The sequence below is a fragment of the Bradyrhizobium xenonodulans genome, from assembly GCF_027594865.1.
GTDB lineage: Bacteria > Pseudomonadota > Alphaproteobacteria > Rhizobiales > Xanthobacteraceae > Bradyrhizobium > Bradyrhizobium xenonodulans.
Map to the genome: position 1 here is coordinate 2,381,092 of NZ_CP089391.1, position 57,671 is coordinate 2,438,762.

The 57,671-nt window shown below is 64.9% G+C and carries 47 protein-coding genes and 1 pseudogene (1 of these 48 running past the window's edge); 37 read left to right on the top strand and 11 right to left on the bottom strand.

Translation table 11 applies throughout. The features are described from left to right. The 4 genes in view from hpaD to hpaH are tightly spaced (at most 32 nt apart) and all read right to left on the bottom strand, a layout consistent with a single transcriptional unit that may run on beyond the window. Positions 1-323, bottom strand: partial view of a 3,4-dihydroxyphenylacetate 2,3-dioxygenase gene (gene hpaD / locus I3J27_RS11165; protein WP_270168782.1) — the start only. 661 nt of this gene lie to the left of the window's left edge; only the first 323 of its 984 coding nucleotides appear in the window; the start codon lies at positions 321-323; its stop codon lies beyond the left edge, outside the window. Between the two features lie 27 nt (positions 324-350). Beyond that, on the bottom strand, positions 351-1,889 hold the full coding sequence (gene hpaE / locus I3J27_RS11170; RefSeq protein WP_270168785.1) for a 5-carboxymethyl-2-hydroxymuconate semialdehyde dehydrogenase: 1,539 nt from the start codon (positions 1,887-1,889) through the stop codon (positions 351-353). Continuing rightward, the gene (locus I3J27_RS11175) at positions 1,882-2,280 is read right to left on the bottom strand and encodes a 5-carboxymethyl-2-hydroxymuconate Delta-isomerase (RefSeq protein WP_270168789.1); all 399 of its coding nucleotides are present in this window, start codon (positions 2,278-2,280) and stop codon (positions 1,882-1,884) included. The genes hpaE and I3J27_RS11175 overlap by 8 nt, the downstream gene beginning before the upstream one ends. A 32-nt stretch (positions 2,281-2,312) precedes the next feature. Further along, complete coding sequence (gene hpaH / locus I3J27_RS11180; RefSeq protein ID WP_270168792.1) at positions 2,313-3,119, bottom strand: 2-oxo-hept-4-ene-1,7-dioate hydratase; 807 nt, start codon at positions 3,117-3,119, stop codon at positions 2,313-2,315. A gap of 111 nt (positions 3,120-3,230) precedes the next feature. Here hpaH and hpaR point away from each other — a divergent pair, with 111 nt between their 5' ends. From hpaR to I3J27_RS11265, 17 genes are all read left to right on the top strand, one after another. Beyond that, positions 3,231-3,749, top strand: a complete 519-nt coding sequence (gene hpaR, locus I3J27_RS11185; protein ID WP_270168795.1) for a homoprotocatechuate degradation operon regulator HpaR — start codon at positions 3,231-3,233, stop codon at positions 3,747-3,749. A gap of 243 nt (positions 3,750-3,992) precedes the next feature. Further along, a complete protein-coding gene (locus I3J27_RS11190; protein WP_270168798.1) occupies positions 3,993-4,769 on the top strand; it encodes an HpcH/HpaI aldolase family protein in 777 nt (258 codons plus the stop codon). Positions 4,770-4,868: 99 nt separating this feature from the next. Beyond that, positions 4,869-6,392, top strand: a complete 1,524-nt coding sequence (locus I3J27_RS11195; RefSeq protein ID WP_270168800.1) for a UxaA family hydrolase — start codon at positions 4,869-4,871, stop codon at positions 6,390-6,392. A 193-nt stretch (positions 6,393-6,585) separates the two neighbouring features. Next, positions 6,586-7,107: a PAS domain-containing protein gene (locus I3J27_RS11200; protein ID WP_270168802.1), complete on the top strand. Its 522-nt coding sequence runs from the start codon at positions 6,586-6,588 to the stop codon at positions 7,105-7,107. Then, the gene (locus I3J27_RS11205; RefSeq protein ID WP_270168804.1) at positions 7,085-8,389 is read left to right on the top strand and encodes a methyl-accepting chemotaxis protein; all 1,305 of its coding nucleotides are present in this window, start codon (positions 7,085-7,087) and stop codon (positions 8,387-8,389) included. Before I3J27_RS11200 ends, I3J27_RS11205 begins: the two co-directional genes overlap by 23 nt. Before the next feature lie 301 nt (positions 8,390-8,690). Next, positions 8,691-11,960 (top strand): transglutaminase family protein, encoded by a 3,270-nt coding sequence (locus I3J27_RS11210; protein ID WP_270168806.1) that lies wholly within the window; start codon positions 8,691-8,693, stop codon positions 11,958-11,960. A 27-nt stretch (positions 11,961-11,987) separates the two neighbouring features. Continuing rightward, positions 11,988-14,513 (top strand): circularly permuted type 2 ATP-grasp protein, encoded by a 2,526-nt coding sequence (locus I3J27_RS11215; protein ID WP_270168807.1) that lies wholly within the window; start codon positions 11,988-11,990, stop codon positions 14,511-14,513. Beyond that, entirely contained in the window at positions 14,510-15,388 is an 879-nt protein-coding gene (locus I3J27_RS11220) for a transglutaminase family protein (protein WP_270168810.1), read from the top strand. Before I3J27_RS11215 ends, I3J27_RS11220 begins: the two co-directional genes overlap by 4 nt. A gap of 214 nt (positions 15,389-15,602) precedes the next feature. Further along, complete coding sequence (locus tag I3J27_RS11225) at positions 15,603-16,430, top strand: HD domain-containing protein (RefSeq protein ID WP_270168812.1); 828 nt, start codon at positions 15,603-15,605, stop codon at positions 16,428-16,430. A gap of 69 nt (positions 16,431-16,499) precedes the next feature. Further along, entirely contained in the window at positions 16,500-17,393 is an 894-nt protein-coding gene (locus I3J27_RS11230; RefSeq protein WP_270168815.1) for an alpha/beta fold hydrolase, read from the top strand. Positions 17,394-17,508: 115 nt separating this feature from the next. Next, the gene (locus tag I3J27_RS11235; RefSeq protein WP_270168818.1) at positions 17,509-20,118 is read left to right on the top strand and encodes an ATP-binding protein; all 2,610 of its coding nucleotides are present in this window, start codon (positions 17,509-17,511) and stop codon (positions 20,116-20,118) included. Positions 20,119-20,144: 26 nt separating this feature from the next. Then, the gene (locus I3J27_RS11240; RefSeq protein WP_270168820.1) at positions 20,145-21,260 is read left to right on the top strand and encodes a sensor histidine kinase; all 1,116 of its coding nucleotides are present in this window, start codon (positions 20,145-20,147) and stop codon (positions 21,258-21,260) included. Between the two features lie 185 nt (positions 21,261-21,445). After that, the gene (gene folE / locus I3J27_RS11245) at positions 21,446-22,072 is read left to right on the top strand and encodes a GTP cyclohydrolase I FolE (protein WP_270168822.1); all 627 of its coding nucleotides are present in this window, start codon (positions 21,446-21,448) and stop codon (positions 22,070-22,072) included. A 19-nt stretch (positions 22,073-22,091) separates the two neighbouring features. Continuing rightward, positions 22,092-23,615 carry an FAD-dependent oxidoreductase gene (locus I3J27_RS11250; protein WP_270168824.1) on the top strand — a complete coding sequence of 508 codons (1,524 nt, stop codon included), beginning with the start codon at positions 22,092-22,094 and terminating at the stop codon, positions 23,613-23,615. Between the two features lie 138 nt (positions 23,616-23,753). Continuing rightward, on the top strand, positions 23,754-24,965 hold the full coding sequence (locus tag I3J27_RS11255; protein ID WP_270168826.1) for an ABC transporter substrate-binding protein: 1,212 nt from the start codon (positions 23,754-23,756) through the stop codon (positions 24,963-24,965). 153 nt (positions 24,966-25,118) lie between these two features. Further along, positions 25,119-26,351 carry an acyl-CoA dehydrogenase family protein gene (locus I3J27_RS11260; protein ID WP_270168829.1) on the top strand — a complete coding sequence of 411 codons (1,233 nt, stop codon included), beginning with the start codon at positions 25,119-25,121 and terminating at the stop codon, positions 26,349-26,351. A gap of 253 nt (positions 26,352-26,604) precedes the next feature. Further along, positions 26,605-28,053: a hypothetical protein gene (locus tag I3J27_RS11265; RefSeq protein ID WP_270168834.1), complete on the top strand. Its 1,449-nt coding sequence runs from the start codon at positions 26,605-26,607 to the stop codon at positions 28,051-28,053. Here the strand turns inward: I3J27_RS11265 and I3J27_RS11270 are convergent. Further along, entirely contained in the window at positions 28,050-28,958 is a 909-nt protein-coding gene (locus I3J27_RS11270; protein WP_270168836.1) for a LysR family transcriptional regulator, read from the bottom strand. The two genes, I3J27_RS11265 and I3J27_RS11270, sit on opposite strands and share 4 nt — an antisense overlap. 131 nt (positions 28,959-29,089) lie before the next feature. Here I3J27_RS11270 and I3J27_RS11275 point away from each other — a divergent pair, with 131 nt between their 5' ends. The 4 genes and pseudogenes from I3J27_RS11275 (at position 29,090) to I3J27_RS11290 (ending at position 32,589) form a co-directional block, all read left to right on the top strand. Further along, positions 29,090-30,316 (top strand): MFS transporter, encoded by a 1,227-nt coding sequence (locus I3J27_RS11275; RefSeq protein ID WP_270168838.1) that lies wholly within the window; start codon positions 29,090-29,092, stop codon positions 30,314-30,316. A 41-nt stretch (positions 30,317-30,357) separates the two neighbouring features. Continuing rightward, positions 30,358-30,744: pseudogene (locus I3J27_RS11280) on the top strand ((R)-mandelonitrile lyase); the annotation flags it as partial. A gap of 28 nt (positions 30,745-30,772) precedes the next feature. Beyond that, a complete protein-coding gene (locus I3J27_RS11285) occupies positions 30,773-31,789 on the top strand; it encodes a zinc-dependent alcohol dehydrogenase family protein (RefSeq protein WP_270168843.1) in 1,017 nt (338 codons plus the stop codon). A 35-nt stretch (positions 31,790-31,824) separates the two neighbouring features. After that, positions 31,825-32,589 carry an SDR family NAD(P)-dependent oxidoreductase gene (locus I3J27_RS11290; RefSeq protein ID WP_270172693.1) on the top strand — a complete coding sequence of 255 codons (765 nt, stop codon included), beginning with the start codon at positions 31,825-31,827 and terminating at the stop codon, positions 32,587-32,589. A 196-nt stretch (positions 32,590-32,785) separates the two neighbouring features. Here the strand turns inward: I3J27_RS11290 and I3J27_RS11295 are convergent, their stop codons facing one another. The 3 genes from I3J27_RS11295 to I3J27_RS11305 all read right to left on the bottom strand — a co-directional run bounded on the left by I3J27_RS11295 (position 32,786) and on the right by I3J27_RS11305 (position 35,323). Continuing rightward, positions 32,786-34,303: a M81 family metallopeptidase gene (locus I3J27_RS11295; protein ID WP_270168846.1), complete on the bottom strand. Its 1,518-nt coding sequence runs from the start codon at positions 34,301-34,303 to the stop codon at positions 32,786-32,788. 63 nt (positions 34,304-34,366) lie between these two features. Beyond that, positions 34,367-34,819 (bottom strand): arsenate reductase/protein-tyrosine-phosphatase family protein, encoded by a 453-nt coding sequence (locus I3J27_RS11300; RefSeq protein WP_270168852.1) that lies wholly within the window; start codon positions 34,817-34,819, stop codon positions 34,367-34,369. A 24-nt stretch (positions 34,820-34,843) separates the two neighbouring features. Further along, positions 34,844-35,323 carry a MarR family winged helix-turn-helix transcriptional regulator gene (locus tag I3J27_RS11305; protein ID WP_270172694.1) on the bottom strand — a complete coding sequence of 160 codons (480 nt, stop codon included), beginning with the start codon at positions 35,321-35,323 and terminating at the stop codon, positions 34,844-34,846. Positions 35,324-35,372: 49 nt separating this feature from the next. On the opposite strand from I3J27_RS11305, the gene I3J27_RS11310 reads away from it, so the two are divergent. From I3J27_RS11310 to I3J27_RS11320, 3 genes are all read left to right on the top strand, one after another. After that, entirely contained in the window at positions 35,373-36,866 is a 1,494-nt protein-coding gene (locus tag I3J27_RS11310) for an FAD-dependent oxidoreductase (RefSeq protein ID WP_270168855.1), read from the top strand. Between the two features lie 223 nt (positions 36,867-37,089). Next, the gene (locus I3J27_RS11315) at positions 37,090-38,226 is read left to right on the top strand and encodes a sterol desaturase family protein (RefSeq protein WP_270168857.1); all 1,137 of its coding nucleotides are present in this window, start codon (positions 37,090-37,092) and stop codon (positions 38,224-38,226) included. Positions 38,227-38,572: 346 nt separating this feature from the next. Continuing rightward, positions 38,573-38,950 carry a VOC family protein gene (locus tag I3J27_RS11320; protein WP_212335917.1) on the top strand — a complete coding sequence of 126 codons (378 nt, stop codon included), beginning with the start codon at positions 38,573-38,575 and terminating at the stop codon, positions 38,948-38,950. Between the two features lie 14 nt (positions 38,951-38,964). Here the strand turns inward: I3J27_RS11320 and I3J27_RS11325 are convergent, their stop codons facing one another. Further along, positions 38,965-39,816, bottom strand: a complete 852-nt coding sequence (locus tag I3J27_RS11325; protein WP_270168861.1) for a LysR substrate-binding domain-containing protein — start codon at positions 39,814-39,816, stop codon at positions 38,965-38,967. A 110-nt stretch (positions 39,817-39,926) separates the two neighbouring features. Here I3J27_RS11325 and I3J27_RS11330 point away from each other — a divergent pair, with 110 nt between their 5' ends. Both I3J27_RS11330 and I3J27_RS11335 read left to right on the top strand, forming a co-directional pair. Continuing rightward, positions 39,927-40,445, top strand: coding sequence for a DinB family protein (locus tag I3J27_RS11330; protein WP_306417069.1), 519 nt, complete (start codon positions 39,927-39,929; stop codon positions 40,443-40,445). Between the two features lie 192 nt (positions 40,446-40,637). Beyond that, on the top strand, positions 40,638-40,982 hold the full coding sequence (locus I3J27_RS11335) for a YciI family protein (RefSeq protein ID WP_270168865.1): 345 nt from the start codon (positions 40,638-40,640) through the stop codon (positions 40,980-40,982). 259 nt (positions 40,983-41,241) lie between these two features. Here I3J27_RS11335 and I3J27_RS11340 read toward each other — a convergent pair whose 3' ends face one another. After that, complete coding sequence (locus I3J27_RS11340) at positions 41,242-42,972, bottom strand: methyl-accepting chemotaxis protein (RefSeq protein WP_270168867.1); 1,731 nt, start codon at positions 42,970-42,972, stop codon at positions 41,242-41,244. Positions 42,973-43,198: 226 nt separating this feature from the next. Here I3J27_RS11340 and I3J27_RS11345 point away from each other — a divergent pair, with 226 nt between their 5' ends. From I3J27_RS11345 to I3J27_RS11360, 4 genes are all read left to right on the top strand, one after another. Then, positions 43,199-44,581: an ethanolamine ammonia-lyase subunit EutB gene (locus tag I3J27_RS11345; protein ID WP_270168869.1), complete on the top strand. Its 1,383-nt coding sequence runs from the start codon at positions 43,199-43,201 to the stop codon at positions 44,579-44,581. A 152-nt stretch (positions 44,582-44,733) separates the two neighbouring features. Further along, positions 44,734-46,320: a B12-binding domain-containing radical SAM protein gene (locus I3J27_RS11350; protein ID WP_270168871.1), complete on the top strand. Its 1,587-nt coding sequence runs from the start codon at positions 44,734-44,736 to the stop codon at positions 46,318-46,320. A gap of 6 nt (positions 46,321-46,326) precedes the next feature. Next, positions 46,327-47,112, top strand: coding sequence for an ethanolamine ammonia-lyase subunit EutC (gene eutC, locus I3J27_RS11355; protein ID WP_270168873.1), 786 nt, complete (start codon positions 46,327-46,329; stop codon positions 47,110-47,112). 205 nt (positions 47,113-47,317) lie between these two features. After that, positions 47,318-49,684 (top strand): efflux RND transporter permease subunit, encoded by a 2,367-nt coding sequence (locus I3J27_RS11360; protein WP_270168875.1) that lies wholly within the window; start codon positions 47,318-47,320, stop codon positions 49,682-49,684. Between the two features lie 114 nt (positions 49,685-49,798). On the opposite strand, the gene I3J27_RS11365 is transcribed toward I3J27_RS11360, so the two are convergent. After that, complete coding sequence (locus I3J27_RS11365) at positions 49,799-50,296, bottom strand: hypothetical protein (protein WP_270168877.1); 498 nt, start codon at positions 50,294-50,296, stop codon at positions 49,799-49,801. 450 nt (positions 50,297-50,746) lie between these two features. Here I3J27_RS11365 and I3J27_RS11370 point away from each other — a divergent pair, with 450 nt between their 5' ends. From I3J27_RS11370 to I3J27_RS11400, 7 genes are all read left to right on the top strand, one after another. Continuing rightward, on the top strand, positions 50,747-50,980 hold the full coding sequence (locus tag I3J27_RS11370; RefSeq protein ID WP_247496571.1) for a hypothetical protein: 234 nt from the start codon (positions 50,747-50,749) through the stop codon (positions 50,978-50,980). A 193-nt stretch (positions 50,981-51,173) separates the two neighbouring features. Continuing rightward, complete coding sequence (hpnC, locus tag I3J27_RS11375; protein WP_270168882.1) at positions 51,174-52,058, top strand: squalene synthase HpnC; 885 nt, start codon at positions 51,174-51,176, stop codon at positions 52,056-52,058. After that, complete coding sequence (gene hpnD / locus I3J27_RS11380) at positions 52,048-52,887, top strand: presqualene diphosphate synthase HpnD (protein ID WP_270168884.1); 840 nt, start codon at positions 52,048-52,050, stop codon at positions 52,885-52,887. The genes hpnC and hpnD overlap by 11 nt, the downstream gene beginning before the upstream one ends. Then, entirely contained in the window at positions 52,887-54,155 is a 1,269-nt protein-coding gene (gene hpnE, locus I3J27_RS11385; protein ID WP_270168886.1) for a hydroxysqualene dehydroxylase HpnE, read from the top strand. The genes hpnD and hpnE overlap by 1 nt, the downstream gene beginning before the upstream one ends. Before the next feature lie 50 nt (positions 54,156-54,205). After that, positions 54,206-56,170 carry a squalene--hopene cyclase gene (gene shc, locus I3J27_RS11390; protein WP_270168888.1) on the top strand — a complete coding sequence of 655 codons (1,965 nt, stop codon included), beginning with the start codon at positions 54,206-54,208 and terminating at the stop codon, positions 56,168-56,170. Next, positions 56,167-56,916 carry a phosphorylase gene (locus tag I3J27_RS11395; protein WP_270168890.1) on the top strand — a complete coding sequence of 250 codons (750 nt, stop codon included), beginning with the start codon at positions 56,167-56,169 and terminating at the stop codon, positions 56,914-56,916. Before shc ends, I3J27_RS11395 begins: the two co-directional genes overlap by 4 nt. A 189-nt stretch (positions 56,917-57,105) precedes the next feature. Then, the gene (locus tag I3J27_RS11400) at positions 57,106-57,444 is read left to right on the top strand and encodes a DUF7716 domain-containing protein (RefSeq protein WP_441467226.1); all 339 of its coding nucleotides are present in this window, start codon (positions 57,106-57,108) and stop codon (positions 57,442-57,444) included. The last annotated feature ends 227 nt before the right edge of the window (positions 57,445-57,671 follow it).

Consider the following 57,671-nt stretch of genomic DNA (forward strand, 5'->3'; position numbering starts at 1 on the left):
TGGAACGGCTGGTCGACGAAGCCGTAGCCAAGGCCGTTCTCGGACAGGAACTTTGCGGCCTTGTCGAGATCCCCGTCATTGCCGACCTTGAAGCCGAGCCTGTTACAGGCAGGCGCGGCCGCCTTGCGCAGCACCAGCGAGTGGTGCTGATGCTCCTCGGCGGCGCGCAAATAGACGACGTTGTCGTCGGCATCCTCGACATGCAGACCGACGGTGGTTTCGTAGAATTCGCGGCTCAGCTTCAGATCGGTCACGTCGAGCACGACGTGGCTGGAGCGGATGATGTTGAACGGCGGCTCGAAGATGTGTTGCGGTACGGGCATGTGCGTTTCCCCTCGGAACAGCGAGCGTCAGATTCCCAGCTTCTGAATCTTGTGCGTGCCCCGCGCCAGCGAGACGTGCTTGGTTTCCATGTAGAAGTCGAACGAGTAATCGCCGCCGTCGCGGCCGATGCCGGAGGCCTTCATGCCGCCGAACGGCGTCGGCAGATGGCGGACGTTTTCCGAGTTCAGCCAGATCATGCCGGCCTCCAGCGCGTCGGCGACGCGGAGTGCGCGACCGACGTCGTTGGTCCAGACATAGCCGGTGAGGCCATAGCGGATGTCGTTGGCGATCTCGATCGCGTCCGCCTCGTCCTTGAACGGCAGCACGGTCAGGAAGGGGCCGAACACCTCCTCTTGCGCCACGCGCATCTTGCCGTGCGCGCCGGTCACCAGGGTCGGCTCGACATAATGTCCGCCGCCCGGACCATCATACGCCTTGCCGCCGACCGCGATGGTCGCGCCGTCCTGCCGCGCGACGTCGAAATAGGAGCACACCTTTGCCAGGTGCCGCTCGTGGATCAGCGGCCCGATCTCGGTCGCGGGATCGAGGGGATGGCCGACCTTCAGCGCCTTCACGCGCGCGGTCAGCTTCTCGATGAACTTTTCGGCGATGCTCTGCTGGATCAGCAGGCGGCTCGACGAGGTGCAGCGCTCGCCGTTGAGCGAGTAGATCATGAACACGACGGCATCGAGCGCGCGATCGAGATCGGCATCGTCGAACACGATCACGGGGTTCTTGCCGCCGAGCTCGAAATGCACGCGCTTCAGCGTCGGCGCGCCCTGAACCATGATCGCCGAGCCCGTCGCACTCTCGCCGACGAAGCCGATCGCCTTGATGGCGGGGTGTTCGGTCAGCGCCTTGCCGGCCTCTTCGCCAAAGCCGTGCACGGTGTTGAGCACGCCGTCGGGCACGCCGGCTTCCTTGACGAGCTTCGCCAGAATGGAAGCCGTCACCGGCGACCATTCGGCCGGCTTGTGCACGACGGTGCAGCCGGCCGCCAGCGCAGGGGCGATCTTCCAGGTCGAGAGCATGAACGGCGTATTCCACGGCGTGATCACGCCGACCGGGCCGATCGGCACGCGCGTCGAGACGTTCCAGTGCTCGTCGCTCGGCGTGTTCTGGCCGTCGCGCGCCTCGGCGCATTTGTCGGCGAAGAAGCGGAAATTCTCGGCGGCGCGGATCGCGGCCTTGGCCATGAAGCGATAGGCCTGGCCGGTGTCGATGCATTCGAGCACGGCGATGTCGTCGGCATTGTCCTCGATGGCGTCGGCAACGCGATGCAGCAGCTTGCGCCGCATCGCCGGCCCCATGTCGCGCCAGGATTTGAAGGCGAGGGCAGCGGACGTGGCCGCGGCGTCGATGTCCTCGGCATTGCCGCGGGCGACGCTCGCAAGCGTGGCGCCGTCGACCGGCGACTTCGTCTCGAAGGTCTCGCCGGAGATCGCGGCGACGGTCTTGCCGTCGATGAAATGGCCGATGCCGTCGGCACGGAGCGTCTTCAGCAGCGGCGCGGCGCGGTCGCGGTTGGCCTGGAAGACGTCGGTTTTCGGTGTGGGCTTATCCATGTGCGGCTTCCACTTTCAGGGCGTCGTGGATGTTGTTGCGTTTCCAACTGGTGTCCTTGTCGTTGATCTGCATGTCGAACGACAAAGCGAACTTGCTGGCGGCGAAGACGGGATCGAGATGTTTTGACAACGCCTGGAAGACGTGCTCGCCGGCTATCTGGCGCGTGGGAAGGTCGCGGCCTTCGCCGATGCGCAGCACTATGTCGAGGAAGCCGTAATCCTGCCGCGCATCGGCGATCGCGTAATGCTCGCACCTGATCGCGCGAACGCGGATGCCGCCGAGCGGGAAGATGCCGGTCTCGACCGCCGCCTTGCGCACGACCTCGCACAGCAGCTTCATGTCGAGACGGCTGTCGAGATTGGCCGAATATTCGATGGTGAAATGCGGCATCGCGGTTTCACTCCCTGTGTCGTCTTGTTGCTTTACGCGAAGTAGCAGCTCACCGAGCCGTAGGCGCCATAATCGGCCTGAATTGTGTCGCCCTTGCGGGTCTCGATCGGACGGATGAAGGACCCCGCGAGCACGACCTGTCCCGGTTCGAGCGCGAGACCGAGCGGCGCGATCTTGTTCGCAAGCCAGGCCACGGCTGTTGCGGGATGATTGAGCACGCCGGCGGCAAGGCCCGTCTCCTCGAGCTGACCGTTCCTGAAACACAGCGCGCCGATCCAGCGCAGGTCGGCGTCCAGCAGACGGATCGGCCGTCCGCCGAGCACGATGCCGGCATTCGCGGCGTTGTCCGCGATGGTGTCGAAGATCTTTCGCGTCGCTTTCGTCTTGGGATCGACGCGCTCGATCCGCGTGTCCAGGATTTCCAGCGCCGGCACGACGAAGTCGGTGGCGTTGAGCACATCGAACAGCGTGCAGTTCGGTCCCGAGAGCCGCTTGCTCATGACGAAGGCGAGCTCGGCCTCGACGCGCGTCGCGATGAAGCGCTCGGTCGGAACGAGCCCGCCATCGGCGAAGAACATGTCGTCGAGCAGCACGCCGGAATCGGGCTCGTCGATATTGAGCGCGCTCTGCATCGCCTTCGAGGTGAGGCCGATCTTGTGGCCCTTGACGATCCGCCCCTCGGCGATCTTGAGGTCGACCCACGCCTTCTGAATCGCGTAGGCGTCAGCGATGCTGATGTCAGGAAAATCCTGCGAGAGCTGCCGGATCTGCACGCGGGTCTTCTCCGCCTGATGCAGACGGCTCGCGCAAGCCTGGATATCGTGGTTGGAAAGCGCCATTGGTGGTCTATCGAAATCGTGGTGTCGGAGATACTTAACATGTTAAGTGAATGCGTCAAACACAATTCGGGCTTGCTGCACTGCAAACATTCTGTGGTCTGAAAGGGCGTCATGACGAAGAGACAGGCTGATCCCGCCAACGGAAGCGCGCCGGCTGCACGGCAGGTGCCGATGCGCGACTTCTCGCGCTCGCTGCCGATGTCGCTGCTGCGGGCGCGCGAGGCCGTGATGCGGCAGTTTCGCCCCTCGCTGCGCGAGCACGGGCTGACCGAGCAGCAATGGCGCATCCTCCGCGCGCTGGCGGCCATCGAAGCGGCCGAGGTCACGGAACTCGCGCGCACGGCATTCCTGCTCGGGCCGAGCCTGTCGCGCATCCTGCGCGACCTCGAGGCGCGCAATCTGATCGAGCGCAAGACCGCGAAGACCGACCAGCGCCGCAGCATGGTCTCGATCTCGAAAGAGGGCGTGAAGCTGATGGCCTCGGTCGCGCCGTCCTCGGAGGCGATTTATGCGGAGATCACGCGACGCTTTGGCGCGCGCAAGCTCGCCGAGTTGCAGGAGATGCTCGGCGAGCTCGAACAGAGTCTTGCGGGGCTCGGCGCCGGCGAGGAGGCAAGTGCCGAGGAATGAAAGCAGATATGCGCGCCCGTGTCCCGGGAGCCATGGACATGCGGGCGATTTTTCGCTCAAAGTGCGGCCCAGGCTCATCCAGAGGGCGAGCGCATAGGTCTTGCGCCATTGCGAGCGTAGCGCGGCGCCCCGGATCGCGGTAACAGCTGGATCGTACTGTCGCGGGCGCTCGTCAGGGTGACGATGGTCCAAATAACGACGACTCAAACAGTGGCGACCCAAACAACAAAGAAGGAAGGCAACGTGGCGAACAAGGTCAAGGAAATCTGGAAGTCGGGCAAGGCCGTGGTCAACGCGTGGCTGGCTATACCCTCCGGCTTCTCGGCCGAGATGATCGCGCAATGCGGCTTCGACAGCGTCACCGTCGACATGCAGCACGGCGTCCAGGATTATCTGTCGATGGTGCAGTGCTTCCAGGCGATGGACAAGCATCCGGTGACCCCGATGGTCCGCGTGCCCTGGAACGAGCCCGGCATCATCGGCAAGGTGCTCGACGGCGGCGCCTATGGCGTGATCTGCCCGATGGTCAACACGGCGCAGGAAGCCAGGAACCTTGTTTCCTATTCCAAATATCCGCCGCAGGGTGTCCGCTCCAACGGCCCGATCCGCGCCGGCATGTACGGCACCGCGGGTTCCTACCAGAAGACCGCGAATGCCGACACCATCCTGCTGCCGATGATGGAGACCAAGACCGCGGTCGAGAACATGGAAGCGATCCTCGACGTCGAGGGCATCGATGGCGTCTATATCGGCCCGTCCGACCTCGGCTTCTCCTACGGCCTCGAGCCGAAGCTCGACCGCAGCGAGCCCGAGATCCTCGCGATCTACGAGAAGATCATCAAGGAATGCGGCAAGCGCGGCCTCAACCCGGGCATCCATTGCAGCGGCGCCGAAGGTGCGGCGCGCGCCATCAACATGGGCTTCAAGCTGGTGACGCTCTCGAACGAGGTCGGCCTGATGACGACCTACGCCAAGATGCAGGTCAATGCGACCCGCAAGGATTCGGCCGGCAAGGCCTAAGACACTCGCGAATGGCGAATGGGGAGTAGCGAATGGTGCTGCTCCCCTTTTTCCATTCGCTACTCACTACTCGCTATTCGCCTCCGAAGGAGTTTCGCCATGACCATCAGCCCCGTCATCCGCCTGCATCCCGATGATGGCGTGCTGATCGCGCGCGCCAGCCTGCCGCCGGGGACGGTGGTCGCCGACGGCGTGAGCACGGTCGAGCGCATTCCCTCCGGCCACAAGGTCGCGATCAAGCCGATCGCGGTTGGGGAGCCAGTGATCCGCTACGGCCAGATCATCGGCTTTGCGACCATTCCGATCGCGCCGGGCCAGCATGTGCACGTGCAGAACTGCGGCATGGGCGATTTCGCCAAGGACTATGCCTATTGCGCCGACGTCAAGCCGACGCCGAACTTCGACCTGCCGGCGACCTTCGAAGGCATCCGCCGTCCGGACGGTCGTGTCGCCACGCGCAACTATATCGGCATCCTCACCTCGGTGAATTGCAGCGCGCATGTCGCAAGCCTCGTCGCCGACGTCTTCAAGAAGAATCCGTTCACCGGCGACAATCCGCTGGCCGATTTCCCCAATGTCGATGGCGTGGTCGCGCTGACCCACAAGACCGGCTGCGGCATGACGCAGAATGAACCGCTCGCGCTGCTCCGCCGCACGCTCGGCGGCTATGCACGGCACGTGAACTTCTCTCATGTGATCGTGCTCGGCCTCGGATGCGAGGTGAACCAGATCGGCGGCCTGATGGAAGAGCAGAAGCTCGCCGGACGCCTGCGCGCGATGGACATCCAGGAGGTCGGCGGCACGCGCAAGACGGTGGAGGCGGGCATTGCCTTCGTGCGCGAGGCGCTGGCTGACTCCAACAAGGTGACGCGCGAGTCCGTGCCGGTGAGCGAGCTCACCGTGGCGCTGCAATGCGGCGGCTCGGACGGCTATTCCGGCGTGTCCGCCAACCCCGCGCTGGGCGCCGCCAGCGATCTGATCGTGCGTCACGGCGGCACCGTGATCCTGTCGGAGACGCCCGAGACCTACGGCGCCGAGCATCTCTTGACGCGCCGCGCCGTCAGCCGCGAGGTAGGCGAGAAGCTGGTCGATCTGATGCGCTGGTGGGACGAATACACGACGCGCGAAGGCGCCGAGATGAACGCCAATCCGAGCCCCGGCAACAAGGCGGGCGGTCTCACCACCATTCTGGAAAAGTCGCTCGGCGCGATGGCGAAGGCCGGCACCACCAACCTCGTCGAGGTGCTGCGCTACGCCGAGCCCATCACCAAGAAGGGTTTCGTGTTCATGGACACGCCCGGCTACGACCCTGTCGCGGCGACGGGGCAGGTCGCGGGGGGAGCCAATCTGGTCTGCTTCACGACGGGGCGCGGCAGCGTGTTCGGCTGCAAGCCGGCGCCGTCGATCAAGCTCGCCACCAACACGCCCATGTACAAGCGCATGGAAGAGGACATGGACGTCAATTGCGGCACCATCCTCGAAGGCGAAGAGAGCGTCCAGCAGTGCGGCCAGCGCATCTTCGAGCTCATTTTGAAAACGGCTTCGGGCCAGCCCACCAAGAGCGAGAGTTTTGATTTCGGCGGTGCCGAGTTCGCGCCCTGGGTATTAGGGGCGACGATGTGATCGCCGGCGCGTCGTGCGTCTCGTTGCGGGAATATGCAGGACGAGCAGCGCCTCTACGTAGTCATACGTAGGTGTCATGCCACCGCACGGGTTCCTGTGCTCACGCATGATTAACAGTTCTTGCCGTAATCCTTAAGCGATGCGAGCTCGACTCCTTTCGGGGGCGTTCGCCCTTCGACAGGATTCGTCAACGATGACGCGTGCGATACGGCCGACCGGCGTGGAAAATCTCCTCGGTGAGGAGGAGTTGATCGTGTCGAAGACCGATCTCAAGGGCCGCATCACCTACGCCAACGACGTCTTCATCCGCATGGCGAAATACTCCTACGCCGAGCTGATGGGAGCGCCCCACAGCCTGATCCGCCATCCCGACATGCCGCGCGCCGTCTTCAAGCTGCTCTGGGACACGCTTCAGTCGAAGCAGGAGATTTTCGCCTACGTCGTCAACCTGGCGAAGGACGGCAGCCATTACTGGGTGTTCGCCCACGTCACGCCGACCTTCGACGAGCGCGGCAATGTCGTCGGCTATCACTCCAACCGGCGCAAGCCCGATCCGGCGCAGATCGAGCGCATCAAGCCGATCTACCGGACGCTGTGCGCGGAAGAGGCGCGGCACGCCAATGCCAAGGACGGCATGCATGCGAGCTTCGATGCGATGGTCGGACTCTTGAAGCAACAAGGTGTCGGTTACGATGAATTTGTGCTCTCTCTCTAAGGCGCAGGGAGCGACCGCGCTCGCGTGTGTTCTTGCTGTCGTTGCGTTCGTCCTCTCGCTTCTCGGCGTGACCGGAATCGCCAGTGCAGCGCTGCCCGGCGCGACGATCGCGCTGCTCGGCATCGCCGTCTGGTGCCAGCATCGCACGGCAGTGGCCGTCGATGAGGTCGCCGATGTCTGCCGCAAGGCGGCGCGCGGCGATCTCGAAGCGCGCATCCTGAGCAACCGTCAGGCCGGACGGATCGGGTCGATCCAGAAGTCGGTCAACGACATGCTCGACATCACCGACGCCTATTTGCGCGAGGCTTCGGCGTCGATGGACTATGCCAGCCGCGGCAAGTATTTCCGAAAGATCCTCGCGCGCGGACTGCCCGGCTCGTTCCGCCGTTCGGCCACCGTCATCAATTCCGGCACCGACAGCCTCGGCCGCCGCGTCGTCGAGATCGCGGATCTCGCCAAGCAGTTCGGCACGCATCTCGACGGCGTTGCTGGCACCCTGATGGGCGCTGCGACCGATCTCGAAGCCGACGCCGGCCAGATGGCGGCCGCGGCCGAGAAGACCAGCCGGCAGACCTCGGGCGTGCGCACCGCCTCCGACCAGGCCTCGCGCAATGTCGCGACCGTCGCCAGCGCCGCCGAGCAGCTCGCATCCTCGATCGCCGAGATCGGCCGCCAGGTGGCGGGCTCGAGCACGAGCACGGGCCGCGCAGTGACCGAAGCCAATCGCGCCGGCAACGAGATCCGCACGCTCGCGGACGCCGCGTTGCGGATCGGCGACGTCGTCAAGCTGATCAGCGAGATCGCCTCGCAGACCAATCTCCTGGCGCTCAATGCCACCATCGAGGCGGCGCGGGCAGGCGAGGCCGGCCGCGGCTTCGCGGTGGTAGCCTCCGAGGTCAAGAACCTCGCCAACCAGACCGCGAAGGCCACGGAAGAGATCGGCGCCAAGGTCGGCGAGATGCAGCAATCGACCACCAATTCGGTCGCGGCCGTCGAGGCGATCGCGCAGACCATCGCCGAGATCAACGGCATCACCGCCTCGATCGCGACCTCGATCGAGCAGCAGGGCCTTGCGACCCGCGAGATCGCCCGCAACGTCCAGGAGGCGTCGGCGGGCACCTCGCAGGTCTCCTCCAACGTCACCGGCATCAGCGAAGCCGCCGCCGACACCGGCCGCGTCGCCAGCCGCGTCAACAGTGCCTCCGAACGCGTCCACGGCGAAGTCGAGACGCTGCGGCGCGAGGTGACGCAGTTTTTGCAGCGGCTGACCTCGGCGGCTTAGGGGCCTCAACGAAAAGCGCGACGCGATGGCAGCGGGTGAGGGGGCTCGATCCGTTGGCTCGGAATCGTAGGGTGGGCAAAGGCGCACTTGCGCCGTGCCCACGCAACAGAAGCCGTGGGCACGCTTCGCTTTGCCCACCCTACTGTACTGACCTCGGCGGCGTAAGACCGTCGCCGTACCGGATAACGACATAAACGAGATCGGCCCGCACCTTGCATAGGCACGGTCTGCCCGTTGTTAGTGCTTGATCGCGCTGACATCAGGTGTTCTGCTCAAAAAAGCTGCTGGAGCACCGCACCCCGTGTCGATCTACGTCGCATTACACCACGTCACGCACTACAAATACGACCGCCCGATCGATCTTGGTCCGCAGACCATTCGGCTGCGGCCGGCGCCGCATACGCGCACGCCGGTCCTGAGCTATTCGCTCAAGGTCACGCCGGCCAATCATTTCGTGAACTGGCAGCAGGACCCGCAGGGCAATTGGCTCGCCCGCTACGTCTTCCCGGAGAAGACGACCGAGCTGAAATTCGAGGTCGACTTCACGGCGCAGATGACCGTGGTCAACCCGTTCGACTTCTTCGTCGAGCCCTACGCCGACAGCTTTCCGTTCGACTATCCGAAGGACCTGAAGACGGAGCTCGCGCCTTATCTCGAGACCGTCAAGCCCGATCGCCTGTTCGCGAAATTTCTCGACACCATCCCGCACGAAGCCCCGAACACCGTCAACTTCCTGGTCGACCTCAATCGCGAGCTCCAGAAGCACGTCCGTTACATCATCCGCATGGAGCCCGGCGTGCAGACGCCGGAGGAGACGCTCGCCTCCGGTGCCGGCTCGTGCCGCGACTCCGCCTGGCTCCTGATCCAGACGCTGCGTCATCTCGGTCTCGCGGCGCGCTTCGTCTCCGGTTACCTGATCCAGATCCGTCCCGACATCGATCCGATCGAGGGACCGCCGGAAGTCGAGAACGACTTTACCGATCTGCACGCCTGGGCCGAGGTCTATCTGCCGGGCGCAGGCTGGATCGGCTTCGACGCCACCTCCGGCATGCTCGCAGGCGAGGGGCACATCCCGGTTGCCGCGACGCCGCATTATCGCTCGGCCGCGCCGATCTCGGGCGGTGCCGGCTTTGCCGAGGTCGAGTTCGAATTCGACATGAGCGTGAAGCGCATCCGCGAGGCACCGCGCATCACCAAGCCGTTTTCCGACGAGTCCTGGACGCGGCTCAACGATCTCGGCGAACAGGTCGACGGCGATCTCGCCGCGCAGGACGTCCGGCTCACCATGGGCGGCGAGCCGACCTTCGTCTCGGTCGACGATCTCGAAGCGGCCGAGTGGAATACCGAGGCCGTCGGTCCGACCAAGCGCGCGCTCGGCGACGATCTGATCCGCCGCCTGCGGACGCGCTTCGCGCCCGGCGGCCTGCTGCATTACGGCCAGGGCAAATGGTATCCGGGCGAAAGCCTGCCGCGCTGGGCCTTCGGCCTGTACTGGCGCAAGGACGGCGTGCCGATCTGGAAGAACGCGGATCTGATCGCCAAGATCGAGAACCCGCGCCGCGCCGAGGTGAAGGACGCCGAGACCTTCGTGGAGGGCACGGCGGCGCGGCTTGGGCTCGATCCCGGCTACATCATGCCGGCCTATGAGGACACCGCCTACTGGCTCCAGAAGGAGGCCGAGCTTCCCGTCAACGTCGATCCGTCCGATTCCAAATTATCCGATCCGGAGGCCCGCGCGCGCATGGCGCGGGTGTTCGACGAGGGCCTCAACACGCCGCGCGGCTTCGTGCTGCCGGTGCAGCGCTGGAACGCGCCGCCGCGCTGGCGCAGCGAGCGCTGGCAGCTCCGGCGCAATCACCTGTTCCTGATGCCGGGCGATTCGCCGCTCGGCCTGCGCCTGCCACTCGACTCGCTCGGCTACGTCCCGCCCAACCAATACCCTTACATCGTCGAACAGGACCCGATGGAGGCGCGGGGCAAGTTGCCGGTGTTCACCCTCCCGGCGCGCCCTGAATCGCCGCCGCGGCTCGAGCCCGAGCATCTCAACACGTCCGTCCCGGTGCGTACTGCGCTGTCGATCGAGGCCCGCGACGGCGTGCTCTGCGCCTTCATGCCGCCGGTCGAGCGCATCGAGGATTATCTCGAGATGATCGCTGCGCTCGAAGCGACCGCCGAGGAAATGCAGCTCCAGGTCCATGTCGAGGGCTATCCGCCGCCGTTCGATCCGCGCATCGAGGTCATCAAGGTGACGCCTGACCCCGGCGTGATCGAGGTCAACGTCCAGCCGGCGAAGAACTGGCGCGAGGCGGTCGACATCACGGTCGGGCTTTATGAGGATGCCGCAAAGATTCGCCTCGGCGCCAACCGCTTCCTGGTCGACGGCCGCCACACCGGCACGGGCGGCGGCAACCATGTCGTGATCGGCGGCTCCTCGCCGCAGGACTCGCCGTTCCTGCGCCGGCCCGATCTGCTCAAGAGTCTCGTGCTATACTGGCAGCGGCATCCGTCACTGTCGTATTTTTTCTCCGGCCTGTTCATCGGCCCGACCAGCCAGGCGCCGCGCATCGACGAGGCCCGTCACGACAGCATCTACGAGCTCGAGATCGCGCTCTCGCACGTGCCGCCGCCGGGCACCCAGACGCCGCTGTGGCTGGTGGACCGGCTGTTCCGGCATCTGCTCGTCGACATCACCGGCAACACCCATCGCGCCGAGATCTGCATCGACAAGCTCTATTCACCCGATGGGACCACCGGGCGGCTCGGTCTCGTCGAATTCCGCGCGCTTGAAATGCCGCCAGATCCGCGCATGTCGCTGGCGCAGCAGCTCCTGATCCGCGCACTGATCGCAAAGTTATGGCGCGAGCCGCAGACCGGCAAGTTCGTGCGCTGGGGCACCGCGCTGCATGACCGCTTCATGCTGCCGCACTTCATCTGGGAAGATTTCCAGGACGTGCTCTCCGAGCTGAAGCACTCCGGCTATGCGTTCGATCCGGAATGGTATCTGGCCCAGCTCGAATTCCGCTTCCCCGCCTTCGGCCGCATCCATCATGGCGGCGTGACGCTGGAGCTGCGCCAGGCGCTGGAGCCCTGGCACGTGCTGGGCGAGGAGAGCTCGGGTGGCGGCACGGTGCGTTATGTCGACAGCTCGGTCGAGCGTCTTCAGGTCAAGGCGGAGGGGTTCGTCGAAGGCCGCCACATCATCACGTGCAACGGCCGCCGCCTGCCGATGACCGCGACCGGCCGCTCCGGCGAAGCCGTGGCCGCCGTCCGCTTCAAGGCCTGGCAGCCCGCCTCCGGCCTGCACCCGACCATTCCGGTCCACGCGCCCCTGACCTTCGACCTGATCGACACCTGGAACGGCCGCTCGCTCGGCGGCTGCGTCTATCACGTCGCCCATCCCGGCGGGCGCAGCTACGAAACCAAGCCTGTGAACACCTACGAGGCCGAGGCGCGGCGGCTGGCGCGCTTCCAGGACCACGGCCATACCCCGGGCCCGATGCAGCCGCCGCCCGAGGAACGCACAAATGAGTTTCCGCTGACCCTCGACTTGCGGACCCCGCTCCTGCAATGAGTATGATGGTGGGGCAGGGAGAGGCGCATGGGCGAGGGCGCAGCCGAAGAGAACGACCAGGCCGGTAAGGCCCAAGGCCCGCGTGAAGGCCAGCGCCGCCTCGCGCAATGGGTCCGCGACTATCGCCGCCTGCCCGGCATTCCCGACGAGTTCCTGGGACCCGACGGCGCCCCGCGCGCCGTCTGGAGCCGCTTTTTCGACGCCTTCGGCGCGCTGGCGCCCGACGAGGTCGAGCGTCGCTTCGGCATGGCCGACCGTCACCTCCGCGAAGCCGGCGTCACCTATCGTGCGCCCGGCGACAGCGCCGACCGGCCGTGGTCGATCAGCCATCTGCCGCTACTGATCGACGAGGCCGACTGGAAGCAATTGTCCGCCGGCATCACCCAGCGCGCCGAGTTGCTCGAGCTCGTGCTGCGCGACATCTATGGCGACGGTCGGCTGGTTGCGGAAGGCGCGCTGCCGGCGGCCGCGATCGCGGGCAGTCCCGAATATCTCCGCCCCGTCTGTGGCGTCGAGCCGCCGGGCGGGCGCTACCTCTCGCTCTATGCCGCCGATGTCGGGCGCGGGCCCGACGGCCGCTGGTGGGTGCTCGGCGACCGCACCCAGGCGCCGTCGGGCGCGGGCTATGCGCTGGAGAACCGCCTGGTGCTCTCGCGCGCCTTCTCCGATCTCTACAAATCGATGAACGTGCCGCGCGTCGCGCCCTTCTTCGAGGCGTTTCGCGACTCGCTTCGCGCACGCGCCGATCGCGACGAGCCGCGCATCGGCGTGCTCTCCCCCGGCAGTTTCAGCGAAACTTATTTCGAGCACGCGACGCTGGCACGCTATCTCGGCTTCCTCTTGGTCGAGGGCGATGATCTCGCCGTCAGCGACAACCGCATCCACATCCGCACGGTTGCGGGGCTGAAGCGGCTCGACGTGCTCTTGCGCCGCGTCGATTCCAATTCGCTCGACCCGCTCGAGCTCGATGCCTCCTCGCATCTCGGCGTACCCGGTCTGATCGACGTGCTGCGCAAGGACGGCGTCGTCGTCGCCAACATGCCGGGTTCCGGCGTGCTGGAGGCGCGCGCGCTGCTCGGCTTCCTGCCGGCGCTCAGCCGTCGCCTGCTCGGCGAAGAGTTGAAGATGCCGCACATCGCGACCTGGTGGTGCGGCCAGCGCACCGCGCGTGACGAGATATTGTCGCGGCTCGACGAGGTCGCGATCGAAGGCGCTTACCGCCGCGGCGTGCCCGGCTTCGACAGCAACGGTCCGGTGCTCGCCAGCGAGCTCGACGCCGGTGGGCGCCAGCGCCTGGTCGACGCCATCAATGCGCGCGGCATGGACTATGTCGGCCAGGAGGTGGTGCGGCTTTCGACCATGCCGGTGTGGGAGCAGGGGCAGCTCACGCCGCGTCCCTTCGTGCTGCGCGTGTTCGCGGCCGCCACGCCCGACGGCTGGGCCATCATGCCCGGCGGCTTCTGCCGCATCGCCGAGAAGGCGGATGCACGCGCGGTGTCGATGGGCGACGGCGCCCGCGCCGCCGACGTCTGGGTCGTCTCGGACAAGAAGGTCTCGACCGCGACGCTGCTGCCGGCGACCGACAAGGTGCGCATCCGCCGCATCGCCGGCGTGCTGCCGAGCCGTGCCGCCGACAATCTGTTCTGGCTCGGCCGCTATCTCGAACGCGCCGAGGCGACGCTGCGGCTGGTGCGCGCGCTGGGCTCGCCGAGCGGGCCCAACAAGGGCACCGCGGCCTCGCTGCAATCGGCCGAGCGCATCCAGCGCCTGCTGGTGGCCTGGGGCGCGATCTCGCAAGCCTCGCGCACGGCGCCCGGGCGCATCGTCGCCGAAGCGCTGCAGAGCGAGGCGCGTTTCGGCTCGGCGCTGTCGCTGGTGCGCGCGGCACAGCGCACCGCGACATCCTTGCGCGAGCGGCTGTCGCCCGATGCCTGGCAGGTCATCACCGAGATGGCCGAGCGCCTCGCTTACGAGGTCGAGGACGACGACAGCGTGGTGAGTGCGGCCGAGCTGACGTTGCAGGAGCTTGCAAGCTTCGCAGGCCTTGCGCAGGAGAACATGAACCGCGCCGCCGGCTGGCGCTTCCTCGATATCGGCCGCCGCACCGAGCGCGCCATCAACACCACGCGTTTCGCGCGCCAGTTTGCCTATGACGAAGCCGGCGATGAGGATCTCGACATCCTGCTGACGCTGGTGGATTCCCAGATCAGCTATCGCTCGCGCTATCTGCTGGCGCCGATCCTGGCACCGGTGCGCGACCTCGCCGTGCTCGATCCCTATAATCCGCGCTCGGTGGCGTTCCAGGTGACGACGCTGAACGAGCACATCGCGGCCTTGCCGAGCCTGAAGGAGCACGGCCTGATCGAGCAGCCGCAGCGGCTCGCGGTCGCGGTGCAGGCGATGCTGGCCACCGCCGAGGCCGAGAAGCTCGAGGTCAAGACGCTGTTCTCGCTGGAGCAGGACCTGCTCAGCCTCGCCGAGGCGATCGGGCTGCACTACTTCCCGCATGGTCCCAATGCCAGCCGGCCGGAAAAGCTGACGGGGTTGGCGTGATCTACGACATCCGGCACGTCACCACCTACGAATACGAGAGCCCGGTCAGCTTTGCCCGCTGCACGCTGCGGCTGGAGCCGAGAGGCGGCAATGGCCAGGAGCTGATCTCGCACCATGTCGAGATCCGTCCGCGCCCGGCCGAACGAAATATCCGGCGCGATTTCTTCGGCACGCTGACCGAGAGCGTGGTGATCGAAGCCGCGCATCGCAATCTGCGCATCGATTCACGTTCGCGTGTCTCGATCTCGCGCAAGCCGCCGGCGCGCGATGCTGCAAGTCCGCCGTGGGAGAACATCCGCGACATCGCGTTCGAGGCGACGAGCCTCGGGCCTGCCTCGCCGGTCGGCTATGTCTTTGCGAGCCCGCTGGTGCCGGTGCTGCGTCCGGTCAGTGCTTACGCGGCGACGAGCTTTGCGCCCGGTGTCGGTATCCTCAAAGGCGCGGTCGATCTCATGCATCGCATCCGCACCGAATTCCGCTATGATCCCAAGGCCACCGTAATCTCGACGCCGCTCGGCGAAGTCTTCGACAAGCGTCATGGCGTCTGCCAGGATTTTGCCCATGTGATGATCGCGGGGCTGCGCGGGCTCGGTCTGCCGGCGGCCTATGTCAGCGGATATCTGCGCACCATTCCGCCGGCGGGTCAGCCGCGTCTGCAAGGTGCCGACGCCACCCACGCCTGGGTATCGCTGTGGTGCGGGGCGGAGCTTGGCTGGGTCGATTTCGATCCGACCAACGATCTCCTCGTTGCCAACGACCATATCGTGCTCGCGGTTGCGCGCGACTTCTCCGACGTCTCGCCGGTCGACGGCATCATCGTCGGCTCGCCGAAGCAGAAGCTCGGCGTCGCCGTGGACGTGCTGCTGGTCGAATAAAGCGGCCTTGCCGAACCGTTGGCCGCCGTCAAGGGATACCGAGCTGCTGCCGCAACCGTGATGCCGCACAGCACAACCAGAAACATATTTCCGTAATCTCGTCCCGGGGTTTGGTCACTTGGCCCAAGATGGGCTATGCTGGCCATTGCGTCGAGGACACGAATGAGACGTCGGGAGTTGGCGTGGGACACCACCGACAAGCGGGGCCGCATCCATGATGACGTTACCGAGACTGGCGGCCGAAACCCTGGAGAAGATGCTGGGCTCGTTCATGCGCCGCAGGTACGATGAACCCTCCGCAAGGGTGATGGAGGGCGCGACGCGCACCGCGATGGAATGCATCGGCAACAGCGACGCGCTGTACCACAACATCGAGCATACGATGCTGGTGACGCTCGCCGCTCAGGCCATCCTGACGGGACGTAATCTCCATGCGCATCTTGAGGCGGAGGACTACCTCCATATCTTGATCGCCTGCCTTGCGCACGACATCGGCTATGTCCGCGGCCTGTTTCCCGAGGACGACGAAGACGGCTTCATCATCGATGAGGCCGGCACCAAGGTGTCGCTGCCGCGCGGCGCCTCGGATGCAAGCCTGATGATGTATCACGTTGACCGCTCGAAGCTTTTCGCGCGGCGGCGGCTGCCGTCAGTCAACGGCCTCGACCCCGAGCGGGTTGCCCGGGCCATCGAAGGGACCCGCTTCCCGGCCCGCGAGGGTCAGGAGTACGACGACGAAGCCTCGATCCTGCGCGCCGCCGACTTCATCGGCCAGCTCGGCGATCCCAACTATCTGCGCAAGGCCAATGCGCTCTATTACGAGTTCGAGGAGGTCGGCATCAATCGCCAGCTCGGCTACGACTCGCCGGCCGACATCGTGAATCGCTATCCACAATTCTACTGGAATAGCGTCGCACCGCACATCCAGACCGAGATCGGCTATCTCAACAAGACCGAGATCGGCCGGCAGTGGATCGCCAACCTCTACAGCAACGTCTTCCGTGCCGAGCGCGAAATCTCGCTGTCAGGGCCGCAGAAGTAGGGCGCCCTTGCAGCCCGGACGAGCGGAGCGATGTCCGGCGCCGATCGCGCAAAACTCCGTGAGCAAATCATGCAACAAAAAACCATCACCACGGACGTGCTCGACATTGCCTATCGCGAATACGGCGCGCCGGACGGCTGGCCCTGCATCATGGGCCACGGCTTTCCCTATGATGTGAACGCCTATGCCGAGACCGCGCCTCTGATCGCACAGGCCGGCGCACGGGTGCTGGTGCCCTGGCTGCGCGGCTACGGGCCGACGCGGTTTCGTTCTGCTGCAACGCTGCGCTCCGGCGAGCAGGCGGCGCTGGGCGCGGATCTGCTCGCCTTCATGGATGCGCTTCGTATCGAGCGCGCGGTCGTCGGCGGCTATGATTGGGGCGGGCGCGCCGCCTGTGTCGTCTCGGTGCTGCACCCCGAGCGCGTGATCGGCCTCGTCTCCGGCAATTCCTACAACATCCAGAACATCGCCCGTTCCATGGAGCCGGCCTCGCCGCCGGAGGAAGCGGCGCTCTGGTATCAATATCTCTTCCACAACGAGCGCGGCCGCCGCGCGCTCGAGCGCAACCGCAAGGGTTTTGCGCGCCAGCTGTGGTCGATGTGGTCGCCGACATGGGCCTTCGACGATGCGACGTTCGAGACAAGTGCGGCGTCGTTCGACAATCCTGATTTCGTCGACGTCGTGATCCACTCCTACCGCCACCGCTACGCGTTGGTCGAGGGCGATCCCGCCTATGCCGCGTTCGAGGCGAAGCTCGCCGCGCAGCCACAGGTCGGCGTTCCCACGATTGCGATCGACGGCGACAGTGACGGCGTCAATCCCGGCACCGCCCATCACGCGCCCAAGTTCGAGGCCTTCTTCGAGCGGCGCGTGTTCGCAGGCGCCGGTCATAACCTGCCGCAGGAGCGGCCGGCCGAATGGGCGCGGGCCGTGCTCGATGTTCGCGCGGCGGGGCAGGAATAGACTTTCGGCCCGCCCTGCACGTATAGATTGCGCGCGATGCAGAAAAAGGCGAAAAATTGCGGACCTTGATTCGCATCGTTCCGTTCTCTGAAACGATGCTTACCGCGGTGGCGATATGGGCCCGGCGACCAGGACCGCGAATTCGTCGTTCAGCGTCGCTGGCGTGCTGATCGCCTTCGGCGTCGGCAGTGCTACGCTGCTTGCGGCTGGACGACGGGACTATCCGGAACTTCACACCATTCTGGATACCAGCATGGCCCTCATCACGGGTCTGCTGACGCTGCTGCTCTGGGGCACCGGCGCCCGCATCGGGCAGCCGCTTTACAAGCGGCTCGCGATCGCCTTCGGCGCGACCTTCGTCCTGGAGTTCCTCCATGTCCTGGTGATCGTGGAATGGTCCGGATCGCTGGCGTTCGTCATGCAGTTGCGGGAATTCCTCCGGCCGGCGACATGGCCGCCGGCGGCCCACATCCTCGCGATCGGAATCCTGGCCGCCATCTGGTCGTCGCGGCGGAATCGAGGCGGGACGCCGGCGTTTGCGCTGTTCATGGCGGTCGTGGCCGTGCTGCTGGTCATGATCTTCCAGCGCCTTCCGCCATATCGTCCTCCGGGCCTTTTGGAGATCACCCGTCCGGTGTTGATCCTGGCGCCGCCATTGTGGGCGGTCACCTGCGTCCTGTGCTGGCGGCTACGTATGGCGGACCGTATTTTCCGGCCGCTGGCCCTGATGGGCGCTGTCGTTCTGCTCGGCCACGTCGCGATGTTGTATTCGCAGGCGCCGCACGACACCGAGGCGATGGTCGCTCATTTCGGCAAGGTGGCGGGGCGCATCGTCCTGCTGCTCACGATCATGCAGATGGCTTCATCCGACATGCTGGAGCGGATGCTGGCGGAAGCCCAGCTCGCGCGCTTGAACGAGGAGCTGGAACAACGCGTCGACGAACGGACTGCAGAGCTCGCCTCCGCCAACCACGCCCTGGAATCCGAGATCCTCGTGCGCCGGCAGGCGGAGCTGAAGGCCCAGGCCCAGCTCGCCCGGTTGAGCCTGTTGCACCAGATCACCCGCGCGATCGGCGAGCGGCAGGATCTCAAGAGCATTTTCCAGGTGGCGGTCCGCAGTATCGAGGACCAGCTGCCGGTGGATTTCGCCAGTCTGTGCCTTCACGATACCGTCGATCACGTGATGACGGTGGAATGCGTGGGGCTCAAGAGCGGCGCGCTGGCGCTGGAGCTTGCGATGCCCGAGCGCGCGCGGATCGACATCGACGAAAACGGCCTGTCGCGCTGCGTGCTGGGTCAGCTCGTCTACGAGCCGGACATCACGCAATCATCCTTCCCGTTTCCGACACGGCTTGCCCGTGGCGGATTGCGCGCGATGGTGCTGGCGCCGCTCCAGGTCGAGAGCCGGGTGTTCGGGGTCCTCGTCGCGGCGCGAAAGGAGAAGGAAAGCTTCAGCAGCGGCGAATGCGAGTTCCTGCGGCAGCTCAGCGAGCATGTCGCGCTCGCCGCCCACCAGGCGCAACTCCACGGCGCGCTCCAGCAGGCCTACGAGGATTTGCGGCAGACCCAGCAGGCCGTGATGCAGCAGGAACGGCTGCGCGCCCTCGGACAGATGGCCAGTGGCGTCGCGCACGACATCAACAACGCGCTCTCGCCGGTGTCGCTCTATACCCAATCCCTGCTCGAAGTGGAGCCGAACCTGAGCGCGCGCACGCGCGAATATCTGGAGACGATCCAGCGGGCGGTCGAAGATGTGGCCCACACCGTCACGCGCATGCGCGAGTTCTACCGGCAGCGCGAGCCGCAGTTGACGCTGAGGCCGGTGCAGCTCAACGAGCTCGTGCGCCAGGTCGTCGACCTGACGCGGGCGCGCTGGAGCGACATGCCGCAGCTCCGCGGAACCGTCATCACGTTGCGCAGCGAGCTCGCCGAGCAATTGCCCGCGGTCTCGGGCGTCGAGAGCGAGATCCGCGAAGCGCTGATCAATCTCATCTTCAACGCCGTCGACGCGCTGCCGGGCGGTGGCACGCTGACGCTGCGTACGATGCTGCTGCGCGGCGCGCACGGCCACGATCAGGTGCGGGTCGAGGTGGGCGACGACGGCGTCGGCATGAGCGAGGAGACCCGCCGACGCTGCCTCGAGCCGTTCTTCACCACGAAGGGCGAGCGCGGCACCGGACTGGGCCTCGCCATGGTCTATGGTGTCGCGAGGCGTCATAACGCCGAGGTCGACATCGACAGCGAAGTCGGTCGCGGCACGGTCGTCTCGCTGAACTTTGCCGTGCCTGAAGCGCCGTCTGCCACGCCGTCGCAGGACGGGTACGGGACCGCCAGACCGGCGCGACTGCGCCTGCTGCTGGTCGACGACGACCCGCTCCTGCTCAGGTCGTTGTGCAATACGCTCGAATCCGACGGGCATGTCATCGTGACGGCCAACGACGGCGCTGCGGGAATCGCCGCGTTCCGCTCCGCCTTCGAGCGCGGCGAGGCCTTCGCGGCCGTCATCACCGATCTCGGCATGCCCAACGTGGACGGCCGCAAGGTGGCGAGCGGGATCAAGAACGTCTCGCCCGCGACGCCCGTGATCATGTTGACCGGCTGGGGCAAGCGCCTCACGTCCGAAGACGACATTCCGCCGCATGTCGACCACGTCCTCAGCAAGCCGCCGAAGCTTCGCGAATTGCGGGAAGCGCTGGCCCGGTGCTGCGGGTCCGGCAGCGCGTGAGACCGGATGGGGGCAGGATGCAGAAGATGCCGACGACGGGTTTGAGGGCTCGCATCCTCGTGGTTGACGACGAAGCGGCGCAGATGAAGGCGCTGTGCGATACGCTGCCGGACGGCGACTACGATGCGGTCGGATTCACGAATGGCGAGGCCGCGCTGGCGGAGCTGCGGCACGCCAGATGCGACCTGCTGCTCGCCGATCTGATGATGCCTGATATGGACGGCATCGCTCTGCTGCGGGCGGCGCAGGAGACCGATCCGGGTCTCGTCGGCATCATCATGACCGGCGACGGAACCATCGCGACCGCCGTCGAGGCCATGAAGGCGGGCGCGCTCGATTACATTCTCAAGCCATTCAAGCTCAGCGCCGTCATTCCCGTGCTGGAGCGCGCGCTGGCGGTGCAGCGCCTGCGCCGCGAGAATGCGGAGCTCGCGGCCCGCGTGCGCGAGCGCACCAGCGAGCTCGAGGCGGCGAACCGGGAGCTCGAAGCATTCTCCTATTCCGTCGCGCACGATCTGCGCGGTCCGCTCTCCGTCATCGTCGGGTATGCGGAGACGCTGATCGAGGATCACGCCGCGCAATGGCCGGACGAGCCGCGAAAGCTGGCCGGCGCCATCATGGCGGGCGGCGAGCACATGCAGCGCCTGATCGAGGGATTGTTGCGTCTGTCGCAGCTTGGCCGCCAGCCCTTGTCGAAGGGGCCGGTCGATGCCGGAGCGCTGGTCCGCGAGATCGTGGACGAACTGCGCCGGCAGCACAGCAGCCGCGAGGTCGTGGTCCATGTGAGCGAAATTCCTGGCTGCGTCGGTGATCGAGCGCTGCTGCGGCAGGTGCTCGTCAATCTGCTCTCCAACGCCTTCAAGTTCACCCGTGCCCGGGAGAAACCGCTGGTCACCGTGACCGGCTGGACCGAAGGCGGCGAAAAAATCTACTGCGTGAGGGACAACGGAGCCGGCTTCGACGTGCAGCAGGCCGACAAGTTGTTTGCGGCGTTTCAGCGGTTTCACGACTCCGACCAGTACGAGGGCACGGGGATAGGCCTTTCGATCGCATCGCGCATCGTGCAGCGCCACGGCGGGCGCATCTGGGCCAGCGCCGAAATCGGCAAGGGGGCCGCGTTCTACTTTAGCATTCCGGATTGAGGCGGGCGCATTGGGTTCTTTCGAGCGGTGCATTTGCGCTGGTGCGCGGCACAATCTTCCGCAGGAGCGACCGGCCGATTTGCCCAACCTTCCGATTTTTCCTGATCTTGGGAACCTTTTCCAATCGCAGCCGTCCAAGCTGTGGGGCCGCTTCTGTCTGTGGCTCGTTGCAGGGGAGGTTTTCGATGACGTCACAAGCGCGCAGGCTGGAACGCGTCGCGGTCGCACAGGCGCCGAGCGCTCGGCCTGACCGGGCGGAGGTCGAGCAGGCGATCCGGACCATGATCCGCTGGGCCGGCGATGATCCCGCGCGCGATGGCCTGCGCGAGACGCCGGACCGCGTCGCGCGCGCCTTCGAGGAATATTTTTCCGGCTATGCGCTGGATCCGACCGAAATCCTGCAAAAGACCTTTGAGGAGATCGAAGGCTACGACGAGATGATCGTGCTGCGGGGCGTTCGCTTCGAGAGCCATTGCGAGCACCACATGGCGCCGATCGTCGGCCGCGCCTGGGTCGCCTATATCCCGCAAGGCCGTGTCGTCGGCATCTCCAAGCTCGCGCGTGTGGTCGACGTCTACGCCAAGCGTCTCCAGATCCAGGAAAAGATGACCGCGCAGATCGCCAACACCATCAACGACGTGCTGAGGCCCGAAGGCGTCGGCGTCATCATCAAGGCGACGCATCATTGCATGACCACGCGCGGTGCGCACAAGCCCGGGACCGATCTCGTCACCAGCCGCATGCTCGGCGTATTCCGCGACAATGCGCTGACGCGTCAGGAGCTGCTGGGGCTGGCCAATTCGGACGACTGATCCGCAAGGAGGCGACGCCATGACCGAGGACAAGAAGCCAAGCGGGCCCGACCTGACCAAGGGCGTAGCGCTGACCGAGTTCAAGGACGGCAAATTGCTCGGTCACGTCGGCGAGGAGGATGTCCTGCTGGTGCAGGCCGGCAACGAGATCTTTGCGATCGAGCCGTCTTGCAGCCACTACCATGGTCCGCTCGCCGAAGGCCTCGTGGTCGGCGACACCATCCGCTGCCCCTGGCATCATGCCTGCTTCTCCTTGCGATCAGGCGAGGCGACGCGACCGCCGGCGCTGAATGCGCTTGCGGTATGGAACGTCACGCGCGATCAGGACAAGATCACCGTCCAGCGCAAGCGCGAAGCGGCCAAGCCGTCGATGGCCCATCGCAGTGCGCCGACGCCGGACAAATTCGTCATTGTCGGCGGCGGCGCGGCCGGCTTTGCGGCAGCCGAAACGCTTCGCCGCGAGGGTTTTGCCGGCGCGATCACCATGCTCAGCAATGACGGCGCGATGCCGGTCGACCGACCCAACCTCTCCAAGGATTATCTGGCCGGCAACGCGCCGGAGGATTGGCTGCCGCTGCGGGGCGATGACTATTATCAGGACGCCGGCATCGATCTTCGGCTGAACACGAATGTCTCCGCCATCGATGCGAAGACGCGCAGCGTCACGCTGGGCAATGGCGACAAGCTCCCGTTCGACCGGCTGCTGCTGGCAACCGGCGCCGAGCCGGTCAAGCTGCAAATTCCGGGGGCGGACCAGCCCCACGTCCACACCTTGCGCTCCGTCGCCGACAGCCGCGCCATCATCAAGGCCGCAGGCAGCGCGAAGCGCGCGCTCGTGATTGGCGCCAGCTTCATCGGTCTTGAAGTTGCGGCCTCGTTGCGGGCGCGCAAGATCGAGGTCCACGTGGTCGCGCCGGACGAACGGCCGATGCAGAAGGTGCTCGGCCCCGGCATGGGCGACTTCGTGCGCGTGCTGCATGAAGAGAACGGCGTGATCTTCCATCTCAAGGACACCGTGGAGAAGCTCGACGGCACCCGCGCCACGCTGAAGAGCGGGGGCGTCATCGAGGCTGATCTCGTCGTGGTCGGCATCGGCGTCAAGCCGCGCCTCGCACTCGCCGAGCACGCCGGGCTTGCGGCCGACCGCGGCGTCAGCGTGAGCGAATATCTGGAGACCAGCATCGCCGGCATTTTCGCGGCCGGCGATATCGCGCGCTGGCCCGATCCGCATTCCCGGCAAACCATCCGCGTCGAGCACTGGGTGGTGGCGGAGCGGCAGGGCCAGACTGCGGCGCGCAACATGCTCGGCAAGCGCGAGCGTTTTGATGCCGTGCCCTTCTTCTGGTCTCAGCACTATGACGTGCCGATCAACTATGTCGGTCATGCCGAAAGCTTCGACGACATCGCGATCGACGGCAGCATCGAAGGCAAGGACTGTCTGTTGAAGTACCGCAAGGGCGGCCGCGTCTTCGCGGTTGCCTCGATTTATCGCGACCTCGATAATCTCAAGGCCGAGCTCGAGATGGAGCGGTCACGCGCCTGACGCACCGCTTGAGCGCCCGGCTGGGTTACCAGCAACTCGACGCAAGACCGCCTTGCGGAACTCCGCTGATCTGACGTGCTGACAAAAGCAGCACGCCGCACCTTCGCCTCGCGCGGCGATCATCACCGGGGAGAAACCATGAAAGCCGCTTTGGTCCTGGCCGCAGCGCTGGCTGCCGCCTGCCTGTCCACGCCAGTCTCCGCGCAAAAATCCTACGGTCCCGGCGTCAGCGACACCGAGATCAAGATCGGCAACACCATGCCCTATAGCGGCCCCGCATCGCCGCTCGGCATCACCGGCAGGGTCATCGCGGCTTATTTCGACGAGGTCAACGAGAAGGGCGGGGTCAACGGCCGCAAGCTCAATCTGATGTCACTCGACGACGCGTTCTCGCCGCCGAAGACGATGGAGGCCGCACGGCGGCTGGTCGAGGGCGACGGCGTCGCCTTCATCTTCGCGACCATGGGCACCGCGCCGAGCTCGGCGATCGCAAAATATCTCAACAGCAACAAGGTGCCGCAGCTGTTTTTGATCAGCTCGGCCTCGAAGTGGAACGATCCCGCCAACATGCCGTGGTCGATGGCGCTGCCCTGGGCGCCGAACTACACCAGCGAGGCGGCGATCGACGTCGCCTATGCCCGTGCCAAGAACCCGAACGCGCGCTTTGCGGTGCTCTACCAGAACGACGATGCCGGCAAGGAATATCTTCGCGGCGTCAAGGAGGCGCTTGGTGCGGACGCCGACAAGGCGATCGCGATGGCGTCGAGCTTCGAGGTCGCCGACCCCACCGTCGATTCCCAGGTGCTGACGCTCGCGAGCACCAAGGCTGACGTCTTCATGATCTATTCGGTGACGCCGCGCGCCTGCGCGCAGGCGATCCGCAAGGCCCACGAGGTCGGCTGGCAGCCGACGCGCTTTCTCGCGAGCGGCTGCGCCAACAAGGCGACGGTGATGGTGCCGGCCGGCCTCGATGCCGGCAAGGGCGTGCTGTCGCTCGGCTCGCTCAAGCCGTTCGTCGAAGCCCCCAAGGACGATCCGGCGATGACGGCCTATATCGAGTTCATGAAGAAGCGCCTGCCCAATGCCGACATCAACAACGTCGCCGGCCTCTACGGCTACACCGTCGCCGAGGCGCTGGTCGTCCTGCTCAAGCAGTGCAAGGACAATCTCACGCGCGAGAACATCATGGCGCAGGCGTCGAACCTGAAGAGCGTGCCGCTGTCGCTCTTGATGCCCGGCATCACGCTCAACACCACGCCGCAGGATTTCCGCCCGATCAAGGACGGCTACATGCTCCAGTTCGACGGTAACGACTGGGTGGTGGCGAGCGAGCTGCTGCGCGGGACGTGAGAAGTATCTCTCCGCGAGCTCGCTATCGTAGGGTGGGCAAAGGCGCACTCGCGCCGTGCCCACCACCTCTCTCGGTCGCAAAAAATGCGTGGGCACGCTTCGCTTTGCCCACCCTACGATACCGGCGCGCGGCGAAGCGAACAGGAGACCGCCATGGACTTTCAACACTCCGCCCGTTCGCTGGAGCTCCAGGATCGCGTCCGCCAGTTCATGCGTACCCATGTCGAGCCGGTCGAGGAGCTCTATTACGAGCAGGTCAAGCCGGAAGCCTCACGTTACAAGACGCCGCAGATCCTCCAGGACCTGAAGCGGCTGGCGCGCGAGCAGGGGCTCTGGAACCTGTTCCTGTCCGGTAAGCACGGCCAAGACCTCAACAACGCTGGCCTGACCAATCTCGAATACGCCCCCGTGAAGGAGATCATGGGCCGCATCCTCTGGGCACCGGAGGTCTTCAACTGTTCGGCGCCTGACGTCGGCAACATGGAGGTGCTCGCAAATTACGGCACCAAGGCGCAGCAGGAGCGCTGGCTGACGCCGCTCTTGGAGGGGCGCATCCGCTCCGGCTTCTCGATGACCGAGCCGCAGGTCGCCTCCAGCGACGCCACCAACATCCAGTGCGCGATCACGCGCGACGGCGGCGATTACGTCATCAACGGGCGAAAGTGGTTCACGTCAGGCGCGATGAACGAGGATTGCGAGATCCTGATCGTGATGGGCAAGACCGCGCCCGACGAGCCCGATCGCCATCGCCAGCAATCCATGATCCTGGTGCCGAGAAACACGCCCGGCGTGCGCATCGTCCGCGACATGCTCACTTACGGCTATGACGACGCGCCGGCCGGCCATCCCGAGATCGTCTACGAGAACGTCCGCGTGCCGGCCGAAAACATGCTGCTCGGCGAGGGGCGCGGCTTCGAGATCGCGCAGGGCCGGCTCGGTCCCGGCCGCATCCATCATTGCATGCGGCTGATCGGCTGCGCCCAGCACGCACTGGAATTGATGTGCCAGCGGTCGGTCTCCCGCACGGCCTTCGGCAAGCCGCTAGCCGAGCAAGGCTCGGTGCGCGAGGACATCGCAAACTCCTTCTGCGAGATCGCGCAGGCGCGGCTGCTCACACTGCAAGCCGCCGACAAGATGGACCGCGAGGGCAACAAGGCCGCGCGCGATCTGATCGCGGCGGCCAAGATCGTGGTGCCCGGCATGGCCGCCCGAATCATCGACCGCGCCATTCAGATCCATGGCGCCGCCGGCGTCTCGCAGGATACGTTCCTCGCGCGCGCCTACGTCTACGCCCGCTTCATCCGCATCGGCGACGGCCCGGACCAGGTGCACCTTGCCGCCGTCGGCAAGGAGCTGATCAAGCGGGGCGGGGTGATGACGGGGTAGGCGTCGCGCCGGTCCCTTGGATGCCCGGCAGGCCGTGGGTAGTCCGGCCCGGCGCCTCTGCCCTTAAGGCCATGAAACGGTATGGTTAACGGTATTGTTTCGGCCGATGACGGGATCGTTTCAGATCATTGTAGCGCAATAGTAACTACTCCCGATTGAAAGTAGCGCCTGGAGAGAGGGCCTTCCGGGCCTCGCAAGAGGCGGCCGCGCCATGGACATGCCGGGAAATACTGTCAGCATGAGCCAGCGTTGGATGATCGTGGCCGCGATCCTCCTGACGGCCTTGCTCGTCCAAATCCCCGTCGTCCTGAACGCGGATCTGGGTTGCCTGCTCACTGAAGGCGAGAGGGTTCTGGACGGCGGCAAGCTCGGCGTCGATGTCTTCGAGCTGAATCCGCCGCTGTCGGTCTATCTGTACATGCCGGCATCGATGCTGGCGCGCGTCACCGGTCTTTCGCCCGAGATCATCGTGATCATCCTGGTGATGATCGAGATCGTCGGTGCGCTTCTCGTGATCGATCGCGCCGCCGCGGTGGCAGGGCTGGGCGCGCGTGAGAGGCGCATTTCAACGAGCGTGCTCGCGCTCCTGTTCGCCATTCTTCCGACCGCGGTATTCGGACAGCGTGAACACATCGCCGTCATCGCGATGACCCCCTTTGTCGCCGTCACGGCGATCCGCTGGCGCGGCCTTGCGCCCGGGCGCGTTGCGATCCTGGCTGGCCTGGGGGCCGGGCTCGCCATGAGCATCAAGCCTCAGCTTGCGCTCGTCGTCGGTCTTCCGATCATCCTTGCCGCCTTCCGCCAACGCTCACTCCGGCCCTTGTTCGCCCCCGAGTCGTGGGCGGCCGCTGCCATCGTCGTCGGCTACGGAGCGATGCTCGCCATCGTCTTTCCGGATTATCTCTTCACCTATGCCCCGATGGTCACGGCCGTCTATGTGCCGTTGCGGATGGATCTGGCCGGTCTGCTTCCTTTCCCGCTCGTCGTGCTGATGGCCTCCGTTGCGTTTCTGCGCCTGGTGGCTCCGCAGGATCTGAAGATGGGAGGGCACGCAACACCGTGGCTGGCCGCGGCGGTCGGCGGCGCCGTGAGTTTCGTTCTTCAGGGCAAGGGCTGGACCTATACGGCGTTTGCGCTGTGCCTGTTCGCGGTCGCGGCACCGATGCTGCATGCTCGCGCAAGGACGCTGCGGGTGCCGGTCATGATCGGCGGCTTTGCGGCCGTTGCATTCATCGCGTTTTGCCTGTCGCTGCCGATCAGCGCGTTTCCGCCGCTGGAGGGGCGCATCCTCGCGCTGGCAAAGAATCCGCGGCTGATCACGATCGGCGACCACGTCGCTCTGGGGCATCCGCTCGTGCGTCAGATCAACGGGACCTGGGTCGGCAATACCTGTGTCCAACTGCTGGCGGCCGGCGCGATGGTGCGCCAGAACAGCGCGCAGCTGGCTGAGGGCGAGCAGGCAAAGCTGGACAACATCATCAATTTCGAGCGGCGGCAGTTGCTGGCGGATGTGCGCAGCGGCCGCCCGAACGTGATTCTCGTCGACAGCTATCTGCTGAGCACGGTCCCGTTCGATTGGCTGGCCTGGGCCAATTCCGATCCCGAGCTCCGGAAAGAGCTGAGCCGCTATCGCGAAGTCGCGGAAATCGGCCGCGTCCGGATCTTCTTCGATCAATCCAGCGCGGATCTTCGTTCGCACTAGCCGCGTTTTCGTTGCGTTTCGTGATGGCGGAGCGCATCGACGATCACCTTGAACGCCGCCGAGTTCTGCCGCGAGGTGGGAAAATAGATATAGTAGCCGTTGAATTTCGGCGACCAGTCGTCAAGCACGACAACGAGCTCACCCGACCGGACCTGCTGTGAGACCATGTCTTCAGGGACATAGGCGATGCCGAAGCCTTTCACGGCGGCATCGATCATCGCACGCGAGTCGTTGAAGGTCATTTGCCCCTCGACGCGCACCCGCAGGTCAGGGCCATTCTTGGCGAACTCCCATACGTAATGACCGCCAGCCGCCAGGCGCCGCTTGATGCAGATGTGCTTGACGAGATCTTGCGGGTGCTTCGGTCTGGGATGCTCCTTCAGATACGCGGGCGAGGCCACCGCGACGAGCCGCCAATCCGGGCCTATGCGCACCGCGATCATGTCCTTCTCGACGCTCTCGCCGAGTCGGATGCCCGCATCGAAGCCGTCTTCGACGATGTTGCGGAAACCCGTGTCGAGGCTGAACTCGACCTTGATGTCAGGGTATGTCTTCAGGACCGGCGCCAGCTTCGGCCAGACGGCTTTTTCCAGGGCGTGATCCGAGAGCGTGATCCGGATGGTGCCCGACGGCTTGTCGCGCAGCGACATCAGCGCCGCGATGTCGCGTTCGATCTCCTCGATGCGGGGCGCAACCGATTGCAAGAGCCGTTCGCCCGCCTGGGTCAGGCCGACGCTTCGGGTCGTGCGCGTGAGCAGCCGCAGGCCCATCTGCGATTCCAGCCGCTTGATCGTATGGCTGAGCGTCGACTGCACGACGCCGAGCTTCGCGGCGGCCTTGGTGAAGCTGCGCTCGCGGGCGACCGCCACGAAAGCCAGCAGATCGTTGAAATCCTGGGCCGCCATGGCCGGCACTATTCATGGCCTGCATCGATTAATGCAAGCAAATTATAGCGGCTAATCGAACGCCGCCAAGGGCTCTATGTGTTGCCGTGAACGGGCGCCGCTTTGGGCGCTACGTGACGTATGGATTCCCGATGGACGCCAGAGCCGATCAAGAAGCAATGCAACCGGCGGCATGGAGCGCGGTTTTCGCGGTGTCCCTTTGCGCCGCGATGCTCGTTGCATCCGAATGGATGCCCGTAAGCCTGCTCACGCCGATCGCGGACAGCCTCCAGCTGACGGAGGGACAGGCCGGGCAAGCCATCTCCGTGTCCGGCCTCTTCGCCATCCTCACCAGTCTTTTCATCTCGGCTGCGACGCGCGGAGTTGATCGCCGGACCGTCCTGCTGTGGCTGACCGGGGTCACGCTGGTCTCCGGCATCATCGTGGCCTTCGCGCCCAACTACCCGATTTTCATGGCCGGGCGTGCTCTCGTCGGCATGGCTGTCGGCGGTTTCTGGTCGATGTCGGCCGCGACGATGATCCGCATCGTGCCGGCGAGGGACTTGTCGCGCGCGCTGGCGGTTCTCAATGGCGGCAATGCCCTTGCAACGACAATTGCAGCGCCGCTCGGCAGCTTCCTCGGCCAGTACATCGGCTGGCGCGGTGCGTTCTTTTGCGTCGTGCCGATTGCCGCGCTGACCCTGCTTTGGCAATTCGTCACGCTGCCCGGGATGCCGAGCCAGGAGCGGGCAAGTGCGGCGGCGGCATTCAAGGTCCTGCGCCGGTCGGACGTGCCCTATGGCATGATCGCCGCGGCGTTGTTCTTCCTCGGCCAATTCGCACTCTTCACGTATCTGCGGCCCTTCTTCGAGACGGTGACGCGCGTCGACGTCACGACCATCTCGGTCCTGCTGCTCGTGATGGGTGTGGCCGGCCTTGTCGGCACGACCCTTATCGGGTTCGTCGTTCGCGATCGCCTCTATGCCTCTCTCGTTGTCATGCCGTTTGTGATGGCCGTCGTGGCGGTCGCATTGACGGCTTACGGTTCCTCGCTCGGTGCAACTGCGGCGCTGACGTTCCTGTGGGGCTTCGTCGGCACGGCGGCTCCGGTCGGCTGGTGGAAGTGGCTCAGCGTGGCATTGCCCGACGACGCGGAAGCAGGCGGCGGCCTGATGGTCGCGGTGATCCAGCTCGCGATCACGATCGGCGCGGCGGGCGGCGGCGTGCTGTTCGACCATAGCGGCTACCGGGCCACCTTCCTGTTCAGCGCCATCATCCTCGCGCTCTCGTCTTCAGTCATTTTCATCGCAGCTCTTCGTCGCAGGGCAAGAGCTGACGCGCAATGCGCAGCCTGTGTGCCGGCAAGCCCGGCCCCGTAGCGCAGCCTCGCTCGGGCAAAACCACATCAGGGACGCATGACATGCAAATCCGGCAGGCAGGCTCGCAACCGTCAGTCCAGGCTCCGGCAGAATATTTCACCGGCACGGTTCGTATCGATCCCTTGTTCCCTGCCATCGATCCGTCTCGCGTCGCCGGCAATCACGTCACCTTCGAGCCCGGCGCGCGCACGGCGTGGCACACGCATCCGTTTGGTCAGACACTCATCGTGACCTCAGGCTTCGGCCGCGTGCAGCGCTGGGGCGGACCGGTCGAAACCATCCGTCAGGGCGACGTGGTGTCGTTCGAACCCGGCGAGAAGCACTGGCATGGCGCGTCTGCGACGTCCGCCATGAGCCATATCGCGATTCAGGAATCGCTCGACGGCAACCCGGTCACATGGATGGAACGGGTGACGGATGAGCAGTACAGCGCACCGCCCTCAAAGGAGCATGACAATGAAAGCAACCGTCCTGCACGGACCCGGCGATATCCGTTACGAAGGCGTCAACGATCCGAAGATCATTCACCCGACTGACGCCATCATCAAGCTGTCGGCAACCTGCATTTGCGGCTCCGATCTCTGGCCTTATCGTGGGCTACAGCCGCAGGAAGGCCCCGCGCATATGGGCCACGAATATTGCGGCGTCGTGGTCGAAGTCGGCAGCGCGGTGCGGACCGTCAAGCCCGGCCAGTTCGTGGTCGGCTCGTTCTGCCTCTCGGACAACACCTGCCCGCATTGCAAGTTCGGCTTCCAGTCCTCGTGTGAGCAGCGCGAGTTCATGTCGGGCGCGCAGGCGCCTTACGCCCGTGTTCCTCTCGCGGACGGCACGCTGGTCGCGACCAGGGAGATGCCGCCGAGCGATCTCATCCCGCATCTGCTCGCCACCTCCGACGTGCTCGGAACCGGCTGGTACGCGGCCGATGCTGCGAACGTGAAGCAAGGCTCCGTGGTCGCGGTGGTCGGCGACGGCGCGGTCGGCCTCATGGGCGTGCTGGCGGCGAAGGAAATGGGCGCCTCCCGCATCATCGCCATGAGCCGCCACAAGACGCGGCAGGATCTGGCCAGAGAGTTCGGCGCGACCGACATCGTCGTCGAGCGCGGCGCAGAAGGCATCGCGCGCGTCAAGGATCTGACCCGCGGCGCCGGCGCGGACTCGGTGCTCGAATGCGTCGGCACGCAGGAAGCGATGTCGCAAGCGCTCGAATGCGCGCGCCCGGGCGGCAGCATCGGCTATGTCGGCGTCCCCCATGGCGTGAGCTTCGATGGCCAGGCCTTGTTCTTCGGACAGCGGCGCATGATGGGCGGTCCGGCGCCGGTGCGGCGGTTCCTGCCCGATCTGATGGACCGGGTGCTCAATGGACGGATACAGCCGGGCAAGGTGTTCGATCTCACGCTGCCGATCGACCAGGTCGCCGAAGGCTACAGGGCGATGGACCAGCGCCGCGCGATCAAGACGCTGCTGACGGTGTGACGGGGCAGGGTGCTGTTACTAAACGAGATCATGACATGAACATTTCATTCGAAGGCAAGGTCGCTCTGGTGACCGGCGCAGCGTCCGGTCTTGGTCTTGCAACCGCGAAAGCTTTCGCGGAATCGGGGGCGTCTGTCGCGCTCGCGGACTGGAGCGAGGATGCGGCGCGGGCGGCCGCCGACGAGCTCAGCTCTCGAGGTCACAAAGCGATCGGCATTCGTTGCGATGTGGCCGATGACGCCGAGGTCGAGGGCATGGTCTCAAGGACGCTCGAAACTTTCGGTCGTCTCGATGCCGCCTACAATAATGCCGGCGTCCAGAATGTGCTCGCAGAGACGGCTGACACCGCCCGCGAGGATTATGACCGTGTCATGGGGGTCAATCTGCGTGGCGTATGGAGCTGCATGAAGTTCGAATTGCAGCAGATGCGCAAGCAGGGCAGCGGCGCCATCGTCAATTGCTCGTCTCTCGGCGGTCTTGTCGGAGGTGCAGAACGCGGGATCTATCACGCCGCCAAGCACGGTGTTCTTGGCTTCACCAAAAGCGCAGCGCTCGAATATGGAGCGCGCGGCATCCGCGTCAATGCCATTTGCCCGGGATTGATATGGACCCCGATGGTGGACCGGATGGTGGCCGACGGGCAAGGCGATGCGCTCAAGGCCATGGAAGCAAGCATTCCGTTGCGGCGTGTCGGACGCCCCGAGGAAATCGCGAATGCGGTTCTGTGGCTATGCAGCGACGCTGCGAGCTATGTGACCGGCCAGTCCATCTCGGTGGACGGCGGCTTCGTCATGCGTTGACGGAGGCGCCCGAAGCGACATTTTGTCGACTCCGCCCCGTCATCATCCGTTCAAGATCGGTTGTTAATTTGCGACTCGACGATTGGTTCGCCGGATGTACGCGGGCTGTATCGCAAGCCTCGGCCCCCAAGCCGGGGCTTTTCGCGTGGCATCGCGGGACGAGCCGCGGGAATGCGGAAGCTGGCCCGAGCGGGGTTCAACCCGGCGGGATGTCGTCGAGCGGCCAGATGGGACGGCGGACTTTTCGATAGGACAGCTTGGTGTGATCGTTGGTGGCGAGGCCGCCGCTGTCGGCCAGGATCACCTCCTTGGCCATGGGCCCGAAGGCAGCCCGGAAATGGTGCGCAGACTTGACTGCGACGATCCGAAATTGAGCCGGCTCTGCTCCGAGAATTCGGAACATTTCCTGATCGTAGGTCTGCAGCGTGTTGGTCGAAATCGCGATGGAGATGCCGTTGACCTCGAGCAGGGCCGTGGGCCCGAGCGTCATGGGCTGACCGGCATTCATCGGCCCCTCGCATACGAAGGCGCCGTCCGACAGGCCGCTCACCCGCCCGGTCAGCGTGAGCGGAGGTCCGTAGCTGGCGGGATGGCGCTTGGCACCGACCACCACATCCAGGTTGGCCCCAAGGCCGGCGGCATGGCAGCGGGCCGCGGCTTCGGGGTCGCCGAGGACGCCGAAGAGCACGCCGCGGATTTCGGCCTGCAGCAGCGCCTCCAGCAGGCGGACACCATCGCCGTAGGCGCCCGAGCCCGGGTTGTCGCTGAAGTCGGCGATCACGAGAGGACGGGTATCGGCGACATCAGCTGCGGCTGCGGCGGCAAGCTTGGTTGCGGCCGGCAAGTCGAGCGGTGTGACGGTGACTTCGGCACGCCGGCGGACCATCTCGTCCTGGAGCGCGGCCGCGGCCTGCCGCGCGGCCGTCTCGGCGGCGTTGTGGGAGGCATCGTAGGTGACCTGGACGCTGGGGCCGACCTCGGCGATGTCCGAGCGGCTGAAGCCGGCGCAGACATCGACGGACAAAAGGCCGGGCGTTTGCGCCTGCATGTCCGCGGCGCGCGCCAGCAGGTCGCTCATCACCCCGCCCTGGGTCCGTCCGTGATTGCATCCGTCGAGCAAGGCTCCCTGCAAGCGGAAGACTTTTGGGCGGGTCGTGCCGTCCATCGCCGATTGCAGCAGCTCAGCGGCGCGGAACGCCGTCTCGTATTGGTCGATGTGCGGATAGGTGCGGTAGGGCAGCATGATGTTGGCCAGCCGGCCCATGCGTTCGGTGACGTTGGCATGCAGATCGAGCGTCACCGCAATCGGGATGGTTTCGCCCAGACGCTTGCGCAATCCTTCGAGCAGCGCCCCTTCGGCGTCGTCGTCGGTCTCGGTCACCATCGCGCCGTGCAACGCGAGGATGACGCCGTCGAACGGCCCCGTTTCGCAGGCCGCGTAGACCAGGCGCTGCAATTCGGCCCAGCACTCGGCGGTCACCTTCCCGGATGGGGTGGCCGCGGCGGCGACCGGCTGCACCAGGGTCCAGCCGTAACGTTTGGCTGCGGCCAGATGTGCGGCGATCTCCATTCTGGTCTCGGCCAGCGCCGCGGCGATCTCGCCATCAAGCAGAAATAGCCGCTTGCGATAGTCCTCGAGCGTCGTCGGAACGATCGAGAACGTGTTGGTCTCGTGGGCGACCTGCGCCGAGAGAACGCGCCGCATCTGGCTCATGTGATTCCTTCTTGGTCTTGCCTTATACAATCTGACGAACGGTCATATGCAATGGGCTTGCCGCTATCGGTCGCGGATCTGCAGGCTTCCGATCAGCCGCCTGACCAGCTCATCAATCTTGCCGAGCGCCGTCGGCGCATCGAGATATTCGATATCGTCCACGTCCCAATATTCGACCCGATGGGCGACGCCGGCAAAGCGATGCGCGATCATGGGGCGATGCTCGGCATCCTTCAGCGCGACCACGAGCGCCGCCGCCGCAAAGTCGTCGACGGTGCAGAGCACGGGATGTCGCGTAGCGCCTCCCGGCGCGATGCCTTGCGCTTGCAGGGCCTCCAGCGTGTAGGGCGAGATCGGCCCCACGTTTTGAGGCGGGAGCTGTTCGGCGACGGCGCGCGAGAACGCGTGCCAGCCGAGCCCTTCGAGCCCGACGCGATGGTTGAAGATCTCCTCGGCATAGCGGCTTCGGTAATAATTGCCGGTGCAGAGAAACAGCACGCGATTGGTCTTGCTCATTAGGCGGCGCTTCCGTGATCGATCTCAGGCCGGGTCGCTTTGCGCGGTCATCGCATCTGCGAGCTTGCGCATCAAGCGCACCAGATCCTCGATATCGCGATCGTCCCAGCTTGCGAACATTCCCCCGACGATCCGTTCGCGCGCCCGGTCGACCGCATCCGTCATGGCCTTGCCATCAGCGGTGATGGTGGCTTCGCTGACGCGGCGATCCGCTTCGCTGGCGCGGCGCTCGACGAGGCCCAGAGTTTCCAGCTTCGCGACCTGCCGGCTCACCGTCGTGTAGTCCCGTCCCATGCGGTCGGCGAGGTCGACGACGCCGATCGGACCCCGCCGCTCGATGCCGACGAGCAGCGGAAACAGCGCGCGGTCGAGCGAGATGCCGGCCTCGCGGATCATCATCTCGTCGCCCTGCCGGCGGTTCATGACGCTGATGATGTCGACCAACGCTTCGTGAAGCGATCGCACCCGTTTTTTAATATGTGTATTTTGCACTCTTCTTGACATCCCGTCGTCCTCTGCGCTATGCGTGCATAATACACATATTGAGGGTTCCATGACAAAGCAATTCACGGCGGACGTCCTGATCTGCGGCGCCGGCGCGGCCGGCCTCACGCTCGCCATCGATCTGGCGCGGCGCGGCGTGTCGTTCCGGCTGATCGAGAAGATGGACCGTCCGTTCCACGGGTCGCGCGGCAAGGGAATTCAGCCGCGCACGCAGGAGATTTTCGAGGATCTCGGCATCATCGACCGCATCGTCGCGGCCGGCGGTCTCTATCCGCCGCAGCGCGTCTACCGCGCCGACGGCAGCTTCACCGAGGCCGAGATCGCCGAGCACATCGCCCCGACACCCGCCGAGCCCTACCACATGGCTCTGATGATCCCGCAAGTCCTGACCGAGGGCGTGATGCGCGAGCGTCTGCTCGAGCTCGGCCATCGCGTGGAGTTCGGATGCGAACTGGTCGGCCTGGAGCAGGATCAGGACGGCGTGACGGCGCGTCTGTCCGGCGCGGCCGGCGAAGAGACAATGCAGGTGCGTTACCTCATCGGCGCCGATGGCGGCCGCAGCTTCGTGCGCCACGCACTCGATATCGGCTTTCCCGGCAAGACGCTCGGCGTGCGCGCCGTGGTGGCCGACGTTGTCCTGACGGGGCTCGACCGCAACGCATGGCACCGCTTCAACGATGGCGCGATGGACCGCCAACTCGCGCTGTGCCCGCTCGCCGGAACGGAGCTGTTCCAGTTGCAAGCGCCGGTCCCGCGCGAAGGTGAGGTCGATCTGTCGGCCGAGGGGCTTTCGGCGATGGTCGCGGAGCGCACCGGGCGCGACGATATCCGCATTCACGCCGTGCATTGGGCCTCGGCCTATCAGATGAACGCGCGCCTCGCCGATCGCTACCGGGATGGCCGCGTGTTTCTGGTCGGCGATGCCGCGCACATTCATCCGCCGACGGGCGGGCAGGGCCTCAATACCAGCGTGCAGGATGCCTACAATCTCGGCTGGAAGCTCGCCGCGGTGATCGAAGGGGCTGCCGCGGTTCTACTCGACAGCTATGAGAGCGAACGCCGCCCCGTCGCCGCCAGCATGCTCGGCCTAGCGACCGATCTGCTGGAAGCCGCCAAACGCGGTGAGATCAAGCGCGGCCGCGACGTGCAGCAACTCGACATCGGCTATCCCGGCTCGCCGCTGGCGCTGGAGAAGCCTGAGCGCTCCGCCGGCGTGTTCGCAGGCGACCGCGCCCCGGATGCGCCGCTGCGCGGTGCCGCCGGACAGCCCACGCGCCTGTTCGAGCTGTTCAAGGGGCCGCATTGGACGCTGCTCGGCTATGACGTGAAGCGCGGCGCCGTGCCGGCGCGTAGCGGATTGCACATCCACTGCATTGGCCCCGATGGCGAGCTGATCGACGAAGGCGGACACTTCCGGGGCGCGTACACCGTGTCGCCGGGCGATTGGGTGCTGGTGCGGCCGGACGGTTATGTTGGTGCTGTCGTGGGCGCGCGGCAGACGGATGTGTTGGCGCGCTTCATGGCGGAGCAGGGGGTGGTGTGATTGAGATGGTGCTTGGGCTCGTGATTGGATTGGCGGCAGCGAGCTGGCCTGTAAGCGGACGTCCGGACTGGCTCAGCCGGTATCGGCATTTGGACCCGAAGCGGACTTTGACTTCTGGCAATTTTAACCCTTATCGGTCATCTATGTATCCTAGACGTTGAATTTGAGAGAACTCTCGCGCGCCTATGCTGACGCGCTTGAGACTCTTTGTTGGGAGGCCGCTATGGCTCACGAAAGTTCGAGGCCGCGCATCGGCGAAGGGCGCATCGGCAGTTCTCTCTGCGCCGCGATCGGCGTGCTCAGCATCGCTGCGGTGCTATGCCTGCGCTACCCCGCCTTTCTCACGACGCCTGAGCTGCGCGTGCATTACGACGTCGAGCTGCTCCGCCTCACCCTCGCGATCGCCATGGTCGTCGGTGCCTGGCTCGGCGTCATCGGGATCGTGCTTGGCGGCCCGCGGGTGAGCGCTACGATCGGCCTCAGCGCGCTCTTCTTCGCCACGCTGCTTGGCGGGCCCTACGTGCCGACACCGGATTTTCTCCAGCCTCGCTTCTATCTCGGCCTCGACTGGCTGGTGCTCGATCTATTCTTCACCGGCGCAGCATTCGTGCTGCTCGAGTGGGTCTTCCCACGGGTGCGGCCGGAGCAAGGGCCGCTCAGCCCCGGCTGGAGGCTCGATCTCGCCTATTTCGGCGTCAATCACCTGCTGATCGGCATCTTCCTGGTGGTCTCGACACATTTTGCCCATGACTATTTCGCCTGGGCGATCAGCCCGTCACTGCAGGCGCATGTCGTGGCCCTGCCGGCGATCGTCCGCTTCGTGCTGGTGATCCTGGCGGCCGATGCAGTCGAATACATCTCCCACCGCGCCTATCACGAGGTGCCGTGGTTGTGGCGAATCCATGCGGTCCATCATTCGCCCGAACACATGGACTGGCTCTCGGGATCGCGCCTCCATTTCTTCGAGCCATTGGCAACGCGCGCCCTGGTGCTGGTGCCGATCGTCCTGCTCGGCTTCCCGCAAGACACGATCTTCGCCTATCTCATTTTCATCTCTGTGCAATCGGTGCTGATCCATTCAAACATCAAGATGGATGTCGGCTGGCTGCGGTACGTGATCGTCACGCCGCAATTCCATCACTGGCACCACGCGTCGGACGCCGAGGCCATCGACAAGAACTACGCGGCACACACGCCGCTGTTCGATATGCTGGGCAGAACCTGGCACCTGCCCAAAGACCGCTGGCCGGTCAAATACGGCACGGTGAAGCCGATCCCCGGCGGCATGCTCGGCCAGTTCGTGCACCCATTCGTCGGGCCGGTGAAGGAATTTCTCGAACATCGGAACCCAGAAGCGTGAGAGTCGCAGCACGGTAGGATGGGTTTCGCTTCGCTTTCCCCATCCTACGAACTGGTGCGTCCCGGAGGCTACATCAGTGCCTTAGTGGGCTCCCGGCAGACCGAGACGCTGACGCGTTTCATCGCTGAACAGAGCCTGGCTTGATCGAGGCAGGCATCTGGATTGACGGCAGCAAGCCCGCTTGTGCATCGTCCGCGGGCGTCCGGGTTGCCTCGGCCGATGTCGGCTGGTGACCCCGAAGCGGTCATCTGGCTGTCCAACTCCAACTCCCACCTTAAAGGTGACAAATTTTCAGACATTGAGAAGAGCGGACGAAAAAATTGCTGCATGACGTCGGAGTGTACGAATGAGCCCTTCCGGAGCTTTGATCGCGATCCTGCCGTGCAATGACCTTGATGCGTCGGAGCGGTTCTACAATCGGCTGGGCTTTGCGCGCCCGGACAGCGAAAGGCCTGCTCCCGGAGAGCCCGACACCTATCGCATGCTGTCGAACGGGAAGGGCGGATATCTGCATCTGACGGACGCGGTCGAGGGATGGCTAACGCCGGGAAGAAACCCTTTTGGGCTCTATCTTTACCTCGAGAGTGTTGATGCCGCGGCGCGCGAATTTCAGCAATCGCCCGAAGACAAGCCGTGGGGGATGTACGAATTTGCGATCTCTGACCCGGATGAAACGTTGGTCCGTGTCGGTTGGCCAACCCCTCTCCGCGCGGGAGCGCAATAGTAGGAAATCGTCTCCTATGGGACGCAGGCATTACGTCGGTTGTCGGTCTGCGCCTGGCTGAGAAGCCATATCTCCAATCGCCTTATCGTCTCGGCACGTGATGTTTGCCCGCCTTTTGTGACAAGGTAATAGCCCTCAGGAAGAGGGACTGTTGCGTCGAGAGCGCGGAGGCGACCGCTCGCAAGATGGGGCGCAGCATAGGCGAGGTCCATCGCTGCTATGCCCGCACCAGCCAGGGCAGCATCCATAGCCTGGGCTCGGGTCTCGACCACGACGCTCCGATCGGGTGGATCACCGACCTTACCTGACAAGCGCCACCAACGGTTCCAATCGCGAAAGCGAGAGCGCGCGCGGATGACGGTGCTATTGCTGGAAAGCTCAACGATATGCGGGCGAGCGACGGGAAGCAATGTTTCGTTGAACAGGCGCGTTGCCGCGAGGCCTTTCCAATGGCCGAGGCCATGTCGAATAGCGCAGTCGAAGTCTTCGTTCGTAAGATCGATCGTCCGGGTCGTCGTCGAGATCGCCAACTCCACACCGGGGTTCAGGTGTTGCCAATCCGGAAGGCGCGGGATCAACCAGTGTGAGGCGAAAGTTGCGACAGTGCTGATCCTCAATTGTCCGCGCCGGCGCCGAAGGGGCGTCACCGCTGCTTCGATGCGGTCGAGCGCGTTACCCATGACCATCAGAAGGGATTCGGCGTCTTCTGTCAGTTTGCCGCATCGACCGACTTGGCGGACGAGCGTGACGCCGAGCTGACGCTCCAATTCTGCAATCCTGTGCGACAATGCCGACCGCGTCACGCCAAGCGTTTCGGCCGCCTTGGATAGGCTTGGCGCCTTCTTTAGCGCCGCGAGTGCCTGCAAGCCCCTTGTCGAAGGTAGATCCATATCAATGTTCCCCGACACAATGCGTGAATATATCTCACACAATATCCCCTGCGAAGCCGCTACATTCCCGGGCGGAGGCTTGGATGATGACAGCCGTTTTCAGTCAGTTCGCTGCGTACAACCGATGGGCCAATGCTCGCCTTTACGCTGCTGCGCTAGCTCTGCCAGACGAAGCGTATCGGCGTCCGATCGGCGTTTTCTTCGGGAGCCTTCACGGGACGCTCAATCACCTGCTCGTCACGGATCGGCTCTGGCTCCGTCGTCTGACGGGTGAGGGTGAACACCCCGATCGGCTCAACGCCATCATCCATGACGATCGGAATGAACTGGCACGTGCCCGTTCCAGGGAAGACGAGCGCCTGATTTCCGTGGTCGAAGCCTATAGCGATAGCGACTTGGAGCGGGCGCATGGCTATCGGACGACCAGCGGTCAGCCACACGAGCAGCGGATCGCAGATATCCTCCAGCACCTTTTCAACCACCAGACGCATCATCGCGGTCAAGCACACGCTTGTTGCTCTATTCTAACTGGAAAGGAGCCGCCGTCCCTGGATCTCCTGGCGTTCCAACGAGGGGCCCCGGCGCCTTCAATATCGATCGACTAAGAAAGCTGTCGCTTCGGTTTAGCCCATCAGGGTCACGCGGGCGAGGAATCGCAAGGCTCATCTTCTCTACCTCCCGCGAGCCGACGTCGAGACGACCTGAGCGAGCGTCAGCTACGGGCCATAAGCGGAACTTGCGAAATACCGATGATCTACGGGAGCGGGTTCTTCGGGCCGCAGATAACAGGAGATCACATGGCGCACTACATTATCTACTTCAACCAGCAATGGGTCGGTGATCACTCCGAAGAGTGGTTTCAGTCCCGTGGGCCGTTGGCCAGGGCAGTCGTAGCGGAGATGAAGGAGGCGGGCGTGCTCATCTTCGCCGCGGGAGTAGATGAAGACCTGAGCAAGGCTTTCAGTGCTGACGAGACCAGCGGCGAACTGCACTTCGGCGAAGGTCGGTATTCCGATGTCCCCGAGTATCTCGGTGGCTTCACCGTCGTTGATGTCTCCAATCAGGAGTCCGCAAAGTTTTGGGCCGGCAAGCTCGCAACGGCTTGTGGCTGGCCACAAGAGGTCCGACCACTCCATGTATGACGACTGCTTGATGCGATTTGCGAGGCCGCTCGGTTGAGGCGGCGCCTTCGTGGACAGACCAACGCCCACCTCTGGCACGATGACATCATGCCAGCGTTTTGCCCGACGAGTCAAAGCGGTTTCGTAAAATCAGCATTCAACATGGCCGGTCAACCAAGCCATTGATATCGCTGGCCCCGGCTACTGTGCATGGGGTTGTTTTGCGAGTTTTTGTTTTGACAGGTCGTCCGCCGGCTTCGCAGGTCCGGCGGACGCGCAATCATCCCGCCTTGGCGATGCGGCTGTCCGAGCGCAGGTTCTGGAAAAACTTCTCCACCTCGCGTGACAGCGTGTCTGCGGTCTCCGTCAGGCTGCTTGCCGCCGTCAGCACCGAGGCTGCCGCCGTGTCGGTCTCGCCGATGGCATCGCGGAGCGAGGTGATGTTGGCGACCAGGGTCTCGTTGCCCTGCGCGGCGCTCTGCGCGTTGGAGGAGATTTCGCGCGTGGCCTGGTCCTGCTGGGCGACGGCGCCGGCGATTGCGGAGGTGACCTCGTTGATCTCGCGCACGGCGCCGCCGATCTCGCGGACGGCGTCGACCGCGTTGCGGGTGGAGGCCTGGATCATGCCGACGTTCTCGCCGATCTCGGCGGTGGCCTTGGCGGTCTGGCCCGCCAGCGCCTTCACCTCGTGGGCGACCACGGCAAAGCCGCGGCCGGCATCGCCGGCGCGGGCGGCCTCGATGGTGGCGTTGAGCGCGAGCAGGTTGGTCTGCTCGGCGATGGCCTGAATGAGATTGAGCACGCCGTCGATGCGCTGGGTGGCTGCGGCAAGGCTCTCGATCTCGGCGATCGACTTCTCGGTGCGCTGGCCGGTCTGTTCGACCGCGCCTGCGGACTGCTTCACCTGCCGGCCGATCTCGACCACCGACGCCGACAGTTCCTCGGCCGCACCCGCCACCGCCGTGACGTTGTGGGAGGCCTGCTCGGTGGCGTTCGCCGCCGTGCCGGCGCGGCTGTTCGCATCCGCGGTGACGCGCGTGATGGTCTGCGCGGTCTCGCGCATGACGCTGGCGTTGTCGCTGAGGCCGCGCATGATCGCGCCGATCGCCTCGCGAAACGCGTCGACCGATTGCTCGATGTGGCGGGCGCGCTCCTCGCGCGCGGCGGAATCCTGCGAGACCTGCGAGGCGAGGTTGCGGTTGCGGCCCATCGCGTCCTGGAAGATCTGGATGGCGCGGGCGAGCGCGCCGATCTCGTCAGCGCGGCCACCGTGCGGGACCACGACGCCTTCGGTGCCGTCGGCGACCTGCTTGATGGCCGCCGTGATGGCGGACAGCGGACGGGCGATCGAGCGGGCGATGATGACGATGCCGATCACGACCAGCACCAGCGCGATGCCGCCGAGGCAGGTCAGCACCAGCGACAGGATGCGGTTGGTCTCGGTCTCGAACGCGATCTGTTTGGCGCGCTCGGCATAGACCTTGGACAGCGCCTCGAGATCCTTGTTCAGCGCCGAGCGCACCGCGCGGTTGGCGTCGTTGTCGCCCCATTCGCGACCCGCGGCCGCATTGATCTCGACGCCGCGGCGCACCAGCTCCTTGCGGAACTCGACGAACTGCTCGATGCGCTTCTTGAAGGTGGAAAACTGCTCGGCATCGTCGGCCTTGACGATGGTCTGCCAGCGCTTCACGACGTCGAGGATATGCGCGTTGAACTTGAGCAGGCCTTCGCCGTATTTTTTCACCACGGCAGGCTCGGTCGACATGTAGACGCCGCGCGATTCCATCACGACCGCATAGACCAGCGAGTTGACCCGCTCGACGTTCAGCGCGGCGGCGTTCGCCGTCTCGATGGCGCTGGTGAGGTCGGCGCTGCGGCGGCTGTTGTAGTCGGACAGCATCGCGATCGCCGCCGTGAGCAGCGCGAACAGCGCGAAGATCGCGTAGAGCTTGGTCGCGAGGGTGAAGCGGCCGGCCAGATTGGCGGCATTCCCGGATCGGTCTGATGTCATGGTGTTCAGGGGCCCGAAAATGGCCTGAAGCGGCCGGTGAGCGCGGTCGTGCGAATTTGATGCAAAACTATGCAGAACGAAGATGGATGCGGCGTTAACGCCGGGGCCTGCCCCCTTCGCCCTTGGTCGAAAGAAAGGTAAGATATTTCAGCGTCTTGATCTGAAGGTATAGCCTTGGGGATCGCGACTGGAGTCGGTCACTGGCCGACGAACCCCGGAGGGGCCCTTGGTCTACCGCCACACCATCGACGCCACGAGCTACACATTCCCCGATTTGCGCGACCTACTCGCCAAGGCGACGCCGCCGCGCTCCGGCGACCGGCTGGCCGGAATTGCCGCGGCCAGTGCCGAGCAGATGATCGCAGCGCGGATGGCGCTGGCCGACGTCCCGCTCGGGCGGTTCTTGCAGGAAGCCGTCATCCCCTATGAGGTCGACGAAGTCACACGCCTCGTCATCGACAGCCATGACGCCAAGGCGTTCGCGCCGGTGGCATCCCTCACGGTCGGCGCCTTCCGCGACTGGCTGCTGTCGGACGCTGCGACGCCCGAGGTTCTGCGCAAGCTGGCGGGCGGCATCACCCCGGAAATGGCGGCCGCGGTGTCAAAACTGATGCGCAACCAGGATCTGATCCTGGCGGCGCGGAAATGCGAGGTCACCACCGCCTTCCGCAACACCATTGGCCTGAAGGGGCGGATGAGCACGCGGCTGCAGCCCAACCACCCCTTCGACGACGCCAGGGGTATCACCGCCTCGATCCTCGACGGCATCCTGCTAGGTGCCGGCGATGCCTGTATCGGCATCAATCCGGCGAGCGACGATCCGGCCGTGATCGGGCAATTGCTGCGGCTGCTCGACGAAATCATCGCGCGGCTGAAGATCCCGACGCAAGGATGCGTGCTGACCCATGTCACGACGACGGTCTCGCTGATCGGGCAGGGCGTGCCGGTCGACCTCGTCTTCCAGTCGGTCGCGGGCACCGAGGCCGCCAACCGCAGTTTTGGCATCGATCTCGCGCTGCTGAAGGAGGGGCACGAAGCCGGGCTGTCGCAGAAGCGCGGCACGGTCGGACAGAACGTGATGTATTTCGAGACCGGCCAGGGCTCGGCGCTGTCGGCCGATGCCCATCACGGCGTCGACCAGCAGACCTGCGAGGCGCGCGCCTATGCGGTCGCCCGCGCCTTTGCCCCGCTGCTGGTCAACAGCGTGGTCGGCTTCATCGGCCCGGAATATCTCTACGACGGCAAGGAAATCATCCGGGCGGGGCTGGAAGATCACTTTTGCGGCAAGCTGCTCGGCCTGCCGCTCGGCATCGACATCTGCTACACCAACCATGCCGAGGCGGACCAGGACGACATGGATAACCTCCTGACGCTGCTTGCGGCTGCCGGCGTCACCTTCATCATGGGCGTCCCGGGCGCCGACGACGTCATGCTGAATTATCAGTCGACGTCGTTTCACGACGCGCTCTATGTCCGTGACGTCTTCTCCTTGCGCCGCGCGCCGGAGTTTGAGGCCTGGCTGGCGCAGGCGGGCATTACAGGCACCGATTTCCGGCTTGCCGGCGATGCAGGCCTGCTGCCCGATTTTGCCTCGCGGCTGATTGCCTGACGCGGCGCAACCGCAATTCCCCTCGAGGAAACCATTGGTCCCTCTCGGAATTATGCTCATGCCACAATATTGAGAAATTCCGCCGACAGCATTACGCTATGTGTCGGGCTGGCAATTTCCGCAGCTATGTCGAGCGTGGCGGGGGACTTTTGATGCGAGCTGAAAGTAACGGGACGGTCCGACGGATTCTTTGCGTGTTTCCGCGGTACACGTCGTCATTCGGGACGTTCGAGCACTCCTATCCGCTGACTGACGGTGTCAGCGCCTTCATGCCGCCGCAGGGCCTTCTGCTGCTCGCGGCCTATCTTCCCGAAGAGTGGCAGGTCAAATTCGTCGACGAGAATCTCCGGCGCACGACCAGGGAAGAGTTCGCCTGGGCCGAGGCGGTCTTCGTCAGCGGCATGCACATCCAGCGGCAGCAAATGAACGACATCTGCCGCCGCGCCCATGAATTCGACCTGCCGGTCGCGCTCGGCGGTCCCTCGGTCAGCGCCTGTCCCAACTATTATCCGTCCTTCGACTATCTCCATGTCGGCGAGCTCGGCGACGCCACCAACCAGCTGATCGAGATTCTTTCGCGCGACACCGCGCGTCCTGACGAGCAGGTGGTCCTGACCACCAAGGACCGCGTGCCGATGACGGAGTTTCCGATCCCGGCCTATGAGCTCGCTGATGTGAAGAAATACTTCCTCGGCAGCATCCAGTATTCCAGCGGCTGTCCCTATCAGTGCGAGTTCTGCGACATCCCCGGCCTCTACGGCCGCAACCCGCGCATCAAGACGCCGGAGCAGATCATCGCCGAGCTCGACCGCCTGCGCGAATGCGGCATGACCGACACGGTCTATTTCGTCGACGACAATTTCATCGGCAACCGCAAGGCGGCGATGGATCTGCTGCCGCACCTGATCGAATGGCAGAAGAGGACCGGCTATGTGGTGCGGCTCGCCTGCGAGGCGACGCTCAACATCGCCAAGCGTCCCGAGATCCTCGAGAAGATGCGCGAGGCCTATTTCATCACCATCTTCTGCGGCATCGAGACGCCCGATCCCGACGCGCTGAAGGCGATGCACAAAGACCACAACATGATGGTCCCGATCCTGGAGGGCGTACGCACCATCAATTCCTACGGTATGGAGGTCGTGTCCGGCATCATCATGGGGCTCGACACCGACAAGCCGAACACCTCGGAGGCGCTGCTCTCGTTCGTCGAGGAGTCCCGGATTCCGCTGCTCACCATCAATCTGCTTCAGGCGCTGCCGAAGACGCCGCTATGGGACCGTCTGGAGCGCGAGGGGCGCCTGATCGACGACGACGGCCGCGATTCCAACGTCGACTTCCTGCTGCCTTATGACGAAGTCGTCGCGTCCTGGAAGCACGCCATGGGCGTCGCCTACGAGCCCGAGAAGGTCTATGCGCGTTTCCAGTATCAATGCGACCACGTTTATGTGCATCGCCTCAAGATGCCGACGCCTGACGAGATGAAGACCTGGCCCAACATCAGGCGCGGTCTCGTCATGCTGCGCAACATCTTCTGGAAGGTCGGCGTGCTCGGCGACTACAAGCGCGTGTTCTGGAAGTTCGCGCTGGGACGCATCAGGCGCGGCGATCTCGAAGGCCTGATTGGGTGCACTCTGATCGCGCACCATCTGATCACCTTTGCGCGTGCGGCCTCGAGCGGCAAGCAGAACGCCTCGAACTACTCGATCCGGCTGCGCGAGGCCGCCGTTCCCGCCGAATGATGCGACATGTCTGATCCGGCCGTTCCGCGCCGCCCGACCCTCGATCTCAGATCGCTCACGCCCGCGCGCGTCGCGCTCGGGCGGAGCGGTGCGAGCGTGCCGACGAGGGCGCTGCTCGATTTCACGCTGGACCATGCCCGCGCCCGTGATGCCGTGCATGCGGTGTTCGACGCGCCGCTTCTGGCCGCCGATCTCCGCGCGCTCGGCCTCGTCGTCACCGAGGTGCGGAGCCGGGCGGTCGACCGCCGCGACTATCTGAGGCGTCCCGATCTGGGACGACAGCTCGATGCCGGCTCTGCGGAGACCCTGGCACGATGCGCAAGTGAGCCGTGCCAGCTCGCCATCGTGATCGGCGACGGCCTGTCGGCGGCGGCGGTTCACGCCCATGCGACGGCGCTGCTGTCTCACCTGCTTTCGCGGCTCGCGGAAGGGGACGGCGTCGCGATCGGCCGCGTCGTCGTCGCCTCAGGCGCGCGCGTCGCGCTCGGCGACGAGATCGGCGCCATTCTCGGTGCGCGCATGGTCGTGACGCTGATCGGCGAGCGGCCGGGCCTGTCCGCACCGGACAGTCTCGGCGCCTATCTGACCTTCGCGCCGAAGCCTGGCCGCACCGATGCCGAGCGCAATTGCGTCTCGAATATCCACAAGGCGGGGTTGAGCTATGACGAGGCCGCCTTCAAGATCGCCTGGCTGGTCCGCGAGGGGCTGGCCCGGGAAGTCACCGGCGTGGTGCTGAAGGACGAGAGCGCAGACCGCGCGCCGCGTCGAATTAGCACGGCTTTGCCCGAATGACGGGCGTTCCCGCAAAATCGCCGCATCTTGATCGATTCGGCCACCTTTCGCCTGCTTGCGAAAAGACCTCTTGACCTGCTAAACCCCTCGCGGCGATTTTCCGCGCATTTTCAAAGGGCAAGCCTCCCATTGGTATGGCATTTTCAAGCCGTTCGCGGGACGCCATAAGCTCACAGCTTGAGCCGATTTAGGAACTGGACAAGGCATGCTCGAAAAGCACCGCGAGAATGAGGTTCATGTCGACAAGGTCGAGCAGGGACCTACGTCTTCGATCGCCTTCGGGCTCGAGCGCATCGGGCTGATCGCCGTCAAGGCGCCGATCGTCTCCTGCATCGTGCTGCTCGCGCTGATCGTCGGCGCCGTGTTCGGCATCTACCGGATCAAGATCGACGATTCGCTGTCGCAGCTGTTCCGCTCCGACACCCGCGAATTCAAGCAATATGAAGAGGTGACCAAGAAGTTCCCGGCCGAGGAGTTCGACGTCCTCGTCGTGGTCGAGGGCAAGACCCTGCTGGCCCGGAACAACCTCGAGAAGCTGCGCGACTTCGTCACCGACATGCAGTTGGTCGAAGGCACGCGCGGCCTGGTTTCGCTGTTCTCGGCGCGCCAGGCGCCGGCACCGGGCAAGCTGCCGGCGGCGCTATTCCCGCCCGAGCTGCCCGAGGGCGCGGCCTATGACAAGTTCATCGAGACCGTCAAGAACAACGAGATCATCCGCGGCAAGCTGTTGTCGGAGGACGGCACGCTGGCGCTGATCGTGCTGTCGCTCGATCCCGAGGTCGTGGCATCGAGCAAGCTGACCAAGACCGTCGCCGACATCCGCGCGCTGATGAAGGAAGACCTCGGCGAGACCGGGCTCAACGTGCAGCTCTCCGGCGTGCCGGTGATGCAGCTCGAGATCCGCAACGCGGTCGAGCGCGACGGGCTGACCTACAACATCCTCGGCATTCTCGCCGGCTGCATCATCGCCATCATCTTCTTCCGCAAGATCTCGTTCATGGTGGCGGCGGCATTCCCGCCGATGATCGCGATCCTGCTGGCGCTCGGCGCGCTCGGCTGGGCCAATTTCAATCTCAACATGTTCCTGAACGTGATGACGCCGCTCATCATGGTCATCAGCTTCTCGGACTCGATGCAGCTCACCTTCGCCGCACGCGACCGGCTGATCGCAGGCCAGGACAAGTTCACTGCGTTCAAGAACGCGGTGATGGTGGTCGGGCCGGCCTGCGTGCTGACGCACGGCACCGCCGGCATTTCCTTCATTGCGCTCCAGTTCTCCGACTCCGACCTGATCCGTAAATTCGGCGAGGCGGGTCTGGCCGCCACCATCATCGCGCTGGTCGCGGTGCTGTCGCTGGTGCCGGTGTTCGGCGTGCTGCTGGTGCGCAACGAGAAGACGTTCGCGGTCAAGTTCCAGAGCGCCGATGCCGGTGTGCAGGCGCTGCGCAATTTCTGCTACTGGATCGCGGTGCGCATGGTCGGCCGTCCCGGCCTGTTCAGCCTGATCGCGGTGCTGTTCGTCGGCGGCCTCGGCGTCATCTACGCCAATCTGGAGCCGCGCTACCGCCTCGCCGACCAGGTGCCGGACAAGCGTCAGGCCGTTGCCGCCAGCGACCGGCTCGATGCCAAGCTGACCGGCGCCAATCCGGTCAACGTGCTGATCCAGTTCCCCAAGGGTGAATCGCTTTATTCACCGGAGACGCTCCAGACGATTGCTGACGTGCATGCGACCGTCGAGAAGGCCGCTGGCGTCGGCAACGTCTGGTCGATCGAGACCCTGCGCCGCTGGCTTGCGGAAAAGGCCGGCAGCGCCGACGTCGCGACGCTGAAGGAATATGTCGGCGTCATCCCCGAGCATCTGGTGCGGCGCTTCATCGATGCCGAGCAGGATGCCGTGGTGGTCGCGGGCCGCGTGCCGGACAAGGATTCCAGCCAGCTGCTGCCGATCGTCGACAAGCTCGATTCCGAGCTCGATGCCGTCCGCAAGAAGCATCCCGGCTATGAAGTCGCTGTGACGGGTCTCGCGGCGATCGCCGCCCGCAACTCGGCCAGCATGATCGAGAAGCTGAATCGCGGCCTCACCGTCGAATTCGCGCTGGTCGCGATCTTCATCGGCCTTGCCTTCCGCTCATGGGTCGTGATGTTCGCCTGCATCCTGCCGGGCATCTTCCCCGTCGTGATGTCGGGAACGGTGCTGTGGGCGATGGGCGAGGGGCTGCAATTCGCCAGCGTCGTCGCGCTCACCGTCTCGTTCGGTCTGGGCCTCAGCGCCACCATTCACTTCCTCAACCGCCTGAGACTCGAGAGCAAGCCGGGCGTCGGCTCGGCGCTCGCGGTGGAGCGGGCGACCGTGCTGGTCGGACCGGCGCTGATCCTGACCACGGTGGTGCTGGCCTGCGGCCTCGTCGTCACCGTGTTCTCCGATCTGCCGTCGCTGCGGCTGTTCGGCTGGCTCAGCGCCTTCTCGATGGTGATGGCGCTCGTCGCCGACCTCTTCATCCTGCGGCCGACGGCGATGTGGCTGATCAATCTGCACGCCAAGCTTCAGGGCACCGACAAGCCGGCGATCTGAGCGGTGCCGTCTCGCATTGAGACGTCACACAAGCACTTGCGCATAACGTCGACCAGCAAAAGGCCCCCGGCTCGCGCGAACCGGGGGCCTTTTCTTTTCCGAACTTGAAAGGCTTCAGCTCTTCGTCATCGTGATGTTGACGCCGCGGATCTCGCCCTTGGAGTTGATCTGCACCGTCTGCTTGGTGCCGTTGGTGCGCAGTGACAGATTGGCGGCAAAGCCGTTGGCCTCGACGAACACTTCGATCTGGCCGCCGCCGGCTGTGCCTTGCAGATTTCCAAAGATGTTGCGGTTGGTCTCGCTCCAGTTACCGGAGATCCGCTCGCCCTGACTGGTCACGTCGCTGGTGAGGTCGAACTTGTAGCTGTCGGAGGCGCAATGCAGGGCCTGCTTGAGGCTGAGACCGGTGCCGGCGACCTTGTAGTCGGCCTTGCAGCGGATGCGCTCGGTGGTGCCATCGGACAGCGCCACCGTGCCGGTGCCGGTCCATGCGCCATCGAAACCTGCAAACGGTCCGGACGACTGAGCATGGCTTGCCGAGACTGAGAAGAGCAGCGCAGCGCCAATGCCGGCCGCCATGATTGCCTGTCCAGATCGCCCAAAGAACTGCATGTTGAATATCCCGTTTTCGAATGACGTCCACTTCCAATGTAGAACGTCTCGCCGCATCGAAAGTTTAGTGTTCCGAGCCTGTGTCAGGTTCAAAGCCTGGCGGCCAGAGACGGGCGTTCACGACGCCCCCGCACCCGGCTCAGATCCGCGATTCCCCCGGTTTCTGGCGGGAAAAGCCGGGCGGAGAGATGCAGCTCTGCAACAGGTGCGCAGCAAAACGCGGCGCGCCAGAATTATGACGTAGTATCAATCTCTTACATCTGCCAATGAAGGGCGCGGGAAGGCTTGATTTGGTGAGGGTGGCGCCAATTTGGCCGCATTTGCCAGTGCTTGTGCCTTCTCCGAGGCCGCACGTTCCGCGGCGACTTGCCATCAGACCAATCCGCTCCCGCCGTCCGCCCTGTGCAGTCCGGGACCGGTGCGATTCTGCCGTCAGAATGAAGGAATACAATGCGTAAGCTTCTCGTCGCTCTCACCCTGCTGTCGGCATCCCTTTCGACGGCGGCGTTTGCCCAGCAAGGGCGCGGCACGGACAGCGAGCAGAAGGCCTGCACGCGCGATGTGCAGAAGTTCTGCCGTCCGGTCATCGACCAGGGCGATTTCACCATCCTGGCCTGCCTCAAGGAGAACCGGGCCAAGATCTCGCAGGCCTGCGACCAGGTCCTGAAGAACCACAACCAGTAAGTTCGGCCACTGGCCTACAAAGGCGGCCCTGGGGCCGCCTTTTCCGGGCCAGATCCGCGAAGGGCAGCCATCGAGAGACAGGATTGGTTTTGCGGCCGTATTCCCCTATATGGGGGCCGCGGCGGCATCGCCGGCATGAGCCCGCGCGAGCGAAAAAGCCCTTCCTGTCCAAACGATTGTAAACCAGCCCTCGATGACCTCTGCGAGCGAATTGCGATCCGGCAAGGGTGACCGCGACGAGAATTTTCCCGTCGCGTCCTGGATCATTCATCCGCGTCATCGCGCCCTGATCCTGGCCTATTACAATTTCGTCCGCACCGCCGACGACATTGCTGATCACGCAACGCTGCCGCCTGAGGAGAAGTTACGCTTGCTCGACTTGTTCGAGGCGGAACTGCTCGGCAAGGGCGACACCCAGGCTGAAGCCGTCATCTTGCGGCGTGCGCTGGCCGAGCGCGGCATGGCGCCGCGCCACGCGCTCGACGTGCTCATTGCGTTCCGCATGGACGTGACCAAGCTGAGCTACGAGACCTGGGACGAGGTCATCCATTATTGCCGTTATTCGGCAATGCCGGTCGGCCGCTTCATGCTCGACGTCCATGGCGAGAGCACCTCGACCTGGGCGGCGTCGGATGCGCTGTGCGCGGCGCTCCAGATCAACAATCACCTCCAGGACTGCGGCAAGGATTTCCGCGAGCTCAACCGCGTCTATCTGCCGCGCGATGCGCTGGCCGCGAGCGGCGCTTCGGTCGAGCAGCTTGGGCTGGCGCAGTCGCCGCCGGCGATGCTGGCCTGTCTGCAGGGGCTCGCCGTGCGCAACGAAGCGCTGCTCGACGAGGGCAGGTCGCTCAGCGCAGAGATCCGGGATTTTCGCCTCGGCGTCGATGTGGCGGTGATCCAGGCCTATGCCGACCGCATCGTGCGCCTGTTGAAGGTGCGCGATCCCCTGCGCGAGCGCGTGCACCTGAACAAGTTCGAGCTCCTCACCTTCAGCCTCGCCGGAATGATCGGCGAAGTCGGCCGCCGCGCGATCGGACGCAAGGCCATTTCTAGACCGGGGACTGCACATGACGCTTGAGGCGACCTCGCCCAGCGCCAATTACGGCTCGACGGCATCGAACAGCTCCTTCTACGCTGCGATGCGCATCCTGCCGCATGACCAGCGCGAAGCGATGTTCCAGATCTACAGCTTCTGCCGCCAGGTCGACGACATTGCCGATTCCGACGGGCCGCGCGACGAGCGGCTCGCCGCGCTCCAGGAATGGCGCAACGACATCGATGCGCTCTACCAAGGCCATCCGCCGCCGCGCCTTGCCGATTACGTCGGCTCCGTGAAGACCTTCGGCCTCAAGCGGGAGGACTTCCTCGCGATCGTCGACGGCATGGAGATGGACGTGCCGCAGGACATCCGCGCCCCCGACATGGCGACGCTGGATCTCTACTGTGATCGTGTCGCCAGCGCCGTGGGACGTTTGTCGGTGCGGGTGTTCGGCCTGCCCGAGGAAGACGGCATCCTGCTCGCCTACCATCTCGGCCGCGCGCTGCAGCTCACCAACATCCTGCGCGACATCGACGAGGACGCCGGCCTCGGCCGGCTCTATCTGCCGCGCGAGGCGCTGCTGCATGCCGGCATCACCTCCGACGATCCGAACCGCGTGATCGCCGAGCGTGCGCTGCCGAAGGTCTGCCTGCCGCTGACGCAGCGCGCGAAGGCGCATTTCGAGAAGTCGGACGAGATCATGAACCGCAACAGGCGCCGCGCCGTGCGCGCGCCGCGGATCATGTCGAAATACTACCATTCCATTCTGGACCTCCTGATCGCGCGCGGCTTCAACGCGCCGCGCGAGCCGGTGCGTGTGTCGAAGGTCACACGCATCCTGATCCTGCTCCGTTACGCTTTCATCTGATGCAAAACACCGCTCACATCATCGGCGCGGGAATTTCCGGCCTCTCTGCCGCGGTGCGGCTCGCCAATGCCGGCTACAAGGTCGCCGTGCACGAGGCGACGCACCAGGCCGGCGGCCGCTGCCGTTCCTATTTCGATGGCGCCACCAATCTCACCATCGACAACGGCAATCATCTGCTGCTGTCGGGCAACAGCCATGCGCGGGCCTATGCGCGCTCGATCGGCACCGAGGCCGGCCTCGTCGGCCCTGACAGCGCACAGTTTCCCTTCGTCGATATCAAGACCGGGCAGCGCTGGCAGATCGATCTCGGCGATGGCCGGCTGCCGACCTGGGTGCTCGACGAAAGCCGCCGCGTCCCGGATACCGGGCTCACCGATTATCTCAAGCTGGCGCCGCTGATCTGGGCGTCGGAGGAGACGCTGGTCGGCAAGTCCATTCCTTGCGAGGGCGTGCTCTATCAGCGCCTGGTGCAGCCGCTGTTGCTTGCGGCGCTCAACGTCGATCCGCCCGAGGGCTCGGCCGGGCTTGCCGGCGCGATCGTGCGCGAGACGCTGCTCGCCGGCGGGCAGGCGTGTCGCCCGCTGATCGCGCGCGACGGCCTCAGCGCCGTGCTGATCGAGCCTGCGGTCAAGTTCTTGCAGGAGCGCGGCCACACCGTTCAGCTCGGCCACGAACTGCGTTCGTTCGTGACCAGCGATGGCAAGGCCAGCGCGCTGAACTTCGGCGGCGAGGATGTGATCCAGATCGGTGAGGGCGATGTCGTCGTGATGGCGGTGCCGCCGCGCGCTGCCGCGAGCCTCTTGCCCGGTCTGAAGACGCCGACCGAATTCCGCGCCATCGTGAACGCGCATTTCCGCATTGAGCCGCCGCCGGGTTCGGCGCCGATCCTGGGTGTGATCGGCGGCGTCGTGGAATGGCTGTTCGCGTTCCCGAACCGGCTGTCCGTCACCATCAGCAACGGCGACCGTCTGGTCGACATGCCGCGTGAGGAACTCGCGCAGGCAATCTGGAACGACGTCTGCAAGGCGGGCGGGGTTTCCGGCGAGCTGCCCCCTCAATTGCCCCCTTGGCAGATCGTGCGCGAGCGCCGTGCCACATTTGCGGCAACGCCCGCCCAGAACGCCCTGCGTCCGGGGCCGGTCACTGCGCTGAAAAACCTGTTCCTTGCCGGCGATTGGACTGCTACGGGATTGCCTGCAACGATCGAGGGATCGGTCCGATCAGGTGATCGCGCCGCCGATCTGGTTTTGGCCGCAAAGCGGCCCTGACGGGCAAAGTCCCGGTCAAATTCAATCGACTATCGGAGCAATCGAGCGACATGGATTCCGTGAACGCGACCCGCGAAGCTTTGGAATCGAAGGTACTGGAATCGAGCATTGCGTCGGCGACGCAAGGCGTCATCGGCTTCCAGCAATCCGACGGCCATTGGGTGTTCGAGCTCGAGGCCGACTGCACGATTCCGGCCGAATACGTCCTGCTGCGTCATTATCTCGCTGAGCCGGTCGACACCGTGCTCGAGGCCAAGATCGCCAACTATCTGCGCCGCGTTCAGGGCGCCCATGGCGGCTGGCCGCTGGTGCATGACGGCGAGTTCGACATGAGCGCCAGCGTGAAGGCCTATTTCGCGCTGAAGATGATCGGCGATTCCGTCGACGCGCCGCACATGGTGCGCGCGCGCGAGGCGATCCATGCCCGCGGCGGCGCCATCAACAGCAACGTCTTCACGCGCTTCCTGCTTGCGATGTACGGCGTGGTGACCTGGCGCGCGGTGCCGGTGCTGCCGATCGAGATCGTGCTGCTGCCGTTCTGGTCGCCGTTCCACCTCAACAAGATCTCCTATTGGGCACGCACCACCATGGTGCCGCTGATGGTTCTCGCCGCGCTGAAGCCGCGCGCGAAGAATCCGAAGGGCGTCGGCATCGACGAGCTGTTTCTCCAGGACCCGCGCTCGATCGGCATGACCGCGAAGGCACCGCACCAGAGCATGGCCTGGTTCGTGCTGTTTCGGGCCCTCGACGGCATCTTGCGCGTGATCGAGCCGATGTTCCCGAAGAGCCTGCGCAAGCGCGCGATCGACGCGGCGCTCGCCTTCACCGAGGAGCGGCTCAACGGCGAGGACGGCATGGGCGCGATCTATCCGCCCATGGCCAACATCGTCATGATGTATGACGCGCTCGGCAAGGACGAGAATTTCCCGCCGCGCGCGATCACGCGCCGGGGCATCGACAAGCTGCTCGTGATCAAGGACGACGAGGCTTATTGCCAGCCCTGCGTCTCGCCGGTGTGGGACACGACGCTGACCGCTCACGCGCTGCTCGAAGCGGGCGGCGACAAGGCGGTGCCTGCGGCCAAGCAGGGCCTCGACTGGCTGATCCCGAAGCAGGAGCTCGAGGTGAAGGGCGACTGGGCGGTGAAGCGGCCCGCCGTGCGCCCGGGCGGCTGGGCGTTCCAGTACAACAACGCCCATTATCCCGATCTCGACGACACCGCCGTGGTGGTGATGTCGATGGACCGCATGCGCCGCGAGCACGGTGCGATCGGCTATGATGCCGCGATCGCCCGCGGCCGGGAGTGGATCGAGGGTATGCAGAGCGACGACGGCGGCTGGGCTGCCTTCGACGTCAACAATCTCGAATACTACCTCAACAACATCCCGTTCTCGGACCATGGCGCGCTGCTCGATCCGCCGACCGAGGACGTCACCGCGCGCTGCATCTCGATGCTGGCCCAGCTCGGCGAGACCGAGACAACCAGCAAGCATGTGGCTGACGGCGTGGCCTACCTCAGGAAGACCCAGCACCCGGAAGGGTCCTGGTACGGCCGCTGGGGCATGAACTTCATCTATGGAACCTGGTCCGTCCTCTGCGCCCTGAACATGGCCGGCGTGGACCACAAGGACCCGATGATCCGCAAAGCCGCCGCCTGGCTGGCCTCGATCCAGAACGAGGACGGCGGCTGGGGCGAGGACGCCGTCAGCTACCGGCTCGACTACAAGGGCTGGGAGGCCGCCCCCTCGACCGCCTCGCAAACGGCATGGGCCTTGCTTGCCCTGATGGCTGCTGGCGAGGTTGATCACCCGGCCGTCGCCCGCGGGGTGGAGTACCTGATTGCAACACAGAACAAAAAAGGACTGTGGGACGAGCAGCGGTACACCGCCACAGGCTTTCCCCGTGTATTCTATCTACGGTATCATGGTTACCCAAAGTTCTTCCCGCTGTGGGCGTTGGCGCGGTATCGGAACTTGCGGAACACCAACAGCAGGGTGGTAGGGGTCGGAATGTGACTTTGGGGACGGGGGACTATCTTACCGTGGGTAATGCCATCGACCCGCGGCCGATACTGATCGTGACCGGATTGGTTCAGGAGGCCCGTATCGCGGCCGGGCCCGGAATGGCGGTCATTTGTTCGTCGAGCAGCCCGACCCAGTTGCGGGCGCTGCTGACGGTGGTGGACCCTGATACGATTCGCGGCGTGATCTCGTTCGGCGTGGCCGGCGGGCTCGACCCGACGCTGCGCTCCGGCGACGTCGTGCTGGCGACCGAGGTGCTGTCCGGCGATACCCGCTGGGCCGCCGGCCTGTCGCTCGGCGACGACCTGATCGACCGCCTGACGTCGGGCCGCCGCCGCGTGGTGCGCGGCAGCCTCGCGGGTGCCGAGGAAGTGGTCACCGGGCGCTCTTGCAAGGCGGCGCTGCATTCGGAGACCGGAGCTTCCGCCGTCGACATGGAAAGCCACATCGCGGCCGCCTACGCCACTGAAGCCGGGCTTCCTTTCGCCGCGGTCCGCGTCATCAGCGACCCCGCCCATCGCGCGCTGCCGGCGCTCGCCCGCGCCGCCATCAAGCCGAATGGCCAGATCGACCTCGCCGCCGTGCTGCGCGGCATCGTGCGCAATCCCGCGACGCTGCATGCGCTGGTCTCGACCGGCATCGACTTCAACCGCGCGCTGCGCAGCTTGCGCGGCTGCCGCGACTATCTGATCGGCACCGAGCTGGTCGAGAGGGAGGCCGTGGTCGCCGAGGCGGCCTGACCGGCTTTCCTAGATTTGACAAAACAAAAGGCCCGGTCGCGCGACCGGGCCTTTTCGTTTTGGTCTCCGTAGCCCGGAGTGCAGCGCACTGCGGGGGCCTTGCGACACAGAAAGACCGTCCCGGATTTCTCGGCGCTCCATCCGGGCTACAGGGCGTAGACAGAAGCGCTGGACGAAAGTTAGGTGGCGATGGATATTGATCAAATAGTTAGCTTTCAGGTCGTGGTAGCCACGATCATGAACCGCTCTCCCCGCGCGTGGGTGTATCTTCCGAGTGGCAGGAAATGGAGTTTAGCTTCCGAATCCGCGACGTTGGAAAGCGACGAGGTGCCACCAGAATTGGAAGATGAGCCTGATGCCTGGATTCCTCAATTCGCAAAACGACATGATCTAGTGCAGGTGATGCCCGTAACAACCCTGCAAGAAATTGTATCCAATGCGCGCCAGCAAAAGCCCAACGCTACCCTGGACGAACTATTCGCAGCTTTCATTTTTTACTACAAAAATGATGCTTTTATAGAGCTGTAATACCGCAGAGGTCTCAGCGGTTCGTAGGCCTTTTTGGTGCGCGCCGACTCGCGCTTAGGCGACAATCGAAGCCTTCTGCTGAGCGACGAGCGCTTCATCGCAGCGGATCTCCGAAGATACTTCTGGACCTGCTCTCACGAGCGATGCTGCAGCTGATTGGACGATTGTCGTGAATGAGGCCCGCAGTCCTGACTACGAACATTTTTCCTGTTGCCTGACGCAATTCA

Bases quoted from the DNA above. Each gene is read 5' to 3' on its own strand.
- hpaE (WP_270168785.1), bottom strand. From the start codon at position 1,889: ATGGATAAGCCCACACCGAAAACCGACGTCTTCCAGGCCAACCGCGAC.
- I3J27_RS11175 (WP_270168789.1), bottom strand. From the start codon at position 2,280: ATGCCGCATTTCACCATCGAATATTCGGCCAATCTCGACAGCCGTCTC.
- hpaH (WP_270168792.1), bottom strand. From the start codon at position 3,119: ATGGCGCTTTCCAACCACGATATCCAGGCTTGCGCGAGCCGTCTGCAT.
- hpaR (WP_270168795.1), top strand. From the start codon at position 3,231: ATGACGAAGAGACAGGCTGATCCCGCCAACGGAAGCGCGCCGGCTGCA.
- I3J27_RS11195 (WP_270168800.1), top strand. From the start codon at position 4,869: ATGACCATCAGCCCCGTCATCCGCCTGCATCCCGATGATGGCGTGCTG.
- I3J27_RS11200 (WP_270168802.1), top strand. From the start codon at position 6,586: ATGACGCGTGCGATACGGCCGACCGGCGTGGAAAATCTCCTCGGTGAG.
- I3J27_RS11205 (WP_270168804.1), top strand. From the start codon at position 7,085: ATGAATTTGTGCTCTCTCTCTAAGGCGCAGGGAGCGACCGCGCTCGCG.
- I3J27_RS11215 (WP_270168807.1), top strand. From the start codon at position 11,988: ATGGGCGAGGGCGCAGCCGAAGAGAACGACCAGGCCGGTAAGGCCCAA.
- I3J27_RS11225 (WP_270168812.1), top strand. From the start codon at position 15,603: ATGATGACGTTACCGAGACTGGCGGCCGAAACCCTGGAGAAGATGCTG.
- I3J27_RS11230 (WP_270168815.1), top strand. From the start codon at position 16,500: ATGCAACAAAAAACCATCACCACGGACGTGCTCGACATTGCCTATCGC.
- I3J27_RS11235 (WP_270168818.1), top strand. From the start codon at position 17,509: ATGGGCCCGGCGACCAGGACCGCGAATTCGTCGTTCAGCGTCGCTGGC.
- I3J27_RS11240 (WP_270168820.1), top strand. From the start codon at position 20,145: ATGCCGACGACGGGTTTGAGGGCTCGCATCCTCGTGGTTGACGACGAA.
- folE (WP_270168822.1), top strand. From the start codon at position 21,446: ATGACGTCACAAGCGCGCAGGCTGGAACGCGTCGCGGTCGCACAGGCG.
- I3J27_RS11250 (WP_270168824.1), top strand. From the start codon at position 22,092: ATGACCGAGGACAAGAAGCCAAGCGGGCCCGACCTGACCAAGGGCGTA.
- I3J27_RS11255 (WP_270168826.1), top strand. From the start codon at position 23,754: ATGAAAGCCGCTTTGGTCCTGGCCGCAGCGCTGGCTGCCGCCTGCCTG.
- I3J27_RS11260 (WP_270168829.1), top strand. From the start codon at position 25,119: ATGGACTTTCAACACTCCGCCCGTTCGCTGGAGCTCCAGGATCGCGTC.
- I3J27_RS11265 (WP_270168834.1), top strand. From the start codon at position 26,605: ATGATCGTGGCCGCGATCCTCCTGACGGCCTTGCTCGTCCAAATCCCC.
- I3J27_RS11270 (WP_270168836.1), bottom strand. From the start codon at position 28,958: ATGGCGGCCCAGGATTTCAACGATCTGCTGGCTTTCGTGGCGGTCGCC.
- I3J27_RS11275 (WP_270168838.1), top strand. From the start codon at position 29,090: ATGGACGCCAGAGCCGATCAAGAAGCAATGCAACCGGCGGCATGGAGC.
- I3J27_RS11285 (WP_270168843.1), top strand. From the start codon at position 30,773: ATGAAAGCAACCGTCCTGCACGGACCCGGCGATATCCGTTACGAAGGC.
- I3J27_RS11290 (WP_270172693.1), top strand. From the start codon at position 31,825: ATGAACATTTCATTCGAAGGCAAGGTCGCTCTGGTGACCGGCGCAGCG.
- I3J27_RS11295 (WP_270168846.1), bottom strand. From the start codon at position 34,303: ATGAGCCAGATGCGGCGCGTTCTCTCGGCGCAGGTCGCCCACGAGACC.
- I3J27_RS11300 (WP_270168852.1), bottom strand. From the start codon at position 34,819: ATGAGCAAGACCAATCGCGTGCTGTTTCTCTGCACCGGCAATTATTAC.
- I3J27_RS11305 (WP_270172694.1), bottom strand. From the start codon at position 35,323: ATGTCAAGAAGAGTGCAAAATACACATATTAAAAAACGGGTGCGATCG.
- I3J27_RS11310 (WP_270168855.1), top strand. From the start codon at position 35,373: ATGACAAAGCAATTCACGGCGGACGTCCTGATCTGCGGCGCCGGCGCG.
- I3J27_RS11315 (WP_270168857.1), top strand. From the start codon at position 37,090: ATGGCTCACGAAAGTTCGAGGCCGCGCATCGGCGAAGGGCGCATCGGC.
- I3J27_RS11320 (WP_212335917.1), top strand. From the start codon at position 38,573: ATGAGCCCTTCCGGAGCTTTGATCGCGATCCTGCCGTGCAATGACCTT.
- I3J27_RS11330 (WP_306417069.1), top strand. From the start codon at position 39,927: ATGACAGCCGTTTTCAGTCAGTTCGCTGCGTACAACCGATGGGCCAAT.
- I3J27_RS11335 (WP_270168865.1), top strand. From the start codon at position 40,638: ATGGCGCACTACATTATCTACTTCAACCAGCAATGGGTCGGTGATCAC.
- I3J27_RS11340 (WP_270168867.1), bottom strand. From the start codon at position 42,972: ATGACATCAGACCGATCCGGGAATGCCGCCAATCTGGCCGGCCGCTTC.
- I3J27_RS11350 (WP_270168871.1), top strand. From the start codon at position 44,734: ATGCGAGCTGAAAGTAACGGGACGGTCCGACGGATTCTTTGCGTGTTT.
- eutC (WP_270168873.1), top strand. From the start codon at position 46,327: ATGTCTGATCCGGCCGTTCCGCGCCGCCCGACCCTCGATCTCAGATCG.
- I3J27_RS11360 (WP_270168875.1), top strand. From the start codon at position 47,318: ATGCTCGAAAAGCACCGCGAGAATGAGGTTCATGTCGACAAGGTCGAG.
- I3J27_RS11365 (WP_270168877.1), bottom strand. From the start codon at position 50,296: ATGCAGTTCTTTGGGCGATCTGGACAGGCAATCATGGCGGCCGGCATT.
- I3J27_RS11370 (WP_247496571.1), top strand. From the start codon at position 50,747: ATGCGTAAGCTTCTCGTCGCTCTCACCCTGCTGTCGGCATCCCTTTCG.
- hpnC (WP_270168882.1), top strand. From the start codon at position 51,174: ATGACCTCTGCGAGCGAATTGCGATCCGGCAAGGGTGACCGCGACGAG.
- hpnD (WP_270168884.1), top strand. From the start codon at position 52,048: ATGACGCTTGAGGCGACCTCGCCCAGCGCCAATTACGGCTCGACGGCA.
- hpnE (WP_270168886.1), top strand. From the start codon at position 52,887: ATGCAAAACACCGCTCACATCATCGGCGCGGGAATTTCCGGCCTCTCT.
- shc (WP_270168888.1), top strand. From the start codon at position 54,206: ATGGATTCCGTGAACGCGACCCGCGAAGCTTTGGAATCGAAGGTACTG.
- I3J27_RS11400 (WP_441467226.1), top strand. From the start codon at position 57,106: ATGGATATTGATCAAATAGTTAGCTTTCAGGTCGTGGTAGCCACGATC.